This is a genomic window from Cyanobacterium sp. uoEpiScrs1 (assembly GCF_947331815.1).
Lineage (GTDB): Bacteria > Cyanobacteriota > Cyanobacteriia > Cyanobacteriales > Microcystaceae > Rippkaea.
The window spans coordinates 692,056-749,726 of sequence record NZ_OX373462.1; the positions used below are offsets into that span (position 1 = coordinate 692,056).

The 57,671-nt window shown below is 34.3% G+C and carries 39 protein-coding genes, 2 pseudogenes and 1 riboswitch (2 of these 42 only partly in view); of the genes and pseudogenes, 20 read left to right on the top strand and 21 right to left on the bottom strand.

The window, feature by feature from the left end; genetic code table 11:
- Together OXU93_RS02430 and OXU93_RS02435 are read right to left on the bottom strand one after the other, a co-directional pair.
- On the bottom strand, positions 1-425 hold the 5' end (the start) of the coding sequence (locus tag OXU93_RS02430) for an ATP adenylyltransferase family protein (RefSeq protein ID WP_267384274.1). Its footprint begins 514 nt before the window's first position; only the first 425 of its 939 coding nucleotides appear in the window; the start codon lies at positions 423-425; the stop codon falls past the left edge of the window.
- A gap of 281 nt (positions 426-706) precedes the next feature.
- A complete protein-coding gene (locus tag OXU93_RS02435; RefSeq protein ID WP_267384275.1) occupies positions 707-1,534 on the bottom strand; it encodes a Tab2/Atab2 family RNA-binding protein in 828 nt (275 codons plus the stop codon).
- A gap of 146 nt (positions 1,535-1,680) precedes the next feature.
- On the opposite strand from OXU93_RS02435, the gene rimM reads away from it, so the two are divergent.
- Entirely contained in the window at positions 1,681-2,313 is a 633-nt protein-coding gene (gene rimM, locus OXU93_RS02440) for a ribosome maturation factor RimM (RefSeq protein WP_267384749.1), read from the top strand.
- A 37-nt stretch (positions 2,314-2,350) separates the two neighbouring features.
- Here the strand turns inward: rimM and OXU93_RS02445 are convergent, their stop codons facing one another.
- Both OXU93_RS02445 and rsmA read right to left on the bottom strand, forming a co-directional pair.
- Positions 2,351-3,217, bottom strand: a complete 867-nt coding sequence (locus OXU93_RS02445) for a shikimate dehydrogenase (protein ID WP_267384276.1) — start codon at positions 3,215-3,217, stop codon at positions 2,351-2,353.
- A gap of 5 nt (positions 3,218-3,222) precedes the next feature.
- Positions 3,223-4,065 carry a 16S rRNA (adenine(1518)-N(6)/adenine(1519)-N(6))-dimethyltransferase RsmA gene (gene rsmA, locus OXU93_RS02450; protein ID WP_267384277.1) on the bottom strand — a complete coding sequence of 281 codons (843 nt, stop codon included), beginning with the start codon at positions 4,063-4,065 and terminating at the stop codon, positions 3,223-3,225.
- Between the two features lie 448 nt (positions 4,066-4,513).
- On the opposite strand from rsmA, the gene OXU93_RS02455 reads away from it, so the two are divergent.
- From OXU93_RS02455 to OXU93_RS02470, 4 genes are all read left to right on the top strand, one after another.
- On the top strand, positions 4,514-5,476 hold the full coding sequence (locus tag OXU93_RS02455) for a hydrogenase (protein ID WP_267384278.1): 963 nt from the start codon (positions 4,514-4,516) through the stop codon (positions 5,474-5,476).
- A 63-nt stretch (positions 5,477-5,539) separates the two neighbouring features.
- Positions 5,540-7,135, top strand: a complete 1,596-nt coding sequence (locus OXU93_RS02460; RefSeq protein ID WP_267384279.1) for a nickel-dependent hydrogenase large subunit — start codon at positions 5,540-5,542, stop codon at positions 7,133-7,135.
- A gap of 722 nt (positions 7,136-7,857) precedes the next feature.
- Positions 7,858-10,383, top strand: coding sequence for a mannose-1-phosphate guanyltransferase (locus tag OXU93_RS02465; protein WP_267384280.1), 2,526 nt, complete (start codon positions 7,858-7,860; stop codon positions 10,381-10,383).
- A 64-nt stretch (positions 10,384-10,447) separates the two neighbouring features.
- Positions 10,448-10,900: a single-stranded DNA-binding protein gene (locus OXU93_RS02470; protein WP_267384281.1), complete on the top strand. Its 453-nt coding sequence runs from the start codon at positions 10,448-10,450 to the stop codon at positions 10,898-10,900.
- Between the two features lie 429 nt (positions 10,901-11,329).
- Positions 11,330-11,394, bottom strand: a riboswitch (Glutamine riboswitch).
- A gap of 129 nt (positions 11,395-11,523) precedes the next feature.
- On the opposite strand, the pseudogene OXU93_RS02475 reads toward OXU93_RS02470, so the two are convergent.
- Positions 11,524-12,214, bottom strand: a pseudogene (locus OXU93_RS02475) (DedA family protein).
- Between the two features lie 896 nt (positions 12,215-13,110).
- Between OXU93_RS02475 and OXU93_RS02480 the strand changes: the two are divergent.
- The 3 genes and pseudogenes from OXU93_RS02480 to OXU93_RS02490 form a co-directional block, all read left to right on the top strand.
- Positions 13,111-14,167, top strand: a pseudogene (locus OXU93_RS02480) (transaldolase); the annotation flags it as partial.
- Positions 14,168-15,613: 1,446 nt separating this feature from the next.
- Positions 15,614-18,436, top strand: coding sequence for a replicative DNA helicase (dnaB, locus tag OXU93_RS02485; protein ID WP_267384284.1), 2,823 nt, complete (start codon positions 15,614-15,616; stop codon positions 18,434-18,436).
- Between the two features lie 858 nt (positions 18,437-19,294).
- Complete coding sequence (locus tag OXU93_RS02490) at positions 19,295-19,456, top strand: hypothetical protein (protein WP_267384285.1); 162 nt, start codon at positions 19,295-19,297, stop codon at positions 19,454-19,456.
- A 925-nt stretch (positions 19,457-20,381) separates the two neighbouring features.
- On the opposite strand, the gene OXU93_RS02495 is transcribed toward OXU93_RS02490, so the two are convergent.
- The 3 genes from OXU93_RS02495 to groL form a co-directional block, all read right to left on the bottom strand.
- Entirely contained in the window at positions 20,382-21,599 is a 1,218-nt protein-coding gene (locus tag OXU93_RS02495; protein WP_267384286.1) for an ABC transporter permease, read from the bottom strand.
- A 143-nt stretch (positions 21,600-21,742) separates the two neighbouring features.
- Positions 21,743-23,191 (bottom strand): efflux RND transporter periplasmic adaptor subunit, encoded by a 1,449-nt coding sequence (locus OXU93_RS02500; protein ID WP_267384750.1) that lies wholly within the window; start codon positions 23,189-23,191, stop codon positions 21,743-21,745.
- A gap of 263 nt (positions 23,192-23,454) precedes the next feature.
- Positions 23,455-25,158, bottom strand: coding sequence for a chaperonin GroEL (gene groL, locus OXU93_RS02505; protein WP_267384287.1), 1,704 nt, complete (start codon positions 25,156-25,158; stop codon positions 23,455-23,457).
- Between the two features lie 1,470 nt (positions 25,159-26,628).
- Here groL and OXU93_RS02510 point away from each other — a divergent pair.
- Positions 26,629-27,120 carry a crossover junction endodeoxyribonuclease RuvC gene (locus tag OXU93_RS02510; RefSeq protein WP_267384288.1) on the top strand — a complete coding sequence of 164 codons (492 nt, stop codon included), beginning with the start codon at positions 26,629-26,631 and terminating at the stop codon, positions 27,118-27,120.
- On the opposite strand, the gene OXU93_RS02515 is transcribed toward OXU93_RS02510, so the two are convergent.
- The 3 genes from OXU93_RS02515 to recA all read right to left on the bottom strand — a co-directional run bounded on the left by OXU93_RS02515 (position 27,113) and on the right by recA (position 29,834).
- Positions 27,113-27,931: a carbon-nitrogen hydrolase family protein gene (locus OXU93_RS02515; RefSeq protein ID WP_267384289.1), complete on the bottom strand. Its 819-nt coding sequence runs from the start codon at positions 27,929-27,931 to the stop codon at positions 27,113-27,115. The two genes, OXU93_RS02510 and OXU93_RS02515, sit on opposite strands and share 8 nt — an antisense overlap.
- Before the next feature lie 60 nt (positions 27,932-27,991).
- Entirely contained in the window at positions 27,992-28,696 is a 705-nt protein-coding gene (locus OXU93_RS02520; protein WP_267384290.1) for a LapA family protein, read from the bottom strand.
- A 94-nt stretch (positions 28,697-28,790) separates the two neighbouring features.
- A complete protein-coding gene (gene recA, locus OXU93_RS02525; RefSeq protein ID WP_267384291.1) occupies positions 28,791-29,834 on the bottom strand; it encodes a recombinase RecA in 1,044 nt (347 codons plus the stop codon).
- 1,270 nt (positions 29,835-31,104) lie between these two features.
- On the opposite strand from recA, the gene rpsU reads away from it, so the two are divergent.
- Both rpsU and OXU93_RS02535 read left to right on the top strand, forming a co-directional pair.
- Entirely contained in the window at positions 31,105-31,290 is a 186-nt protein-coding gene (gene rpsU, locus OXU93_RS02530; RefSeq protein WP_267384293.1) for a 30S ribosomal protein S21, read from the top strand.
- Positions 31,291-31,430: 140 nt separating this feature from the next.
- A complete protein-coding gene (locus tag OXU93_RS02535) occupies positions 31,431-31,985 on the top strand; it encodes a shikimate kinase (RefSeq protein ID WP_267384294.1) in 555 nt (184 codons plus the stop codon).
- A gap of 343 nt (positions 31,986-32,328) precedes the next feature.
- Here OXU93_RS02535 and OXU93_RS02540 read toward each other — a convergent pair whose 3' ends face one another.
- Both OXU93_RS02540 and OXU93_RS02545 read right to left on the bottom strand, forming a co-directional pair.
- The gene (locus tag OXU93_RS02540) at positions 32,329-33,522 is read right to left on the bottom strand and encodes an SGNH/GDSL hydrolase family protein (RefSeq protein WP_267384295.1); all 1,194 of its coding nucleotides are present in this window, start codon (positions 33,520-33,522) and stop codon (positions 32,329-32,331) included.
- A 28-nt stretch (positions 33,523-33,550) separates the two neighbouring features.
- The gene (locus tag OXU93_RS02545) at positions 33,551-34,822 is read right to left on the bottom strand and encodes an ABC transporter ATP-binding protein (RefSeq protein ID WP_324127335.1); all 1,272 of its coding nucleotides are present in this window, start codon (positions 34,820-34,822) and stop codon (positions 33,551-33,553) included.
- A gap of 1,084 nt (positions 34,823-35,906) precedes the next feature.
- On the opposite strand from OXU93_RS02545, the gene ndhL reads away from it, so the two are divergent.
- The 5 genes from ndhL (at position 35,907) to OXU93_RS02570 (ending at position 41,080) form a co-directional block, all read left to right on the top strand.
- Entirely contained in the window at positions 35,907-36,146 is a 240-nt protein-coding gene (gene ndhL / locus OXU93_RS02550) for an NAD(P)H-quinone oxidoreductase subunit L (RefSeq protein ID WP_267384754.1), read from the top strand.
- A gap of 38 nt (positions 36,147-36,184) precedes the next feature.
- The gene (locus OXU93_RS02555) at positions 36,185-36,499 is read left to right on the top strand and encodes a DUF3007 family protein (RefSeq protein WP_267384296.1); all 315 of its coding nucleotides are present in this window, start codon (positions 36,185-36,187) and stop codon (positions 36,497-36,499) included.
- A gap of 74 nt (positions 36,500-36,573) precedes the next feature.
- Positions 36,574-37,368 carry a tryptophan synthase subunit alpha gene (gene trpA, locus OXU93_RS02560; RefSeq protein WP_267384298.1) on the top strand — a complete coding sequence of 265 codons (795 nt, stop codon included), beginning with the start codon at positions 36,574-36,576 and terminating at the stop codon, positions 37,366-37,368.
- Between the two features lie 44 nt (positions 37,369-37,412).
- Positions 37,413-38,606, top strand: coding sequence for a lipid-A-disaccharide synthase-related protein (locus OXU93_RS02565; protein WP_267384300.1), 1,194 nt, complete (start codon positions 37,413-37,415; stop codon positions 38,604-38,606).
- Between the two features lie 725 nt (positions 38,607-39,331).
- Positions 39,332-41,080: an ABC transporter ATP-binding protein gene (locus OXU93_RS02570; RefSeq protein WP_267384301.1), complete on the top strand. Its 1,749-nt coding sequence runs from the start codon at positions 39,332-39,334 to the stop codon at positions 41,078-41,080.
- Positions 41,081-42,691: 1,611 nt separating this feature from the next.
- Here OXU93_RS02570 and OXU93_RS02575 read toward each other — a convergent pair.
- The 4 genes from OXU93_RS02575 to OXU93_RS02590 form a co-directional block, all read right to left on the bottom strand.
- Complete coding sequence (locus OXU93_RS02575) at positions 42,692-43,825, bottom strand: DegT/DnrJ/EryC1/StrS family aminotransferase (RefSeq protein ID WP_267384302.1); 1,134 nt, start codon at positions 43,823-43,825, stop codon at positions 42,692-42,694.
- Between the two features lie 485 nt (positions 43,826-44,310).
- Positions 44,311-45,462 carry a 5-(carboxyamino)imidazole ribonucleotide synthase gene (locus tag OXU93_RS02580; RefSeq protein ID WP_267384304.1) on the bottom strand — a complete coding sequence of 384 codons (1,152 nt, stop codon included), beginning with the start codon at positions 45,460-45,462 and terminating at the stop codon, positions 44,311-44,313.
- Positions 45,463-45,760: 298 nt separating this feature from the next.
- The gene (locus OXU93_RS02585; RefSeq protein ID WP_267384306.1) at positions 45,761-45,883 is read right to left on the bottom strand and encodes a hypothetical protein; all 123 of its coding nucleotides are present in this window, start codon (positions 45,881-45,883) and stop codon (positions 45,761-45,763) included.
- A complete protein-coding gene (locus tag OXU93_RS02590) occupies positions 45,867-47,252 on the bottom strand; it encodes a DUF3370 domain-containing protein (RefSeq protein ID WP_267384308.1) in 1,386 nt (461 codons plus the stop codon). Before OXU93_RS02590 ends, OXU93_RS02585 begins: the two co-directional genes overlap by 17 nt.
- 855 nt (positions 47,253-48,107) lie before the next feature.
- On the opposite strand from OXU93_RS02590, the gene OXU93_RS02595 reads away from it, so the two are divergent.
- Both OXU93_RS02595 and OXU93_RS02600 read left to right on the top strand, forming a co-directional pair.
- Positions 48,108-49,274, top strand: coding sequence for an FtsW/RodA/SpoVE family cell cycle protein (locus tag OXU93_RS02595; protein WP_267384309.1), 1,167 nt, complete (start codon positions 48,108-48,110; stop codon positions 49,272-49,274).
- Positions 49,275-50,497: 1,223 nt separating this feature from the next.
- Entirely contained in the window at positions 50,498-51,460 is a 963-nt protein-coding gene (locus OXU93_RS02600; RefSeq protein WP_267384310.1) for a ribonuclease Z, read from the top strand.
- Positions 51,461-51,586: 126 nt separating this feature from the next.
- On the opposite strand, the gene OXU93_RS02605 is transcribed toward OXU93_RS02600, so the two are convergent.
- On the bottom strand, positions 51,587-51,883 hold the full coding sequence (locus OXU93_RS02605) for a type II toxin-antitoxin system RelE/ParE family toxin (RefSeq protein ID WP_267384311.1): 297 nt from the start codon (positions 51,881-51,883) through the stop codon (positions 51,587-51,589).
- Positions 51,868-52,056, bottom strand: coding sequence for a hypothetical protein (locus OXU93_RS02610; protein WP_267384312.1), 189 nt, complete (start codon positions 52,054-52,056; stop codon positions 51,868-51,870). The genes OXU93_RS02605 and OXU93_RS02610 overlap by 16 nt, the downstream gene beginning before the upstream one ends.
- A 225-nt stretch (positions 52,057-52,281) precedes the next feature.
- On the opposite strand from OXU93_RS02610, the gene trpC reads away from it, so the two are divergent.
- Together trpC and OXU93_RS02620 are read left to right on the top strand one after the other, a co-directional pair.
- Complete coding sequence (gene trpC / locus OXU93_RS02615; RefSeq protein WP_267384313.1) at positions 52,282-53,163, top strand: indole-3-glycerol phosphate synthase TrpC; 882 nt, start codon at positions 52,282-52,284, stop codon at positions 53,161-53,163.
- Between the two features lie 488 nt (positions 53,164-53,651).
- Positions 53,652-54,803: a pyridoxal-phosphate-dependent aminotransferase family protein gene (locus OXU93_RS02620; protein ID WP_267384314.1), complete on the top strand. Its 1,152-nt coding sequence runs from the start codon at positions 53,652-53,654 to the stop codon at positions 54,801-54,803.
- 583 nt (positions 54,804-55,386) lie between these two features.
- On the opposite strand, the gene OXU93_RS02625 is transcribed toward OXU93_RS02620, so the two are convergent.
- Together OXU93_RS02625 and rplI are read right to left on the bottom strand one after the other, a co-directional pair.
- Positions 55,387-56,535 carry a quinone-dependent dihydroorotate dehydrogenase gene (locus OXU93_RS02625; protein WP_267384315.1) on the bottom strand — a complete coding sequence of 383 codons (1,149 nt, stop codon included), beginning with the start codon at positions 56,533-56,535 and terminating at the stop codon, positions 55,387-55,389.
- Between the two features lie 1,000 nt (positions 56,536-57,535).
- Positions 57,536-57,671, bottom strand: the final stretch of a protein-coding gene (gene rplI / locus OXU93_RS02630; RefSeq protein WP_267384317.1) for a 50S ribosomal protein L9. It continues 323 nt past the right edge of the window; the window shows 136 of its 459 coding nt (coding positions 324-459); the start codon falls outside the window, past its right edge; its stop codon occupies positions 57,536-57,538.

The following is a 57,671-nucleotide window of genomic DNA, read 5'->3' on the forward strand; positions in this document are numbered from 1 at the left end:
ATTTGTGATAAGCATTTACATAAGGCAGCAAAATTATTTAAGTCTAGCCAACTCTGTTGTTCTTCAAACAGACGGGTAATAATTAGTAGATGGTAATCAAATACATTATATTTATTTAGTAAGCACAAATGAGTGTTTGAAAGATTAGTGACAAATAAGTCTTTTTCATAGGGAAGAAAGGGATTTACCCCCTTCTTTATATTTTTACACTGCCATATTTCTTGTTTTTCAGTATTTTCTTTAGGTGGAAAATTATCCAAAATTCTGATTAAGAATTTAATATTAGCATCTTCTACAAGTTTACATTTTGTTACAATAGATTGTAACGCACCACAATTAGTAGCATGATTAGTTTGAGCGATGACTCTTTCCCATAAGTTTATAGATTCAAACTCTTCTTTTTCTGAGCTCATATTTGTAGCCATTATATGTAAAATAATTTTGAAATAAGCATAAGATTTAATCAGTTTTTTATTTTTTTAATCTTACGTTACTTATAATACAATTAACCTGTTTATTAATTAACATGAGTAAAACTGATTTTAGAAAATGTACTACAGAAGAGACAAAAAACTATGCTTATATTTGGGCGATAAGGTAGATGAATACGATATCTCGGACAATCATATATTATTCTTCATTGAACTTTTACCAACTCTACAAGATATTAAAACTGGTACATAATTTTCTTTTAACAAGTAGTATTTTAAATTTCTTCATGTCTTAATAACCAAAAACCAGTATAAGTCATCGCAGAATCATCTGGCTGAACGACTAAAAAATGTAATCCTTGGCTATTATTTTTTTGTAACTCATATTGTTCTGCCGCCTTAGCCATTTGTGAATCTTCAAAAGTAGCTAAGATCCAACGATTAACTAGACCTGCTTCTAAAACTAAGCCTCCAGATTTATCTATCTGAGTAGGAATATAGTTTAGGGCTACCGGTTTAACACTTACTAGCCAACGGGCTAAATACATTGAAGTTCGGCCGCCATAAATAATAACTCCTGGGATTTTTACGGTAGGGGCAAGTTCCAAATTTTTAGTAAGTAGAAGCTCAGGAATATCGACAATAGGAATTGGGCGATCTCTAAAAAATTCAATAATACCTTCCTTGGGGAAGGTAGCAAACCGCCATCTTTCTCCCAATAAGTTATCAGGAAGTGTTTGAGGGGGTGCTTGTTCTATTTTTACGGGATTAAAATTATTGTTAATCCCTTGTTTGTTTAAAATTTCTTTAAGCTTAGACGTTCGTCTTGTAGCTTCAACTTTAATACCAAATCTGTCTGCTGCTGCAATTAACAAGTTAATTGATTGAGGCCGAAAAACTTGAATTATATTAGGTCTTTCTTTTTGAATGGCAGACTTTAGCTTGGAGGATAACCAATTTAAATCGGCTTCCTCTTGTTTACAAACAGCCTGATACACTATTTTTCCTTGGACATCACAAATCAAAAGTTGCCATCGAATCTGATATTCTTTGTCTTGAAAAGAAGTTTTATAAAAATCTGCTTGCCATATCTTTAAAGTCATTTAACTGATTAAACCAAAACAAAACTATTTGACTTGTTTATAAAAAATTCTAAAATCCAGAAGGCATTATAGCATAACAGTTTATAATGGGTACGATATAAATATATACATCATAGCGATATCAAAAAATGAATAGAAGTAATTTAATATCAGAGAATGTTGATGATTGGATCAGCATTGGAACAATTGTTGCACCTCAAGGATTAGAAGGAGAATTAAGAGTGATTTCCAATTCAGATTTTCCAGAAAGATTTGAAGAACCGGGAATAAGATGGTTAAAGTCTCCTCAAGAGTTATATCCACAAGAAGTTGAACTAGTTAGAGGTAGATATGTACCAGGGAAAAACCTATATGTTATCAAGTTATCCCAAGTAAAAGATCGTGCCCAAGCTGAGACATTACGAAATTATAAATTAGTAGTTCCTAAGAGTGATCGCCCAAAAATAGAAGAAGGAGAATATCATATCTCAGATCTAATTAATTTGGAAGTTTATCATCAAGGAACGGAAGAATTAATTGGAAATGTAACTGATGTTTTATCGGCAGGTCATGATTTATTAGAAGTTCAACTTTATCAAAAAACTGTTCAAAAAGCACCAGAGATATATAGACTTCCTCCAAGAATGACCCGCCGTAAAAAACAAATAAATCAAACGAAGGGAATTAAAATGACTACTGTTTTAATTCCCTTCGTTTATGAAATTGTGCCCGTGGTTGACCTAGAAAATAAACGGATAGAAATTAATCCTCCAGTTGGGTTATTAGAATTAAACCAATAATTTTTCATGACAAAGTATTAATTACTATCAATTACTATTAAAGGTTTAAATGATCTTGTAAGGATTGAGTCATAATATCAATAGGAACAGGCTTTTGTGACCATAATTGTAGAGACACTGCTCCTTGTTGGACTAACATTTCCAAACCATCAATAATTATTAGCCCTTGTTGTTGTGCATTCTTAAGCAATTTGGTGGGGTTAGGCATATAAACCAAATCATATACCATCGCATTCTTTGGCAGTCTAGTAAGAAGTGCAGACTCTACAGGAGAGTCATCAATATTAGGAGACATTCCAATAGAAGTAGTATTAATTAATAGTTCAGTTTCTTCTATTATTTTTGACAATTCATCCCAAAGATAACCACTTAAAGTGGCTGTAAGTTTAGTATTTCTCCAACTTTGTATAAACCTCCATAACTTCTGTTGATCTCGCCCCACAACGTAGATTTGAAGACATCCTAGTTGAGCTAATCCTACTACTACAGCCCTAGCTGCACCTCCATTGCCTAGAATAATTGGAGTTATATTGGACCAATCTCGTTTTAATGATCGGATAGGGGATAAAAAGCCATTTATATCAGTGTTAGTCCCTTTCCATCCCATTTCAGTGTACCAGACCGTATTAACTGCTCCCACCAATTTAGCCGTGGGAGTAACTTCTGACAAGAGAGGAATAATGGTTTGTTTGTGAGGAATAGTGACATTAAATCCTGCAACTCCAATACTAGCAAATCCCCTGATCGCAGTGGTTAAATCTTTGGTTTTTATAGGAAAAGGCACATAAACATAATCTATTCCTAAATGATTAATTGCTGCGTTTTGCATTACTGGAGATAGAGAATGTTTTACTGGATCGCCGATAATACCTAGTAACTTTGTTTTTCCTGTAATTATTGACATGTTTATTAATAAATAATTGTTGAATTATTTTTGTTTTGGATAGGCCAGTTGTTACTTAAAATTATCCATTGCGATAAGCTCAGTTCTTCTGCACGAGCTTGAGGATTAATATTTAATTGTTCTAAGAAAAAAATTAACCTATCATAGTCAATGATACTTTTAAAATTATTCTTTAACATTTTGCGACGATTAGCAAATCCAACTTTAATTAGTGTCTCTAATTGTCGGGGATTAGTCACAGGAATTTTGAGGGATCTAGGAGTTAAACGAATTACCCCAGAGTCAACTTTTGGGGGCGGGTCAAAGGCTTTCCTCGGAACATCACAGATATACTCGCAATGAGCCAAATATTGCATTCCAATAGACAAGGCTCCGTAGGCTTTTGTTTGAGGTCGAGCTACAATACGCTGAGCCACTTCTTTTTGAACTAATAAGACGATTAGATTATATGGAGGATGATGAGGGCAGGCAATGGTTCCTAATAATCTTTTTAAGATGGGAGAGGTAATGTTATAAGGGATATTTGCTACTATTTTGTTAATGGGGTGAAATGTTGGAAATTGTTGTAACTGAGTGGTTAAATCTAGAGTTAAGATGTCTCCTTGTAACAATAAAAAATTATCAATATCACCTAATTTTTTGGCTAACTGTTGACATAAGTCACGATCCAATTCTACTGCCACAGTAGACCGGACATTCGGGATAAGACGACGGGTTAAAACTCCGGTTCCCGGACCAATTTCCAGAAGATGATCGCTATTTTTAAGTTGAGCAGTCTGTATTATTTTTGTTAAGATTTTTTCATCACGTAACCAATGTTGAGCAAAACGTTTACGAGGTTTAGGCATTATTTAAAGTCGTAGGTAGAAAGTTAGCACTCTTTTAATTAGAAAAATAACTACTGTCTATGTTACCTGCTACTTTGCAACTTTAAAATAAGTCATTGAGTTCTTTAAATCAAAAAAATCTGTTCTAAGATATAATTAAACTGTAGTACGAGATACCTTTAATCTGCTATTTAAGTTACAATTATTGTTGTAGTCTGCAATCTAGCTAGTAATAATATTTTGAATAAGTAACTATATAACATAAATAAAATATACGCAATCCATATCATATATAATTTAGGCTCATGCTCAGTCCTAGATCTAGGACTGAGCATGAGTTTTTATAAAACAAATATGATTAATTTTTGTAAATAATCTGAGTAAATTGTTGAGATGTAAATGCATTATCTCCGATAATCGTTTTTACATAGCCTATTGTATTTTACAGTTGAATAGACATGAGGGTTCCATGACTAATGTCCTATGGCTTCAGGGTGGTGCCTGCAGTGGAAATACTATATCATTTCTCAATGCAGAAGAACCTACTATTGTTGATTTGGTAACAGATTTTGGGATAAAAATTATTTGGCATCCTTCGCTAGGACTTGAGTTAGGTGATAGTCTTCAGCAACTACTCGACGACTGTGTGAAGGGAAAAGTTCCCGTTGATATTCTAGTATTTGAAGGGACCGTTGTTAACGCTCCTAATGGAACTGGAGAGTGGAACCGGTTCGCTGGCCGTCCGATGAAAGACTGGTTAGCAGATTTATCCAAGGTTGCAGGATTCGTAGTTGCTGTAGGAGACTGCGCTACCTATGGTGGTATTCCTGCCATGTCCCCTAACCCTAGTGAATCACTTGGACTCCAATTTCTAAAACGCAAAGAGGGAGGAGCCCTAGGGATTAAATACCGTTCTCAAGCGGGCTTACCTGTTATTAACATACCGGGCTGTCCGGCTCATCCCGACTGGATTTCTCAAATACTAGTCGCGGTGGCTACAGGACGACTAGGAGATATCACCCTCGATAAATTCCATCGCCCCGAAACTTTCTTCAAATCCTTTACACAAACCGGTTGTACTCGTAGTATGCATTTTAATTATAAATCGAGTACCCATGAGTTTGGACAGCGTAACGGATGTCTTTTTTATGATGTAGGCTGTCGTGGACCCATGACTCATTCTTCTTGTAACAGGATTCTATGGAATAGAGTTTCTTCAAAAACTCGTGTTGGAATGCCGTGTTTAGGATGCACTGAACCAGAGTTTCCTTTCTATGATTTGAAACCAGGAACAGTCTTTAAAACTAGAACAGTGATGGGTGTGCCCAAAGATTTACCACCACAAATCAACAAAAAAGACTATGCCATAATGACTGTCATGGCAAAGAATTCTAGTCCAGATTGGGCTGACGATGATATGTTTACTGTATAGAGTGCTTTTGACAGTTACATAACTTGATAGTTTGTGTTCAAATACTTTGGATGAGATGTTAGGATGACAGTTAAAACATTAGAACTTTCTCCTGTTGGAAGAGTTGAAGGAGATTTGGATGTTCGTGTGGATATTGAAGATGGAAAGGTCGTTAACGCTTGGACTAAGGCAGAGTTATTCCGTGGATTTGAAGTAATTTTAAGGGGAAAAGATCCACAAGCTGGGTTGATTGTCACTCCTCGCATATGCGGCATTTGCGGTGCATCGCACCTCACATCTGCTTCTTGGGCTTTGGATACGGCCTGGGAGACTGAAGTTCCTCGTAACGCTATTTTAGCTCGAAATTTAGGGCAATTGGTGGAAACTATTCAGAGTCACCCCCGGCATTTCTATGCTCTTTATGCCATTGACTTAACCAACAAAAAATACAAAAATAGTCCCTTCTATGAGGAAGCATGTAAACGTTTTAGTGCATTTACTGGGACATCATACGAGTTGGCTATCACTGTATCAGCTAAACCCGTAGAATTGTATGCTCTCTTTGGTGGACAATGGCCTCATTCTAGCTATATGGTTCCCGGAGGCGTAATGTGCGCGCCAACTCTGACAGATATTACACGGGGTTGGGGTATTATGGAGTATTTTCGCTCTAATTGGTTAGAACCAGTTTGGTTAGGCTGTTCTTTAGAACGTTATGAAAAAATTAAAACCTACGAAGATTTCCTTGAATGGTTAGACGAGAGTCCAAATCATGCCAATTCTGATCTTGGTCTCTATTGGAGAATGGGCATAGACATCGGTTTAGATAAATATGGTCAAGGACCTGGACGTTATCTTACCTGGGGTTATCTACCTCACGAAGATAGATACCAAAAGCCCACTATCGAAGGTCGTAATACCGCAGTCATTATGAAGGCGGGAGTCTATGATAGCTTTACTGATACCCATCATATGGTGGACCATACCTTTACCCGTGAGAATACCACTCATGCATGGTATGAAGAAGGAACTTCTGATGTTCATCCTTTCTATCGTCAGACTAGACCAAAAGAGAAGAACACAGGGGATTATGAGGACAAATATTCTTGGGCAACTGCAGTAAGTCATAAAGACTTAGGTCGGATGGAGGTAGGGTCCCTGGCACGTCAGTTAGTTGCAGGCGGTACACAAGGAGAAAGCTTCCAGCATTATGATGGATTAGTTCTTGATATGTTCAAAAAGATGGGTGGACCTAGCATTCATTTACGAGAGTTTGCACGGATGCATGAATCCGTTAAACTATATCGGGAAGTAGAACGGTGCTTACGAGAGTTTAAACTCAATGATCCCTGGTATATCAAACCAACTTCTAAAGATGGTCGTGGCTGGGGCGGTACTGAAGCCAGTCGTGGTGCATTATGTCATTGGGTTGAAGTAGAAGGTGGAAAAATTAAGAATTATCAGGTCATTGCCCCCACTACTTGGAATGTAGGACCAAGAGATGGTAAGGATGTTCGTGGACCAATTGAAGAAGCGTTGGTAGGTATTCCTATTGATGACCCCACGGATCCCGTTGAAGTGGGTCATGTAGCTCGTTCATTTGATTCTTGTTTAGTTTGTACAGTACATGCTCATGATGCAAAAACAGGTAAAGAATTAGCACGATTTATAACTACCTAACAAGCCCACCCTGTCCAATAGGGTTGCCGGCAAGAGTCCAGCAACCCTATTGGACAGAGTGGGGAAGCTAACTCTTCTACATCTAAATCTAAGTTAACAACCCAATGAGAAACATTATAAATTATTCTGTTCTGTAATGTTATTCAGAGCAAGAATAGTGCTAATAATATTTATTCTAACTACTCTATCTTCCAACTGGGACAATCAACTCCCTCAACAATTGAGAAACATGAACTTAGTAACAGTATCTATTAGCGCAAATATAGGATGTATTACTAGCACAATAGAAAAATTTTTGAATATAAATGTAAGGGCGTGTGAGATGTTGTTGTGTTAACGAATTAGAAATCTACATGAAAGATTCACCAAATTCTCTTTTGATACTAGACTATTTTATGGTCCAATTTGGATCATTTCTCCTAAGACTAAATGAAATAAGAAAAGTTAATTTGAAATAATTTGAGTGTTAAGAGTCTTTATTTTCCATCATGATGATCAGAAGAATTTATAAAAAACTATAAGTCTTTCTATTTGATGAGTTAAAGTTAATCTTTGCTTTAAATGTTGTTCATAATATATAGGCCTTCATAGGGTAACAAATCGAATTATCGAATAAAGTCTGAGACAACAAACAGTAAAATTGAAACAGACTCAACAGCTAGGACATTTGCAACCATTAAATTGAGTGATTGTAAGATAAACAATAAGGAGAAGAAGGACTTATGCGTGCAGTGCTAATGGCTGGGGGATCGGGAACTAGGTTACGACCCCTAACTTGTGATCTACCTAAGCCAATGGTTCCAGTCTTAAATCGACCCATTGCCGAGCATATTGTTAATCTACTAAAACGTAATAACATTCGAGAAATCATTGCTACTCTCTACTATCTCCCCGATGTAATGCGGGACTACTTTCAAGACGGTAGTGAGTTTGGAATAGAAATGACCTACGCGATAGAAGATGATCAACCGCTAGGGACAGCAGGTTGTGTCAAAAATATTGAAGAACTTCTTGATAATACCTTTTTGGTAATTAGTGGAGATAGCATCACGGACTTCGATCTTCAAAAGGCGATCACTTTTCATAAAAAAAAACAATCTAAGGCCACCCTTGTTCTGACCCGCGTTTCTAATCCTGTTGAATTTGGAGTAGTGATCATTGATAAACACCAACGGATTAACCGTTTTTTAGAAAAACCCTCTACTAGTGAAGTTTTCTCAGATACAGTCAATACTGGAACCTACATCCTAGAACCTGAGGTTTTACAATATCTGCCCGACAATGAAGAGTCAGACTTTTCCAAAGATCTCTTTCCACTTCTACTCGATAAAGGTGAACCCATATACGGGTTTATCGCTGAAGGATACTGGTGTGATGTTGGTAATTTAGAAGCTTATCGAAAAGCTCAATATGATGCTCTAGAGGGAAAAGTAACTTTAGATTTTGCTTATGAAGAAACATATCCTGGATTTTGGTTAGGACAAAATACTTATATAGACCCTACGGCCAAAATTACTACCCCTGTCCTTATAGGTCACAATTGTCGTATTGGACCGGAAGTCATTATAGAAAAAGGGAGTGTTATTGGCGATAATGTCACCATTGGCGCAGGAGCAGACCTAAAACGCCCTATTCTTTGGAATGGGGTTACAATTGGAGACGAATCCTATCTAGCTGCCTGTGTCATTGCCAGGGGGACACGGGTTGATCGGCGTGCCCAAATCCTAGAAGGAGCGGTAGTGGGTCCTTTGTCCACGATTGGAGAAGAGTCCCAAATTAGCTCAAGTGTTCGCGTCTGGCCTAGCAAACGCATTGAATCGGGAGCTATCTTGAATATAAATTTGATTTGGGGCAATATCGCCCATCGCAATTTATTTGGTCAAAGAGGTGTAATGGGATTGGCCAACATCGATATCACCCCTGAATTTGCTGTTAAATTGGGAGCAGCTTACGGTTCAACTCTAAAACTAGGTTCTCAGGTTGTCGTCTCCCGTGATCAACGTAGTGTCTCCCGTATGGTCAGTCGTTCTTTGATTGCTGGGTTAATGTCGGTGGGTATCGATATTCAAAACCTAGAAGCAACAGCTATTCCCATCACCCGCATCCTTACACCTAAATTAGGAGTTGCTGGCGGGGTTCACCTACGGGCTTACCCAGATCGCCCTGACCATATCCTTATTGAATTTTTTGATGAACAAGGAATTAATATTTCCAAATCTAAAGAAAAGAAAATTGAAGGAGCCTATTTTAAAGAAGACCTAAGACGGGTAGGAATTTCAGAGATTGGTGATATGTCTTATCCTACCCAAATTATTGAGAATTACCGTAATACTTTTGAAACTCAACTTAATGTGGAGGCACTTCGCCGTAGTGGCTCGAAAGTTGTTATCGACTATGTTTACGGAGTTTCAGGCGCTATTCTACCCCAACTATTGACGAAATTCGGTTGTGATGCAGTAGTTCTAAATGCGAGTTTAAGACAAACTTCAGTCTCTAACGAAGAACGAGAAGCCTTATTGCACCAACTAGGCCAAGTGGTAGGAGCAGTTACAGCTAATTTAGGAGTTCAGGTGTCTGCTAATGGGGAACAATTTATCCTGGTAGATGAGTCAGGATTACCTATTCGCGGAGAATTGCTTACAGCATTGATGGTGAATACTATTTTTACGGCTTATCCTCGTAGTACGGTAGTAGTACCAATAGAAGTATCTAGTGCCGTTGAACAGATTGCCCGTCGTCATGATGGTAGGGTGATTCGCACTAAAGCTAATCCCACCGCTTTAATGGAAGCTTCTCAAACTAATCCCAATGTATCTTTGGGGGGAAGTGGAGACATGGGTTTTATTTTTCCTCAACTACATCCAGGATTTGATGCAATGTTCGGCATTGCTAAATTGATAGAAATGTTGACTATTCAAAAGCGATCGCTGGTACAAATTCGAGCTGAATTACCACGAGTATGTCATAAGTCCTACGCAGTTCGCTGTCCCTGGAAAGTTAAGGGAGCTTTGATGCGCCATTTAGTGGAAACTCACTCTCCAGAACAGCTAAAATTGATTGACGGAGTGAAAGTAGTTAACCCTCAAAATGATAATTGGGTTCTTATTTTACCGGATGCAGGAGAACCTTTAGTCCACATTTTTGCTAATAGTGATGATCGTGAATGGGTGGATATTTCTCTCAAAGATTACCGTCAGAGAGTTCAAAGTTTTATTGAGCAAGAACAAGGGGAGATGGTCAGTATGTAACTAATGAAAATAAGTTCGATAGAAAATTATACTGATGATTAACGATAGTTTAGGAGTTAATTCAATGAATAGTTGTATCTTAATGGTTAAGGTTATCAATCCTCCAGAATTGCGTTATACTCAAGACGATAAAACTCCGATTACTCAAATGTTGGTAGAGTTTGTAGGACGACGTCAAGAAGATTTAACTTCTACAATAAAAGTAATCGGATGGGGTAGCTTAGCAACGAAAATGCAAAATACCTACAGAGAAGGTGACCGCCTAATTATTGAAGGCCGCCTCTCAATGAATACCTTTGACCGTCCTGAAGGATTTAAGGAAAAAAGAGTAGAGTTAGTGGCTTCCCATATTTATTCTCTGGACAATTATCCTACTTCCCAAACCTCTTTTAATTCTGAAAATCATGTTGTCCCTATAGATTCTTCCCAATCTTCTGCCTACTCCGAACCGGACCAACTCGCCCCCACTTCTACTTTAACCTCTTTTCATGGAGAAGAAGATCCAATTCCTTTTTAAATATTGGTAATCTACCTCAAGACAATAGACAAAACAATTCCAGTTCTTAATAGTCATCCCGTACACTTGGAACGTTATGACATGTCCGTACGAGGAATGTTGTATTCGTTATTAATAGTTATAATTTATTGTTCTTCTGTTACGAACCATTTGGATTAAATCTATGGGAAGACACTAGTGAGAGTCAGTAATTGTTGACTCTCACTTTATTCATAGGTTAACTGTTAAACATAGGTTCCTACTTCGGACGCTCAGACGCTAGCCTGTATAGCATAGAAAGTTGGCGATTTTGCTGCTTTCGGCGCTCCTGACTGATCAAAAAACGCAACTGTTCCGCAACAGATAATAAGCTATCTTCGGACTTAATGCTAAGACAATTATTATGAGATTTCATATCGCCTCCTTCAAATTCGTTGAGTTATCGAATGAGGCGCGTTCCTTCAGAAGCTCTCATGACTTCCTACTTCCGTCTACCAAGTAGGCAGATGAACGATTTATCCTATCACCTAATAGCTTACCAAGTTTTTCTTAAAAATGACCAACGTGACGTAGATTGAAAAGAAACTCAAAGAAAGACAGAAAGACAACTGTGTGCTAAAAACGGTATTTATCAAGGTCTAGTATCATAAATGTAAAATATTGTATCGATTTATTAATGTAGATTCCAGTGTGTTGTGTGTGGTCTTTGAGTCAGAAATCAGAAACTTTTGATTTCTATGATCTAGCCACCAAGAAATAACAATCCAAGTTATCAATAAAGCCAATGAAACAATACTGAATTGAGCTATAAACTTGACTAACTGATGTAGGGTAATAATGCATCCAACAAAAAAAGATAAACTTACCATAATAAACGCCCAAACTGCAGCCCCACCAAGGTTACATAGCAAAAACGTACTATAGGCATTTTAGTAATCCCTGCCATAGGTCCGGCAAAATTCGCAACAACGCCACAAAACGTTCCAAAAATACAGAGCTCACTGCGTTATTGCAAAATTGTGTTTTGGCCTTCTCCATTTTTTGAGAAGGAATTCTAAATAAACATCTAAATCTTGATAAAATTGCTCAGCTTCCTGACCGACCAATCCAATATCGAAAATTATCACCTATAACTGCTTCTGCAGTAGCTGTTACTACTACGCCCCAATAATTTAATTCTCCACTACCAGATAGAACTCCTCCGACTATCATGATGGTCTCCCTAGGAATAGGAACTCCTGTATTCTCTAAGGTTATGCCGATAAACACTGCCCAGTAACCATATTAACGCACAATTTCTTGTATGCTATCCAGCGACGGCAGCTCTACAGTCATTTATCTTCAACCTTACAAGGATTTACTCTATGTTAAATATCTTGACGTACTTTTGAAAAAAGTTTCAATCTAAAGTATTTAGTGAAAAACTTATACAGAATAATGTAGAACGAATTACAATTTCTAATTTTTCACAAAAGTTGTTAGGTTTTCAAAAAGAAGTTCTGTTAAAGAAAAATAAATAAAAGCTAGAATACAGCAACTCTGTTGCTGTATTCTAGCTTTGCTAATTAAGTTTTTAGAAATGTACTTAGCCGCCAATTTCTTCTATCGATTCATTATTGATGTTTCCAAAAAGTGAATCTCTAACAAAAGTAATTAGTGCAATATCCCAGAAAGTGTAGAATCCATTGGCATAGAAACTTCTACCTTATAAATCAGAGTATATAAAGCTATAATTTGGACAGATAATTGCTGAGGACTAGAAAACTGGTATACATTTTGTACTAGAGTTTTGATCGGAGGATGGCGAATTAATGGTGATAGTAAAACAGTTAGGTTATAAGTTCAACTATACAGTTTCTCCCAACTAGTTGCGCAAGCGTACAATATCAGCTCTTATGCTCAAAAACTAAAATTTCTTTACTTCGCCAGTTTTTTTATAGATAGACAATAATATACCTCATTTAGATACGTTCAAAATTCTGGTATCTGCCTTAGCTTGGAGAGATTTCAGTTGTTTTATAATATGATACTTCCAGCGCAGAAGCTCAATTATTTCAACAATCATTAGAACTTCCTGAAATTAATTATTGTAGAAGGGTTGCCCCTGATAAGGTTATAGAAAGTAGAAGGGTTGCCCCTGATAAGGTTATAGGAAGTAGAAGGGTTAACCTCTTCATTTAGCTTTCACTGGCTAACTTAAAAATCTATTAAGCGTTTCATAAGGAGCAATTATGACTAGTTTACTTGAACAATTACGTGAATTTACTATTGTTGTCGCTGATACGGGAGATATTCAAGCTATTGAAATCTTTACGCCCCGAGATGCGACCACTAACCCTTCATTAATTACGGCAGCTGCTCAAATGCCTCAATATCAGGGAATTGTGGATGATACACTTAAACATGCACGTATTGAATTAGGCAAATCTGCGTCAACTTCTGATGTTGTTACCTTAGCCTTTGATCGTCTAGCAGTTTCTTTTGGTTTAAAAATCCTTGAAATCATTCCTGGCCGAGTTTCTACTGAGGTAGACGCTCGTCTATCTTATGATACCAAAGCTACTATAGAAAAAGCTCGCTATTTAATTTCTGAGTACGAAGCTAATGGAGTGTCACGTGATCGGATTTTGATTAAAATTGCATCTACTTGGGAAGGAATTAAAGCCGCAGAGGTGCTAGAAAAAGAAAATATTCACTGTAACTTAACTCTGTTGTTTGGACTTCACCAGGCTATTGCTTGTGCGGAGGCAGGCATTACTCTAATTTCTCCTTTTGTGGGACGTATTCTTGACTGGTACAAAAAAGAAACAGGAAAGGAGTACGCCCCAGCAGAAGACCCCGGAGTAATTTCTGTGACTAAAATCTATAACTATTATAAGAAATTTGGCTACAAAACTGAAGTAATGGGAGCAAGTTTCCGTAATATTGGAGAAATTTCTGAGTTAGCAGGCTGTGATTTATTGACTATTTCTCCCAAACTGTTAGAACAATTACAGTCAACCAAAGCTGAATTGCCTCGTAAACTTGATCCAGACGTTGCAGATAAGATTAAAATAGACAAAATCTCTATCGATAGAGCTACTTTTGACAAAATGCACCAAGAAAATAAGATGGCTTTTGATAAGCTTGATGAAGGAATTAAAGGGTTTACAAAGGCATTAGAAGATCTAGAAGAGTTGTTGAAAACACGCTTAGCCTGTCTTGAAAGTGCCTAAATGATCTTTGTATGCTGCGTTCAGCATTTTCTATAATTATGGCTTGGATCAAGATAGTTTTATCACTCGAGAGAGAGGTGATAGTCCATTATTTGTCTAATTTGAATCTAAGTCTATTCTTCGAGTTTATTCAATTGAGGGTACGTTGCAATTAGTAGTAACGTACCTTTGTTGTTTCTCAACAAAGTTTTTTAGCTGATCTTAATATATTAAATTAATTTAATTATAAGTATTCTAGAATTTTATAATTAAAAGATTATGATTTATTTGTAATTAATTTAAATTATTATATTTTATAAGCTTTATTTTTTTATAAAAAATGTTTCAAGTATAATCCCACCTGTTGGCAAATAGTAAAAAATATATGGTTAATATTATTATATATAATCTAAATAAGCAAATTTTATTAACAATATTTCAGGATAGTTTTTACAAAAAACATTAATATAATGCTAAGCATAGCATACACAACTATAGTAATAGCTCAATAAAATAACTAAATCAATATATTATTATCTGCTGAATAACATAGAGTATTTTTTAAAATAATTCAATAAAAAATAATGGTGATATTGATATTAAAATATTTAATATAACAATATAACTCAGTTAGAATTTAGATAATTTTAATATAAGCAACTAATAACTATTATCAAAAGAAAGATCAATCGTAAATAGTTATGCAAAAGTTATATATATCTGTGTGTGATTAATATGGACTAATTAACACTAGAGAACTACTTAATTCTATTAATTTTTACTGATAATGTGACAAATATTAGAATTAAGTTAAGTTAATCTAATTGCATAGATAGCCATAAATATTTTTATAACTTTTTTAAAAATTTAATATTTTATTTTAAGTAATAAAAATTTAAAGAGAGAAAATCAAAAATATTATCGCACCATATTATTAATCGAAAACAGAGCAAAATACTGTAGTTATTGAAGTTATTGAAATTATTAATATTGTACAAAGAATTAGCAAGTTTTAATTTTTTTATACCTATAACATAATTACTTCTTTATAGTAAATCTTATTTTTATATATTTTTATATATTTTTATATTAAATATTTTTATTTAGAAGTATTTTTTCTAGATACATTATTTTCATAATATCAGTACATCAAATAATATCAATATTAAAAATAGATTATAGCAATCAATTTTTTACAAACTTAAAAAATATATTTCAAGTTTGTAAAAAATATAAAATACGTATATTATACACACAAATATTTGAGTATTGCCATTGTTAGTTTGTCTAAATTGCTTATACTTAATTTTATCTTACTCAGTTTTTTAACACTCTTTATTTTATGTAATTTATGTAATTTATGTAATTTATGTAATTTAACTATTAAAAATTAAGCTGCTACATGTAGTAGCTTAATTTTTAATTTTAACTATATATTTTTACTTTTATAGGTTAAGATTATTCATATGCTTTAGAAAGTAGCTATTATGATATAATAATTTAGTCTCTTAACGTCCCCTATTAATTAAACCGTAACTTTATGGTTGACAATAATGCCCTTCCTCCCCAAAATATTGAAGCAGAAGAGTCTATTTTGGGCGGTATTTTACTGGATCGAGATGCAATGGGACGAGTAGTAGATTTAATTACCCCAAATGCTTTTTATGTCCCAGTTCATAAGGAGATTTATGAAGCAGCGCTAAAACTTTATGCCCAAGGGAAACCCGTTGATTTATTAACAATAAAAACTGTCTTAGAAGATTATCAACTCCTTGAAAAAGTAGGTGGTATTGATAAATTAATGCAGTTATTAGACCGCACAGTTTCGGCGGTCAACATTGATCGTTATGGCGTATTAATAATGGAAAAGTACTTACGCCGTCAGTTAATTTCATCCGGTCATGAAATAGTAGAGCTAGGATTTGAAACCACTAAGGAATTAGACCAAATTTTAGATGAATCAGAAAAGAAGATTTTTAGGCTAACTCAAAAGCGCCCTCAGGAAGGATTGATTCCCATTGCTGATACTTTGGTTCAAACTTATAGTGAGTTAGAAAAACGTCATCAAAAAACATCTTTACCTGGAATTCAAACAGATTTTTATGATTTAGATGCTATGACAGGAGGGTTACAGCGTTCTGATTTAATTATCATTGCTGGGCGACCTTCTATGGGAAAATGTTTAGCAGCTAATTCAGAAATCGTTTTAGCTGACGGCAGTTTAGCGACAATAGAAGAAATTTATCATCGTCGTCAGGGTCAGTTATTGACATTACATCAAGATTGGAAATTTAGGATAACTAATCCTTCTGATTTTATAGATGATGGTATCAAACCAGTGTTTAAAGTAACTACTAAACTAGGACGTTATATTGAGACAACCCTAACTCACCCTTATTTAACTATTAAAGGATGGCAGCAACTCTCACAACTAAAACCAGGCGACAAAATTGCTATTCCTCGTAAAATTGATATTTTTGGAACTAGAATACTTCCCAAACATCAAGTTAAAACATTGGCCTACTTAATAGGTGGCGGTTGTTTGACCCAAAATTATCCTTTATTCACAAATAATAATCCTTGGCTACAAAAAGATTTCATTCAATCTGTAACTAACTTTAAAGGAGTAAAAGTCAAGCGTCAAATTTCACGACTAACGAAGAAACAAAGTTTTTTTATAGTAGATAATTTAGGATTAATTAGGAGTAATCGTACAATCTCTACCGGTTTTTTAAAAAAAATAATTAGATCTAATAAATTTTCTTATCAAAAACTAGTTCACTTATTAAATGTCAATTATTCCTTTATCCAGAATTGTAAGCAAGGAAAATGTGTCTCAAATCAACAAACTTTTGAGCAATTACATCGAGTTTTACCAGTTGATTCTAAGAAACTTGTTTGTTATGAAACAGCTATTATTGGCAATAATGATAACAATTCATTAAAAATATGGTTACAAGAATTAGGTTTATGGGGTAGAGATTCTTACAATAAAATTATCCCATCAATTATTTTTGAGTTACAGCCCCAATTGTTGAGTTTGTTTCTCAATCGCTTGTTTGCCACTAGTGGACTAATTTTTATCCATAAAAATGGGCAAATTCAATTAATGTATTGTTCAGTGAGTCTCAGTCTAATTCGTCAAATCCAACATTTATTACTAAGATTTGGTATAATTTCTAGCCTAAAAAAACAACCTTTAAAACATAATATTTATAATAAAATAATCTGGGAAATTGATATTAATGATGCTCAATCGATTAAGATATTTTTTGAAAAAATAAGAATTTTTGGAAATGAAAAATTAATTGACTTAGATAAAAAGACTTTATTAAAACAACAATTTAAAATTAATTGTGACCTAATCAAAAAAGAATTTTCGCAACAAATAGACTTTTCTGCAGAGAGTAGGTTCTGGACGGGTATAAAAAAAAGGACAGAGATAAAAAATTATGATGACTTATATTTGTGTAAACAAGTACTCTCACGAAATAAAACCTTAAGATCAGCCATTTCTTCAGGTGATTTATCCTTAAATCCACTGATGACCAGTGAGGTTTATTGGGATGAAATTTCCTTGATTGAATACGTTGGAGAACGACAAGTCTATGATTTAACTATTCCTGAAACTCATAATTTTATTGCTAATGACATCTGTGTACACAATACAGCTTTCGGCTTAGCAATGGCTGCCAATATTGCTAAAAATAGTAAGTTACCTATAGCTATTTTTAGCTTGGAAATGTCAAAAGAACAACTTTCCTTAAGATTATTGGCTGCAGAGTCTAAAATTGAAGGAAATCGTCTAAGGACGGGGAGATTTGTTCAAAATGAATATGAACAGTTGAGTTTAGCATTAGGAAACTTGTCGGAAATGCCCATTTATATTGATGACGCTGCTAACATAACTGTAATGCAAATTCGTTCTCAGATAAGGCGTTTAAAGGCAGAACAAAAGGGAGATTTAGGGTTAGTTTTAATTGATTATTTACAATTAATGGAAGGGGGGGGAAGTGAAAATAGAACTCAAGAATTGTCCAAAATAACCCGTTCTTTAAAAGGGTTAGCTCGTGAAGTAAATGTTCCTGTAGTTGCTTTATCCCAATTGAGTCGCGCTGTTGAAACAAGAAATAATAAACGTCCTATGATGTCAGATCTAAGAGAAAGTGGGGCAATTGAACAGGATGCTGATCTAATTATGATGTTATATCGTGATGAATATTATAATACTGACACTGTAGACCGGGGAATTGCAGAGATAATTATTACAAAACACCGAAATGGACCAACTGGTCCTATTAAACTTTTGTTTCAACCAGAATTTACGCAATTTCTTAATATGCAAAACGATTATAACCGTTAATATTGTACTGCTAAAAGAGGTTAGGGACGTTTGCAGATAAGATAAAAGGTAATAAAGTACTAAAGTAAGTATTATTAGCTATGCTGATATTCTATAGCTGTATATTTACTTCAAAAAGTTGTTAAAGTATGACTAAGAAGATACAGTAGGAAGGGTGTTTGTTATTTATTTAAACTTAGTCATAATACTTCTAATTTATGATTAGAAATAATTCAATTATGTATAGACAAGAGTAATATAGTAAATAGCAAATCAAATTATAAGTTTTTGTTTAGTAAAATAATGCTAAATTTAGAATAAATAGTATTTGGTTACTGTATCGCAACATTGCTAATTTAAATATAAGTTGTTCGTAATAAAACTATATTAATTACCTAAATACTAATTATAAAAATCTAAACAATATTTAGCTATTGATTTTTTGTAATAGTTACGATAGCCTTTGATAAAGTGTAGTTACCATTAACTAACATATAATATGCGCAATACGAATGATCATTGTAACTCATTTTGGCAGATATACTAGCAGAAGGGACTGTCTAGATTTTCCTTTAATGATGTAAAGTCTTCCGCCTTTTAGATGAGAGGAGAAATACCGATATCGTGAATTATTACTGTCTATTCTTGAGCAGCCGAATTAAGTAAAATATTTTTCAGAGGGTAATCTGTTAATAGACAATATTTTGTCCTATAGAGCGATAAATCTTCCCGTCCAATAGTTGACAGCACCATAAACAGGGACAAATTGTCCTTTTCCTATCTATTTTAATGTGCAATTATGGAAGAGTAATAGCTTATGATTTTGATCGAACATAAGCTATTACTACCTTTTAATTTTGACTTGTTTAATCCATAATCATGATATTTTTTCGCCAGTATATCGCTCCGCTTCTTATTCTACTGATATTTTTAGTTGCCCTAGTGTCTGTAAGCATTCGTGCATTTTTACCTTCGGATATGGCTACCCCTGCTCCCGTTGGTAATCTAGGATTTCTCATCGAAATACTTGATTTGAAATGAATTTTCTTGATTTAGTTATCTACTGACTATTAATCAACAATAGGTTCTCTTAAGAAGGGAGAATTATTCGTCTATGTATGTAACTTCCCAGAAGTGATCTAAAAATCACTTCTGGGAAGTATTTATACTCCAAAATTATCTTATAGTGGGTCCGAGTGAATAATCAAAAATAAACTTTGGAACTCTATTGTCTGAACACAGATAGAAAGTTTAGTCAATAAGATGGGTTACACCATAGACAAATATCCTGAGATTAGGTGTAATCTAACTTTTATTGTCATGGATTGATAGGAGTATTCATTTAATGAGTGTAATATTTAAGCATTGTTTCTATTTTTTTAGACTAGCTCCGTTGCTTTTGAGCATGTCCTTAAATATTTATATTGACAATATCTTTGACAATTTTTTGATTTTTAGCTATATGTTCTTTTTAAAAAAGAGTTCAGATTTTCTTTGAACTTCTTTTTTTGAGTACATTTTAGCTAAATAAGCTTAATTTCAAAATAGAATTTTTCTCTAGTAAAAGTAAGTATCTGATAGTTAATTTGTTATTTTTACTAAGTTATCTGATAACTAAATAAATTACAGTAGATTAATTTGCTGTTAAGTCTATTATTTGATAAATTTAACTATTGTTGTTTAACTTAAAATTCAATTATAGTCAATAATATATTATTCTAAATTTAGAATTTATTGGTAAAATTTAGTTTTGTATTTGATGCTATAGGCATTTAATAAGTTAAATGCAAACCTTGAGTGTCATATAACCTAATTTATAAACAAAATCTGCTATAATTTTGTCTAGATAATTAAGTAATAGTTCTTGATAAGGTTATTATGGACGATCTAAACATTTTTAATTTTTATATGACAGACTTAGTAAAGAATTCTATTTCTTTAGAAATTGTCTAAGTTTTGTGATCTATTAGGAGCTTCTTAAAGCAACAATAGGATCAAGTTTAGCTGCCCGTTGTGCTGGAATTACACCAAAGATTAAACCAATCCCTCCAGAAATGCCTAAAGACAGAAAAATAGTTTCAGAAACAATAACAGGAGATAAGGGAAATATCACGCCAACTAGCGTTAAAATACTAATGCCTAATATAATCCCAATAACTCCTCCAGAAATAGCAATAATAACCGCTTCAATCAAAAACTGAACTAAAATATCTTCTTGAGTTGCACCCAATGCTTTTCGGAGTCCGATTTCCGGAGTGCGTTCAGTTACAGAAACTAACATGATATTCATCACGCCAATACCACCAACGATTAAGGAAATACTTGCAATTCCTACTAACATAATCGTTAATCCTGAAGTGATGACTTTCACAATAGACATTATCTGTTTAGAAGTTAGAACCCTAAAATCATCTTCGGTCGTAATTTTATGCCTCAGACGTAGTAAATTTTCGATTTGAAATTTAGCGGCGCGAACAGTATCTGTATTCTTTGCCTCTATATGAATTACACTTAGAGTTATTCCATAAGGAGATGTTTGCCCGACAATTTGACTAGCCATAGTTGTCAGAGGAATTATAATACTTTCATCTTGATTAGTCCCCAAAAAAGAACCTTTGGGTTCCATTACTCCGACAATTTCAAAACTGATATTATTAATTCTAATTTTCTCCCCAATAGGAGAGCGAAAAAGCGATAAATTATGAGCAATTTCTGAACCAATTACAGCTACTCGTTGATTACGCTTAAGATCAATTTGGTTAATAAACCGTCCTGTGGCCACGGAAAAGTCTCGTACGGAGGAGTATTCGGAGTTCGTTCCAACTAGGGTTGCATTAGTGTTTTTCTTTCTATAAGAGATTAACTGACGTTGGTTAATTTCTGGAGCGATTGCCTTGATAGTAGAAACTTGAGAAGAAATTGCCTGTGCATCCTCTAAAACAAGTGTTTTAGGAACATTTAAAGTTGTTCTACGGCTTTTTTGATTACCTGGCATAACAAACAAAATATTAGGACCTAAAAACTCTAATTGTTCGTTAGCAAGTTTTTGTGATCCCTGTCCTAAACCGATAGTAGCAATTACGGAAGCATTGCCTATAATAATTCCTAGCATAGTTAGACTAGTTCGTAATTTATTAGCAGCTAACATAGCGACTGAAATCTTAAATTTTTCTAAGATGTTCATTTGAATGTAGTTAAATACTTAAGCTCGAGACAACACAATCCAATGTGTGGATAGATTAATTAATCTTAGAAAGATTGCTATTCTTTCGTTAACAACTGATAATTCCGTTGTGTACAATAGGCTGGTTATACTTAAAACTCAGGTTATGAAGATTGAGATTTCTTGTCATTCTTGTCAGAGGGAATATCAATAAAAACTCGATCTCCTGAATTTAACCCAGAAAGAATTTCGGTTTTTTCATCTAACACTATACCGATAGTAACAGGTTTGAATTCAGGGTCATTATCTTGATTAGGAACCATAACCCCGATTTTCCCTTCGTGTGTAACGATAGCTATGGTTGGCACTACTAGAGCATTACTAAGTTGTTTGCCTAAAAAAGTGACGTCTACATTCATTTTAGACTTGAGTTCATTTCGTCCTGTTACCAAACCGATAGTGACCTCAAAGGATGTGACGTTGCGATCAATAATTGCTTCTGGAGCAATACCAATAACTTTTCCTTGAAACATTTTATCGGGATAAGCATCGGCAACTATTTTTACTGGTTGTCCTACTTCTAACATTCCTAAATCCATTTCTGGAACCTTAGCCACGACTTCTAACCCTCTGGCTAAGCCCAAGATAGAATTAGAAGTAGAGGGAGTAACAAATGCGCCAATATTGGCATATTTTTGGGTAATAATTCCATCAAAAGGAGCGCGAATAGCTGTATCTTGGAATTGAATCATCCTTCTTTCTAATTCTGCCTTAGCGGCAGTGACAGAAGCTTCTAGGCGACTAGTTTCAGCTTGAGCTGTTCTCTTTCGTTCTTCAAAAGCGATTTTTGCTTCACTTACAGCGGCTTGAGAGCGGATGATATCTTGTTGTAACTGACTAATTTCCGGGTTAGCAGTGTTCTGGATTTGTTCGAGTCGTTGAGTAATTTCAAGTAAATTTGCTTCGGCATTATGATATTCACTAATCACTTCATCAAAACTATCGTGGGTAATTGCCCCTGCTTTCATTAATTCTTCATTGCGCTTGACACGCGAGGCCGCCAATTGAGTGCGAGAACGAGCAGCCAAGATTTGTGCCTTAATTTGTTCAATATCTTTTGGGATTCTCTGTTGAGCTTTTGCTAGACTTGCTTGAGTTTCTTCAAGTTGAGCTTCAGCCTGAATAAGTCTGGTTTGAGCTTGGTTGATTTCACTAGGGATGGTAATCTTAGCTGCTTCGAGTTCAGCGACCGCTTTTTGAAAATGTGCTTGAGCTTGTTTTCCTTGAGCTTGAACCTCTGTGTTTTCCATGACTGCGAGAACTTGCCCTTGTTTAACAGACATTCCGGGTTTTACCAATAATTTTATTAGTCTTCCGGGATTTTTCGGACTAAGATTGACACTCTCAATAGGTTCTAGTGTTCCACTAGCCTCAATTTCTACTGTCAAGGTTTCACGTTTGACCGAAACAGTTAAGTCCTTCAGTTCAACTTCGGCAGTCGGGGTTTCAACGATTTTATAGGTCACGCCACCGACCATGATAATACCTCCAGCCATCAAGGCTAAAATCAAAGGGAGGGGACTGTTTAACTTACCAATTACAGGAACTTCCATAGAAACTACTAGTAAAAAAAGAAACGAAAGGTCAAAAGTTGTCCCCACTATACTAACGTTTCTCCTCTTCTTACCCTCAACAACAGAATCAACTTTGCTCAAGAGACTTTTGAGCAATCAACCCTAAAAAACAGTTTTTAAATTACATTTTTAAAAAAGTTAAAAATTAATTGTGTTTTTGGAGACAAAGAAAGAGAGACATTCAAAAGAACATCTCTCTTTAGAAAATTATGCAAGATTGGTAGACTTGAGAGTTTAGAGTGTTACATCATACCCATGCCACCCATGCCGCCCATGCCGCCCATGCCGCCCATGCCGCCCATGCCGCCCATGCCGCCCATGCCGCCCATGCCGCCCATGTCAGGAGCGGCAGGGGCTTCAGGTTCTGGTTTCTCAACTACTAATGCTTCAGTAGTTAATACCATACCTGCAATAGAAGCTGCATTTTGTAGAGCAGAGCGAACAACTTTTGCTGGGTCAAGAATACCAGCTTTAATCATGTCCTCATACTCGCCCGTGATAGCGTTATAACCCACATTAAATTCTGTGTTGCGGACGCTTTCAACAATAACTGATCCTTCAAGTCCAGCATTATCTGCCAATTGATGCAGAGGTGCTTCTAAGGCTTTGGTGAAAATTTTTGCTGCTACTTGCTCTTCGGAGTTGGTTAAAGTTGCCTCGAATTGAGCAATTTTACTAGCTAAATGAATTAAAGTGGTTCCTCCCCCTGGAACAATGCCCTCTTCAACTGCAGCTTTAGTTGCGTTGAGAGCATCTTCAATACGAAGTTTGCGATCTTTTAATTCTGTTTCGGTTGCAGCTCCCACTTTGATAACAGCTACACCCCCAGCTAATTTTGCAACTCGTTCCTGAAGTTTTTCTCTATCGTAGTCAGAGTCAGTTTCTTCTAGTTGTTTACGGAGTTGGGCTACCCGTTTCTCAACTGCAGTCTTGGCTTTGTTCTCGCCACTAGCAACAATAGTAGTGTTATCTTTTTCAATAGTCACTCTAGCGGCTTTTCCTAGCATGTCGATAGAAACCGCATCCAGACTTAACCCCACATCTTCGGAAATGACGCTACCACCAGTGAGAATAGCAAGATCTTCAAGGATAGCTTTACGGCGTTCCCCAAACGCAGGGGCTTTAACAGCCGCAACATTGAGAACTCCGCGAGCTTTATTAACAACTAAAGTGGCTAGGGCTTCCCCTTCTATATCTTCTGCAATGATAAGTAGAGGACTACCAGCCCGAGCAACATTTTCAAGTATGGAAACTAGATCAGCAATTGCACTGATTTTTTTATCGGTAATCAAGACTAAGGGTTTTTCAAAGTCCACTAGTTGCCGTTCGGGATCGCTGATGAAGTAGGGAGAAAGATAACCGCGATCAATTTGCATGCCTTCTACCACTTCTAATTCAGTGGTTAGGGACTTGGACTCTTCTACAGTGATTACACCGTCAGTGGTGACTTTATCCATCGCTAAGGCGATCATTTTGCCAACTTCAATATCGTTGCCGGCTGAGACAGTGGCTACTTGAGCAATCGCCTCTCCTTTGACCGGCTGAGCCACTACTTCAATTTCTTTGACAAGATAAGCGATAGTTTTTTCAATACCACGCCGTAAGGCAACAGGGTTGGCTCCAGCAATGACATTTTTTAACCCTTCTCGAATTAAGGCTTGAGCAATAACGGTAGCGGTTGTGGTTCCGTCTCCAGCAACTTCTTTGGTTTTAGAGGCTACTTCTTGAATTAATCTAGCCCCTGTATTTTCTAAGGGATCTTCGAGTTCAATCTCTTTAGCGACGGTAATTCCATCGTTAACGATCTGAGGGACTCCAAATTTTTTTTCAAGGAGGACATTACGGCCTTTGGGACCCAAGGTAATGCGAACCGCATTAGCCAGGGAATTTACCCCTTCTTCCAATGCCCGTCTCGATTCATCGCTGAATGAAACAATTTTTGCCATGTTTTTTTCTTAGGTACTTTGGTGACTTTCGACACTAACAACTTCCCTGATTCAGAAAGTTTTAGGTGAGCTATGCTGCTGCGTTCAAGTGCAAAAGATAAAAGACACAGGTTGGGCAGCTTGTGTCAATTGTCTTGACCTTAATACGCAGTGCTTGACACTCAGAACTGATTTAGAGCTAAAAACCCAAATTCTCTAGTTTTAATTGAATAAGGTTATTCTGAGTGAATATTGTTCGGGACAGTTTGACCCTACTTATGTCAATTTAGCACTCAATAGGGGTGAGTGCTAACAATTCCATCATTGAAATAAGAATTGTCTAGATTTTATGATAACTGAGGGAGGGATTTCCTCACCTTTACAGTAGAGATAACGGAACACGATGAGGAGATAGCAATAAGAGAAAAAAGATCTATTCTCTAAATATTCTTTAATAAACCTGTAGAATGTCGCTTACTTTCGTTAAGAGAATGCTCAATCCTTATCACATATTTCCAATTATATAGTAATGATTTTTGTGTTTAAATAATGAGTTTTTAAAAGCTTTATTGTCAATAAATTTATGGTATTTTAATTATTAAATATAGTTAACAACTAAACACCCGCTATTACTTAGATATAATAATTTTTATACCTAAATAGCTTGGATAATTTTAACCTCAAAATCGAATAATTTAGTTAGGATTTAAACATAATTAGTCGCGGGAGATTTTATTGTATAGATTGTTTATTTTTTTTAGAAAAATATTTATTTCTAATAGTTAAATACAAGTAATTGTAAATGAATATTTAATCTATAGTTTTTATTATAAATTAAATAAGTAATTAATTTTTAACAGTAATTTATATAAGTTCTATTTTTAACAATAAACATATATGTAGTTATTGAAAATAGAACTTATTTTTTAAGGTAACTCAACTAGTTTTTAAATTTAAAATAGAGTATAAATTAGGGTTGGGGTACCTTTTAGTTTGACTAACTGATTAATACTATCTGCTTGGATCATTGATAATCAACTATGGTTATGAAACTAATTAACTCTGGATAATAATTAGTATTATGTATTTAATACAATAGTTATTTTTTAAACAAAAAAAATATTTACTAAACTTCTTAACTATATAAAGTTTAAAGTATTTAATATAATTTATATATTATCTTACTAAATTCTTATAATATTAAATATAATTCATAGAATATTTTTAACTATATATATTAAAAACTGCTAATTATTGATTTTTTGTTTTTAAATTACATAATATAATATTCACAGTAAAATTTTATTTTTATTAATCAAATAACATTTGCCAAAATATATATTAGACAAGCTAGTAAAGCTACTTTTAATTTATTGGTTGTAAATTTTTAAATAGAAGATAATCAAATATTCAATAAGACTATTGTAATAAATACTAATTCATGACTAGAATAAAGCATGATTTATAAAAAAAGTTTGAATTAAACTAATTATGTCTGAACTAATTTGGTTAGGAATTGATCCAGGTTTAGCCATTCTAGGATGGTCAGTTTTACAAGAAACAAAATCAAATTATCCTCTACTGATTGACTATGGAATTATTGAGACTCCAAAAACTCTATCAACTTCTCAACGATTAGTAGAAATTGAACAAGATTTGGTGGGGTTAGTTCAAGAATTTACCCCCCACCGAATTGCTATTGAAATGCCCTATTTTAACCGTAAAATTAAAGCTGCTGGTGGTGTAATGCAAGCTCTAGGAGTGGTTAACTTAGTTAGTTATCGTGAAATGAAAATCGAACCAATTTTTCTTCATCAATCAAGTTGGAAATGTCATTTAGGAAATGGGCGAGCTACTAAAAAAGATGTAGCTCACACGGTAAGTCGTTTATTTGAATTAGAATTTCTTCCTATTGATGATAGTGTGGATGCAATTGCCATTGCCTATGCTGCTTTATGTGGATTAACCAATAACATTAAATGAAAACACGGTGTCGTAGAGAAGGCATTTGTCTACGTACCTGTTGAATGCGGGAAGGGTTAATTTCCGCAATTACCATCCCTTCTTCTTGTCCTGCATCGGCCAAAATTGTCCCCCAGGGATCGACAATACAAGCATGCCCATGAGTATACCGTCGTTCATAATGATTCCCTGTTTGAGCAGGAGCGATCACGTAACAGGTATTTTCAATAGCTCTAGCTTGAAGTAATATCTTCCAGTGATCTTTTCCTGTAAAGGCAGTAAAGGCAGCGGGAATAAACAGAACATCAGCTCCCTGATGGGATAGGTGACGATAAATTTCAGGAAAGCGAACATCGTAGCAAATAGAAAGTCCTAAATTGCCAAACTGCTCAGAAGGATAGATATTAGGTAAGTTTTGTCCCGCCATTACCGTACTTGACTCGCAATATGTATTGCCATCAGGAACATCTACATCGAACAGATGAACTTTTTGATAACGAGCTACTTCTATACCAGTGGAATCGACTAAGATAGCGGTATTATAAGCCTTGGTGAAATCTCCTTCTACAGGCACTGGAAAACCTCCTCCCAAGATCATAATTTGAAAACGTTGTGCCATAGTCTTGAGAAATTTTTGAGATTTTTCATTGATGATTTTTGCTTCCTGTAATTTTTCTTCTTCTTTACCTAAAAATGCAAAATTTTCTGGTAGTCCAATTAACTCAGCTCCTCGACGCACAGCCAACTCGATTAGTTCTTCGGCCTCAGCTAAGTTTTTTTGAAGATCAGGCTGACTAGTCATTTGAATAGCTGCGGCAAGATAAGATTTCATCAGTTCTGTCAGTAATATTGTAGATGCAACGTAGACTTATATTCTAACTTTCAGAGTTATTTATATCCAATCTTGATCTTCTTCTTGATTACAATTGGAAGACTTTTGGTTTTCACAATAAGGAGGAGTCAAGACACGATAGTTAGCATCATAAACTTGATCAACTGTTTTGTTTTTCGATTTAAGAGTCTCTGGCTTTTTTGGGGGAGGTTTAACCGACTCTCGCAATAGTGAACTATTTTCAGAGTCGCGGAGTTCACGATAAGTATAAGAATAAATTGAACCTTGACAAGAAACTTTTTTAGGGGATTGTAGAATCTCAAAATCTGTTGCTCGCTCTTCCTCTGCTTGTGGTTCTTCTAATTGTTCACAAGTAAATGTGGAGTTTGTTGGCGGCTCCTCAATATCCCAAGCATCTTCTTCATCAAACTCCTGTTCTGGCTTTCCCCAATTCCTTAGAGATGTTTTTCCCCAGTCAAATTTTTTTGAGGAAGGGGAAGAATTTGAGAATTGAGATGCTTGAAGAGGAAAGGTAAAACCTCTAAGAGAGAATGATGAGGAAAACTGATTGATAAGTGTTATTATCAAACTGGTTAAAAATCCAAGAATAATAAACAAAAAAGCCCAAATTCCGACAGGTAATGTTAGAGTCAATAAAGCAGTTTTGGCATTTATCCCTAGAAAATAAAGAGTTATAGGCTGTGGGTTTTGGATGAGAAAAACAATAGTTGAAACGAGAATTAATAACAGTAATAATAACTTCATCTGATATTATTGGCTAACAACAAGATGATCGACTGAAAAGGTGAGTAAGAGCTTTACCCACCTTTTCTTTAATGTCGTTTGACTTTAGTGTTTTCTACTCTTCTTCATCGGTCTGGGAAATAGCAAAACCCAGAGAGCCTAGTTCAAGTCTTTCTCGAACTTGCTGCTCTATGGTTTCCGCGATTTTGAAATTTTCCTCAAGATACTTGACTGCATTGTCCCGCCCTTGGGAAATATTATCTCCATTGTAGCTGTACCATGCCCCTTTGCGATTGATGACATCGGTTTGTTCCGCTAAATCTAACACACAGCCCATACGAGAAATTCCTTTACCAAAGATAATATCAAATTCAGCGATGCGAAAAGGTGGAGCAACTTTATTTTTAGCAACTTTAACTTTAGCTCGTATTCCATACTCTCCTTCGCTACCTTTTTTGAGAGTTTGAATACGGCGAATATCTAAGCGGACTGAGGCATAAAATTTCAGGGCATTTCCTCCGGTAGTCACTTCAGGATTACCATAAGTAATCCCTATCTTTTGCCGTAGTTGGTTCAGGAAAACTACTACGCAACCTGACTTACCAATATTTCCGGCTATTTTTCGTAAAGCTTTGCTCATAAGGCGAGCTTGTAACCCAACCTGGGTGTCTCCCATTTCTCCTTCAATTTCAGCACGGGGTACTAAAGCAGCCACAGAATCTATCACGACTATATCAACAGCAGCGGATCTAACCAATTGATCTACAATTTCTAAAGCTGATTCTCCGGTATCAGGTTGAGCAACAAGCAAATTTTCAATATCCACTCCTAAAGCATGAGAATAGGTGGGATCAAGAGCGTGTTCTGCATCAACAAAAGCTGCTACCCCTCCGGCTTTTTGTACTTCAGCAATTGCATGAAGAGCGAGGGTAGTTTTTCCAGAACTTTCAGGACCATAAATCTCAACTATTCGTCCTTGAGGAAATCCTCCTCCTAGAGCCAAATCCAACGTTAATGCTCCACTGGGTACAGTTTCTACCCTCATCCGCGCTGCATCTCCTAGACGCATGATGGAGCCTTTCCCGAAATTCCGTTCAATTTGATTGAGAACTAAGCCTAGGGCTTTATCTTTGTCAGGATTATTAGTTATAGTAGCCATCAACGCCTCAAAAAGTTTTCAGAAAAGAATTTATAGTACAAGAATATCTGCTCATTGTAGCCGTTTTTTGTGGCAGCCAACATTGAGTTATGACAATTTTGTTATTTTTTAAAAAAAATAATTATAATCCCGAAGTTATACAGCTATATGGGTAACAGATAGATTACAGATACTCTTAAAATCTTTAATAAATTAGAACTAAAATAAATAATTAGTAATTTACTATTTTGTTATTTAAATAGATGATCTTTTATTATTTTATTTTTATAAACAAGTACTATAGATAATTATTTTTATTTACGAAACTATAAATAATTTTTACTTGGCTGCATTAATGCTACTAAGACGAATAAATTTACCAGGACTACTATAATAGTTATCATAATATTAATATAATATAACTTAGTTACTAGTCTAAAATTATTAATCTAACAAGTAATAAACACTTACTAAATTAATAAACTTAAGCAAAAATCAGTTAAAGTTTTTTATGAAACGTAATTAAAAGACAATACTAACTAGTCTCTTGTTGAATTATGATTGGTTTAAGACTAGATTTTATGAACCATGTGGATGTAAGTAGATTACTTAAATATATTTACCATAACCACATTCAATTTTTAATAATTTAATTTGCTATTTAAGCATATTTTTTACTACTTATTACCTAGCTTATTTTAGTTATTTAAAATAGTATTTTACTATATCTTTATCTTAAATATTTATATGTTTTTTGATGTTAATTAGATTAAGTTTTACTTTGAAGAAGATGAAATTTATTTTAAACGAAAAGTATAGTATAAGACTTAAGATGTTTAACTTGAATTTAAGCTATTGAGTAAAAAGGTTGATTGTATAAAGTTACCCAGTATACTCTTAGTTGTATTTGAGCTTTAACTTTTGTTAAAGCTTATTTGTCAAACATTATAGGAGATTTTAAAATCTAGGAAAATAGTATAAACTATGCTAGAATACCCTCATGAGAGTTGTGTTTGTGAATTATTAACAATAATTCATAGTTCTTAGCTTATCTATTCTTCTAAACTTTTTCTTTAGACTTACGTCTATGTTTCAACACAAAATCACCAAAACAAAAATTTACAGGATATTCTTGAGAAACCAAGGTTAAAATACTGTATTTATTGATATAATGAAGGCTTGACTATGAATGCATAAAACACTAGACAGATATGTTAATGGACACAAAGACTTGAAAAAAATAGATCTAAATTACTGTTAATTTGAAATATAAACTATTGAGGATGTAGTGATGACCCAAATAATTTTGGGGGAGCATGAGGGAATTGAATCGGCTCTGCGTCGTTTCAAAAGACAAGTTAGTAGGGCCGGGATATTTGCTGATATAAAAAAACATCGTCATTTCGAAACACCAATTGAAAAACGAAAACGGAAAGCAATAGCAAAACAGAAACAACGCAAAATAAAATATTATTAGAAATAATTAACGAATCTTGTATTTTTCAGGTAGATTATTGTAGATTTAACTACAAAACCAACGAAAAAATAGATCCAATACTGGTCCTTTTCACTTCGTTACTGGACAGGAGTTGAGTTTCAATTATCAAATTATTAAAAATGCAAGGGTTACTTCAAGGCATCAATGTTTTTCTTATCGGAATGATGGGCACAGGAAAAACTACTGTGGGAAAACTTTTAGCACAAGAGTTAGCTTATCGTTTTTTTGATACAGATATTCTAATTGAACGAGTGATACAACAACCTGTTGACAGGATTTTTATCTCCATGGGAGAGGCAAACTTTCGGAAAATTGAAAGCCAAGTACTCGCTGAAGTGACCGCCTGTACAAAAAGTGTAATTGCAACGGGAGGGGGCGTTATCTTAAAACCTCAAAACTGGGTTCATCTTCGTCATGGTTTAATTATCTGGTTAGATGCTTCTGTCGAGTTATTAACTACTCGTTTAGCTGACGATAAAACCCGTCCTCTTTTACAAAATACCGATCTAACAAGCAAGTTAAGCTCCTTATTAGAGCAGCGACGTTCTCTATATAACCAAGGAGATTTACGGATTACTATTAATAAAAACGATACTCCTGAAATGCTTCTTTCCAAAATTTTAGAAAATATTCCTGGTAAAATTAGGTCTAATCTTGAAGTGTCTAACAATTAAAACTAAAGATAGACTCCAGCGTCACAAACTAAGATATTAGCATCTAAGATGTTGGATTTTAAGAAATAGATATTTCTGCATGTTATGTAGATTACATGGTTTGTAAGCAATAAAAATTATAAAATTATTCTAATCATATTTATCCTCATGACAATCTTTTCGACTTACTTAAAAAAATAGAACAAATTGAAGTAAAAAGTTTACTAAAGTCAACTAACGGAGCCACTTTGTATACTAAAAAACAAATAAAAAGTATCGAGGCTTATCTTGTAGTTTATTGTAGCAACAGTATTTTGGCAAGACACATAAATAATACGAATATATTTTGTATAAAAAATGACGACTAAAGCATTTTACAAACCTTCTTAGTAATTAACTCCCCAGCAAGTTTATGTCCTAATTGATTCCAATGCCCACCTCCTAAAATAGTATTTTCAAATCCGTGTAAAAATTGGTTATTTTTATCAGCATAGGACTGAAATTCTGGGGCTAGATTAAGCACATCAAATTTTTCTTTTTCTCCTAATATCTTAATTCGTTTGTCAGGGTAGAACTGATCTACTATTCCTTCTTCTCTAAAATATTTATCTCGTATAGATTTATTGGGATAAACTTGTGCTGGATTACTTAATGTAACAGCTAAAAATCTAGCTTTTATTGTCGCACTTTCTTGTTTAATCATTCTAACTAATTCTTCCGTAATATTCCAGGCTTTTTCCCAGTTTTTATCATCATTATCTAAATAAAGTTGTGGTATAAAATCAAGATACTTAATGACATTAAAGTTATTCTTATTTGCAAATTCTTGATCTAAAAACTTATGGCGATTTTTAATCGTAATTCTAGCTTTATTAATTATCTGTAATAGGTAAAAATTATTAATAATAGAGAAAACAACTTTTCTCGTTAAACTACTACGCCACTGGTATATTTCAGTTTCCTTTAAAGAGAAATCCATAACAAACTTATCCCCCTGTTCAATTAAAAAAGGACTAAATCTATCATAGGGACTCAATGCTTTTGAATTATTCACAATATCGTTGCCGGTAAAAATAGCTAGGATTACCATGTCAGGAGAATAGTATTTAACCTGGTGTTTTAAAGTCATTAATTCTTGGGCAGTTCCATAGTCTCCTACTCCAAAATTAATAGTCTCGACCATCCGATTATTAATACTGGGACAATTATGTAATTCTCGTTCAATAAATGACCAAAAAGTATCCTCTAAATTTACTTGAATGGCTTCGGCAAAAGAATCACCTAAAACAGCAATTCTAAAAGTGTTTTTTGGTTTTTCTCTGGGATAGTACTTATCCCGTAATCCATCCTGGTTTATCTTAACCCATCCTTTTCCTTCTTGAATCCACCAACCGGAAATGCCTGGAATTAAAGAGTGTCCTCTAAATTCATCAACCTGATAAAAACTAGGATAAGAAATCTGAGCAATTCTTAACCCAATCTCACTTATACCCAAGGCGAAGATGACACCACATAATCCCAACAAAATATCTAGTCCAAATTGCTTAAATTTCAACATAAATCGTAGGTAAGTCGATGAATTTAATTTATTTTTCTTTAATTATTTTTCTAATAGATTCTTGAGTTTTATGGTCAAATAGATGGATTTTACTTGGGTTTAAAGATAGCCAAAAACTATGTTTATCTTTATCGATTTTAGCCCAATCCTCAGAAGATATACAAACTTTTATAACAGAATTTATATCAGTAACTAAATGAAAAAAAATCGAGGTTTGATTTCCTAGATTTTCAATTAAATTTACTTTAACTTCTAAATTATTAGGTGAAGGTAGTCCAAAACCCAAATGTTCTGGTCTAATACCTAGATATACTTTAGTTCTAGTGTATTTTTTAAGAAAATATTCCCAAGATTGTGACAATTTTAGAGAAAATTGAGGATGAGTAACCATTACAGGAGTGTCCACCATCACCTCAAGAAAGTTCATTGGGGATGACCCAATAAATTCTGCAACAAAGCGATTAGCAGGATTATTATAAAGTTCTAAAGGAGGAGCAAGTTGTTGGATTTCTCCACTATTGATAACTGCAATACGATCACCCATGGTCATTGCTTCAGTTTGATCGTGAGTGACATAAATGGTAGTAATATTCATTTTTCGTTGCAGTTGAACAATTTCTGAACGCATCATTGCCCGTAGCGTAGTGTCTAAATTTGATAAGGGTTCATCCATCAAAAATACCTGCGGTTTACGGGCGATTGCACGTCCTAAAGCTACTCGTTGTTTTTGTCCACCTGATAACTCTTTAGGAAAACAGTCTAAGAGATGATCTAGTTCTAAAAGTTCAGCAACTTGGGATACTTTTTCATTTACAATTTGTTCTATCTCAGAAAGATAACGCCAGGACTGAGGCAATGATCTTGTCAAGTTAACTAAAGCTGAATCTAGCCACTTAGGTAAATATGAGATAGATTTACCTAAGTTATCTTGGTCCATACGACGCAAACCAAAAGCAATATTATCATAGACATTTAAATGGGGATAGAGAGCATAGTTTTGGAAGACCATAGCAATATCCCTTTGTTTTGGGGGAAGGGTATTTATGACACGATCACCAATTTTAATATTGCCCCCTGTTACTGTTTCTAGCCCACAAATAAGACGCAACAATGTACTTTTTCCACAACCAGAAGGTCCAACAAGAACCATGAATTCACCGTCGTCAACTGTCAAGTTAATATCCCGTAAAATACTGACTTGCTTATTTTTCGAAGGATTAAACTCGGTTTCTGAAGATGTTGGTTTTGCATCTTTAGGAGAGAAACTTTTATAAATATGTTCTAAGCTAACTTTTGCCACGCTGACCCATCATAACAATTTTACTCAAGTTTTATCTTAATACTTGTCTAACGAAGAATGTTTATTTTCTTTTTTCTTTTCTTTTCTTTTTAACTTTATTACAACAACGTTAATTAAGCATGTGTACTCTAATTAACATATCATTTTACATTTAAGTAATTAGAGTTTAGGTGATATTGTTTTTGCTTGTTTTTTAGAAAAATAATTTCTATAGAGAAATTATTTGACTGCTTTTGCTAAATTGTATTTACTTTATTATCTTAATATATAAATTTTTAGACTATTAATTAATTAAGATGATTTTTGCCGCCCAAATATTTTTTTATAAATTGTTAAGTATTCTGGTGTCTAGCGATTATTTTTTATAAATCTTTCATCCTACTAGCTTACACTAATTTTTACTGGCAAACTTATTTTTAAAAATGTGCGATAAAAAAAATTAAAGCAATAACAATAGTTGATCACCCAACTATTGTTATTGTGCAAAAAAATCTATCTTATTTTTTTAGATTTAGCAGCATTATGCAAAATATTTTGGCTTGTTTTATACACGCATTTTTTATTAACAAACGATAAACTAATATCGCTTATTAAAATAGATGAACCGACAACCTATAATATTTTCCATTCTAAATAAAATGGACAAAATAGTAAAAAGTTGCTATTTTTTAGATAAGATTGTCACACACAATAGCAGAAAACACGCAGTAAGAAGTAAAGCGAACATAGGTTAGATCAACATGTTTTCTCTTTAATGTAATAGAAGACTTATCCTAAATCACTGTTAAAAATTTCTTACCCGCAGAGCCAGTTTTCTGTTTCTTCAAAAGGTTTTAACTCAGTTTCCATATATCATATGGCATTGTTGAGATAATTTGATAAGCTATGTAATTTTTTACATGAAAGTATGCTTATTATTGTATTTAATAACTCTTAACACGTTTATCTATTGTCCTATAACAGTACCATTAGACAGTACGAGATTAAGTATATTGATACATCCCCGTTGACTGTAGGGGGGCATTCTGCGAAGATTTTAGATAGACTAGGCTTAAGTGTAAACATTTACTGTTGAACAATGACCATAACCGACTTTCTAACAGGCGATACACCTGCAGTTTCCTTGCTTTACCTGACCTTGAGCATTCTTTATCTGTTAATTATTCCCGGAATGGTCTATTTTTATCTCAACATTCGTTGGTATGTGGCGAGTTCTTCTGAACGAGTGTTGATGTATTTTCTTATGTTTTTCTTTTTTCCGGGAATGTTAGTGTTGAGTCCTTTTTTAAACTTCCGACCTAAACGCCGCAATGTGACAACTTAGTCTCAGGTGTCAACTTGAATTTAAACATGTAACATACAATGCGACGAATAGATGTTATCGCTATTGGAATTGCCATTTTTGCTGTAGGTGGGATGGCATATCTGTTTTTTCAAACTATCGGATTTAACGAAATATCAGCTGGAATTTGGAGTCAGTTCTTACTAATAGTAGGTTTGATCTGCTGGACACTGACCTACCTGTTTAAGGTTATGAATAAAAACATGACCTATAATCGACAAGTTAAAAACTATGAAGATGCAGTTTTAGAAAAACGACTTCAAGCAATGACATTAGAAGAACTTGAAAAATTGCAACAGGAAATTGTACAAGAACAATCAACGTCCGAATGTTAATCAATAAAAGCTATATCCGACTTTTGTAAGGGGCGATACCCATTTATTCCAACTTTTCGACCTGGTAATTTACTATGACCTCGGTTTCTGATTGTTTTCAATCCCTACGCAATCGCAGTCGATGTGCCTTGATTCCCTTTATTACAGCTGGTGATCCTGATTTAAATACTACTGCCCGAGCTTTACACCTTCTTGATAGTTCAGGAGCAGATTTAATTGAATTAGGAGTTCCCTATGCCGATCCCCTAGCTGATGGACCTGTGATACAGTCGGCTGCCACCCGAGCCTTAAATCGTGGTATTAAACTACAAGATATTTTAGATACTGTTAAGCAGGTTTCCTCACAAATTAAGGCCCCGATTATTTTATTTACCTACTACAATCCTATTTTTTATCATGGAGTGGATGCTTTCCTGAAACAAGTTAGGGAAGCTGGTATTAAAGGTCTAGTTGTTCCTGATTTACCCCTAGAGGAAGCTGAGAGTTTGTTAACCCCCGCAGCCGCAGAAGGGATTGAGGTAACCTTATTAGTTGCCCCAACTAGTCCTATAGAACGAATTAAGGCAATCGCTCGTCAATCTCAGGGATTCATTTATTTAGTGACTGTGACTGGAGTAACAGGAGTGCGATCACAAGTAGCCAGTAGAGTAGAAGAGTTAATAACTAATTTACGTAGTGTTACCAACAAACCTATTGGGGTTGGATTCGGCATCTCCGAGCTTGAACAGGCAGTTCAGGTGAAAAATTGGGGGGCAGATGCAGTGATTGTAGGAAGTGCTATTGTTAAACGGTTATCTAAGGGAACTCCAGAAGAAGGACTAAGTGCGATTGAAGAATTTGTTAGAGCTTTAAAACAAGGTCTCAATTAACCCCGATAGGGCGTCACATTACAAAGTAACTTTTAAAAATTCCTATGTCGTCTTCTCAAAAAAGAATTTTATTTATTAGTAATGGACATGGAGAGGATAATCATTCCTCTTATGTGATTCAAACATTATTAGAACTTTGTCCGTCTCTAGAAATAGTGGCCATGCCCATTGTAGGGGAAGGAAATGCCTATCGCCGATTAAACATCCCTATTATTGGACCTACTCAGAATATGCCTTCGGGGGGATTTTCCTATATCAACCGTTGGCGCTTCCTAACGGACCTCCAAGCGGGATTGATTGGGTTAGCATGGAGACAGTTAAAGGCCGTTTGGGAATATGCTCCTACTTGTGACTTGATTATGGCAACAGGGGATACCGTATCCCAAGGCTTTGCGTATTCTACGGGATATCCCTACGTTTCGTTTATATCCTGTTTATCGAGTCTTTATGAAGGAAAGTTATATATTGGTCCGTTTATTGGACATTTTCTTCGATCACAAAAATGTTTAGCGGTAATAACTAGAGATCCCTATACGGCTCAAGATCTTAAACGGCAAGGAATTACTAAGTCCAAATTCGGGGGAATTCCTTCTTTGGATAAACTTGTTCCTACGGGAAAAGATCTACATCTTAAACCCAATATTCCTACTATTGCTTTACTTCCTGGGTCAAGACTTCCTGAAGCAGAGCGTAACTTTAAATTGCAACTTAACCTTATTCTAGAAATTATCAAAGTGATTCCCACCGATCATATCCAATTTCGAGCAGCGTTGGTTCCCAAACTCATGAACCAATTAGCCGAAATAGCTGACTATGAAGGATGGGAACATAATGAAGGTCAATTAACTTACCAGTCTGATTATGGAGTTGCTGAAGTTAGATGTTATTCCGATGCTTTTAGTGATATTTTGCAAAGTTGTACCCTAATGTTAGGAATGGCTGGGTTGGCAGTAGATCAGGGGATAGCCCTAGGAAAACCTGTTATTCAAATTCCAGGAGAAGGACCCCAATTTACTTATAAATTTGCTGAGGCACAAACTAGACTCATTGGTAATTGTGCTCAAACTATTGGAACCGGACCTGCTACTCTAGAAACCCTTCGTGAAGCAGCCCAACGAGTAGTAGAAACAATATCGAATAAAGAGTATTTAGCCGAGTGTCTTGAAAAAGGGCAAAAACGCTTTGGTCCTCCAGGAGCATCTACCAGAATCGCTAAACTTTTATTGAGTTATATATGAGATAAAACTCAAATAATTTACTTTCAAAAAAAACAGAAAAGTTAAAAAAATTATTTACTTCTTTATAGATAATCAATTTATCACGGTTTTGTATTAACGGCAGTTCTAGAAAAAGGGCTAAAAATGGCGAACTGTATCTAGAATTAGATATAGAAATCTATCGGAGTAAACGTTAAAATAATGACAATTGGTCGACCTGTTTAAAATAAATTTGACTTCATTTAATCAAACAAGTATTTATCAATTAGATAAATACTTGTTATAAATTTGTAAATCGCAATCAGGTCCTTAACAAGTTAATATTGGTAATGTCAATCAACAAGTGTAGTAAAACTACTAATTTGAAGTTGTTGTACTAAGTCCATAATGGACAAAATTACCGCTTTTTAAGTATTAAATAAGCTCTTAATTATAAAAATAGCCCTTAAATGTATCAGGGAAGCAGTTTTTGTAGTTTAAATTACCAGTTAAGACCAAATGACAGCATTCGATAATATAATATCGAAATAGATAAATTAACTAAATAAATATGTTACAATATCACACCGGTTTACACAGTCTCTCTCGTCGAGAGAGACTGTGTAAACTTCAAAGCAATAACCATTTTATTTACTATAGATTAATAACCGTTGATACTGATATTCAAAAGATTTGCTGACTGTATTGATCTGTTAAATACTTTAATTTTCTAGTTATATTTAAATTCAAAAAAATAATTGTTAATAATGATTAAAAAAAAACGATCAAATTGGTGGCAATTAATTCCCTATTTATATCCACAATGGCCATTAATTACTAAAGGATTATTCTGTGTTCTAGGATTTGTCCTCATCACCCTTTTTTTACCTTATCTTGCTGGTAGAGTTGCCCTATTTATTGGTAGAGGAGAAGTAGAAAAAGTTGCTTATTGGTTAGGATTAGGGACCTTGGCATTTTTAATCCGGGGAATCTTTCAATATGGGCAAAATATTTTTATGATCAATGCGGCCCTTATTATGGGTTTAAAATTAAGAAAAGGAGTCTATAGTCATCTCCATCAACTGGGATTAGATTTTTTTGAAACAGCAAAAACTGGAGACTTAACCTATCGTCTAACAGAAGATATTGATCGAGTTGGAGAAATTGTTGATAAATTATCCCATCAATTTATTTCTAATTTTCTCCAATTGATTGTTATCCCTGCTTATATGCTTTATCTAAACTGGCAGTTAACTATTGCCAGTTTTATTTTAGCTCCCTTAATGGCTATCTTAGTCAGTCGTTTTGGGGAAAAATTATTGCTATTATCCCGTCGTAGTCAAAATCAAATCTCCAATCTTTCAGCTTTATTAACAGAAGTTTTTAATGGTATTCGAATTGTTAAAGCGTTTGCTGCCCAAGATTACGAAATTAAGCGATTTGCCAGAGAAGCAGAATGTAACCGCCAGTCTAAATATCATGCAGAACAACTCAAGGCATTTCAATATCCAATTGTAGGTTTTCTCGAAGCAATTAGTATTATGCTGCTTTTTCTGATTGGAGGTTGGCAAATTTCCCAAGGAAACCTAAGATCTGAGGAATTTGTTAGTTATTTGGCGGCTGTCGCTTTGCTGCTGCATCCCATTGACTTAATGACCAGTAATTATAATGAATTCAAACAGGCCGAAGCATCAATAGATCGTATCTTCGAATTAGTTGACCATAAACCAACTATCATTGAGAGTCCTAATGGGCTAATTTTACCTCAGGTAACAGGAAGAGTAGAATATTCCAGGGTCAGTTTTGCCTATCAACCAGGTCAACCCATTTTACAAGAATTATCGTTATTGGCTGAACCTGGTCAAATTATTGCCTTAGTCGGGTCTTCTGGGGCAGGCAAGACGACTTTGATAAATTTACTACCCCGTTTTTATGACCCCCAAGAAGGTCAAATTCTCATCGATGGAGTTGATATTAGGAATGTCACTTTAACTAGTCTTCGTCGTCAAATTGGTATTGTTCCTCAAGAAAATACTTTATTTTCAGGAACAATTGCCCAAAACATCGCCTATGGACAAGAAAAATTATATCAACAGACCATCGAAGAAGCTGCTAAAATCGCCAATGCTCACTCATTTATTAGCAAACTCTCTCAAGGCTATCAAACTTGGGTGGGGGAACGAGGAGTTAACCTGTCCGGAGGACAACGGCAACGAATTGCAATCGCTCGTGCTGTTTTGCTCAATCCCCGTATCATGATACTAGACGAGGCCACCTCTGCCTTAGATTCTGAGTCGGAAGCGTTGGTACAAGAAGCCTTGGAACGAGTAATGGAAAACCGTACCGTTTTTGTGATTGCCCATCGTTTAAGTACTATCCGCCGTGCTAATTGTATTTTAGTTTTAGAAAAAGGACAAGTCATTGAGTGTGGAACCCATAGTGACTTATTAGTAAAAGGAGGCCGCTACGCTAAATTTTATAATAAACAATATAAAAAAGGAAATAAGGATTTTTAGTTTATTTGAGTAGAATGACAAATACTATATAGTTGGATGGGTTTTGACAAAAAATATCTATGTTACTGGTTTCAGGATTACTGATACTAATTTTTAAAAAAATAGTAACATGTTCTCTCCATAGGTACTAATCTTTGTTAAGTTTATGTTTGTAATTGGATTTAATAAAAACACTCATTATATGAGCATAATTGTATTAAAAAAGTAAAACTTCATATAATAGTAGTTACAATCTTATAGATTAAAAATTAAATATATTCTCTATATAGAGAATATATTTAATTTTTTTCGAGCATGATTAACTAATTAATTTTATATAAAATATTATGTATAACTATTAATTTCAATATCTTATATTTTAAATTATTTAATTTTCTAAAAATGTTAATTACTAAAAAATTATTTATCCTCACAATTATTGACAAATTTAATAATATTAAAATTTGATATATTCCTTAAATTTAAGTTTAGTAGAGTCATTTTATTAAGTAACAATTTTATATTTTGTATAAAAAAATATAAAATTGTTATACTTCTTTACTCTTAAGTCCAAAATCTATTAGGAGATTATTTCAAGTAAAACACAATTAAAAGAAATATATCCTAGACTTTATTAAGTTGCTATTAAATATATATCTAAACTGTACGACCTTTTGAAAGACACTCATGTTTTTCTATAACAATTATGTTAGATAGTAATTCAGTTACTACCCGAATAGTAACGAACTGATATTCTTATATGTATAAGGTCTCTATTGATTTTATTTTCTACTGATCATTCTTTTTTTTTAAGTTTTGGTTAATAATTTAATTAACTGTTGTTAATAGCGCTTAAATGGTAAACGAGAAATTATAGAAGTTATGTATTGAAAAACTAATTTATATATAATAATAGTTCAGATGAGGACGTAAAGTTATTGTCAAAAATAAAAAGCAAAGATGGGATTAAAGAATCGATATGTTTTTATTGTCTTTAAGTATTCAATAGTTTTCAAATACTTTATTTAAGTTATTATGAATTTATATTTATTAAAGATTCGTCTTTGGAGATAAAAATATATTAAGAGTTTTCTAAAATAGAATATTATATATTTCAATAAAAATTTGTTGCTTATTCTTAATTAAGATAATAGACTGCTGTTAGGTATTCTTAATTAAATAAAAGTCAACAAGAGGCTAAAGTATATATACTTTTTTGTCTTAAAACTTATAATTTACTTTTTATTATTAAGAGTGTTTTTCTTTTGCTAAAACTTTAGTTCTTCAACTTTCATACAGTCTAAACTAGCAACTTAGATCACAGATACCTCAGGTGTAATTAAATAAGAATATAATATTTATATGAGTAAGAATAAACTGTGTTTATTAAGTAAATGACTAAAAAATATATCCAAATTAATTATGAGTATAAAAGTAGAATACTAAAAATCAATTTTTTCTTACAATAAATAAAAATATTAAAACATAAACTGAAATACATAATTTTAGAAATATTATCAGAAACGCTCTAGAGAGACATTTTATTTACTATTTTAAAGTCTGGACAAGTTAAGATTGGTATTGCTAGTAAATTATTAACTTAATCTCTCTTTATATTTCACAATCAACTATTTAAGTAGTTAAACATTCTTTTAAAGCATAATAAACTTGCTGTTGTTCCTTAAAAGAAATGTCAGGAAACATCGGCAAGGATAACACTTCATAAATAGCATTTTCTGTTACTGGAAATGCACCTACTTTATACCCTAAGCTCTGATAAACATTTTGTAAATGCAAAGGAATTGGATAATAGATCATAGAAATAACTCCCTGTTTTTGTAATTCCTTCTGAAGATAATTACGGAAATTTTCGGTCTTTTCTTTTTTCTTTTTAACTAAAATAGTGTATTGATTCCAAACATGATATCCTCCAGACAACTCTTGAGGAAGTTGAATCTCTAAAATAGATTTTAGCAACTTATGATATCGTTGTGCCGCTATTCGTCGTTGTTGGTTCCAAAGATCTAAATAACGCAATTTGACTTGTAAAATTGCTGCTTGAATGGTATCAAGACGACTATTTATTCCGACTAAATCATGATAGTAACGTTGACGGCTACCATGTTCTTTTATGGTGCGAATGGTGTCGGCAAGTGCAGGATCATTTGTTGTGACAGCTCCCCCATCTCCACAAGCCCCTAAATTTTTCGTTGGAAAGAAACTAAAACAACCAATATGGCCAATACTCCCCACTTTTTTTTTCTCCCATTTAGCTCCTGTTGCTTGGGCGCAGTCTTCAATCACGTAAAGGTTGTGACGTTGAGCAATATCCATAAGTTGAGTCATATTAACCGGTTGTCCGAAAAGATGAACTGGAATAATAGCTTTTGTTCTAGGAGTAATTGCTTTTTCTAAGAGATCTATATTTAGATTAAAAGTCGTACGATCAATATCTACAAAGACTGGAGTAGCACCAGTCATAGAGATGCTTTCTGCTGTAGCAATAAAAGTAAACGGAGAAGTGACAACTTCATCCCCCAACCCAATATTGAAAGCGCGTAAGGCTAAATAAAGAGCATCACTTCCTGAATTACAACTTACACAGTAAGGAACCCCCACATATTGGCTAAATTGTTGTTCAAAATCACTAACAGTATCACCACCAATATAACGACCTGAGCGAACCGCATTGAGGATAGCCAGGTCTACTTCTTCACTAATTAGTTTGTATTGACGGACTAAATCGACTGGCGGAATTGTATTCACTCGTAACCTACCCGAAATTTATATCTTATGAAAACAAATTTTTTACTTAAAAGCAATCAGTCTCATCCATTTTGAAGCTTGATTTAACTGCCATCATAACTCTCGGAGGGCTATCTCAAAGCGTAGAGCGACTATATCCCTAAGGTTAATGTCTGGTAAATATTAATCTTTAGATTGAGAGTAGTATTTTATTGACTATCGTTAATCCCTCAATAGCGTTAAATTGAAAAGCGGTACTAAAAGCTGGGCATTCTCTAGCACATACAGCGTACTAACTTTTGATGTAAAAAAAAATAATGATCAGATTCGACTCATTTCTTTCTGATAATTCCATGTCCACTAAAGCAAAAATCTCATACTGTTGCTCAACATAGCTGAGAAGCATAGCAATAATGTTAAATATTAGCAAGATAACAGACGCTTCCTCTACGTTTAAGACATAAAAGACATTAAATTATAAAAAAAAGCAAATATTGGCTAATCAATTACTGACTATACCAAATTGACTCTACTTTTTGTGCAATTTCTAATAAATGTTGCCGTCGAATTTTTGAACTTGAAGTTATTTCATTTTTTTCCAGTAATACCGTCACATGACCAATTTTTCTTCCCGGGCGAATATTAGTTTTCCCATACCAATGAACGTGAGAACAGGAAATTTCTGAGAGTTTCTGCCGTTTTTCTAAATAATTTTGTCTTGAATGTTCATAACCTAACAAATTGATCATCACAGCTCCTAAACAATTTAACTCGGTTGAATCCAATGGTAGTCCTGACAAGGCCCGCAACTGCATTTCAAATTGAGATATTTTGCAAGCATCGAGGGTATAGTGTCCTGAATTGTGGGTACGAGGGGCAATTTCATTAACTAAAACCTGATTTTGAGGAGTTAAAAATAGTTCAATTCCTAAAATTCCTACCACTTCTAATCGAGTCAATAAATTAATGGCTATCTGTTTTACTTCTTTTTGAACTTCTGTTGAAATATCTCCAGACACGAGTACCCATCTACATACTTGGTTAGACTGGTAAGTCTCCACCAAAGGATAAACCGCTATCTCTCCAGTAACGCTACGAGCAGCCATGACAGCTAATTCGCGTTCAAAAGGAACAAACTCTTCCACCATAACTTCTTTTCCTTCCAAGTTTTTGGCAGTAATTTCCAGCTCTTCTGGAGTTTTGATAATAAAAGTACCTTGGCCATCGTAACCGTGACGACGAACTTTCAGCACAATTGGAAAAGAAAAGTTGAAAGAGGATAGATTCTCTAAAGTGGTAAATTTAGGGACGGGTAAACCAATGTGCTGTAAGTAAGATCTTTGCCTGTATTTATCCACTAACAAAGTCATAACCTTTAAACTAGGACAAAAGCGGACCCCTCTTTTTTCTAAAGGTTTCAGTCCCTCGAGATCAATAAACTCATTTTCGAATGTAATTACATCACAATGATCAGCCAGTTCAATAGTAGCTGCTTTATCATCAATAGGGGCAAAAATAACCTCTGTTGCAATAGACACGGCAGGATCGTTTTTCTGTGGCGTTTGAATTATCAAATCAAAACCCAACCGTTGAGCAGCTTTTGCCATCATCCAGGCTAACTGACCTCCTCCAATAACACCAATACGCTTTACTGTCATTTGAGTTATAAACTAATTATCGACAACCTAGAAATTCACAGGTACTTAGTTCCCATTTTAGAGTTAACTACGTTAGCTTAGTAAGTTGTTTTGTCTTTGAATACTATCCTGAAAAATTTTTGCTAATCAACTGTACTTCTTTAAAACTAACTACCGCGCCAGTCATTGTCACTGAAAAACTGACTACCAGAACGGAAAGGAGACTCAAGAAAAATATAAATTAAGAGAGAAAATAGCGCTGACTGCAGTAAATATTTCATCAACTCAATCGCTAATAACCTACTAAGATCATCTGATTCTAAAGGAAAATTGGATATCCATACTTTTGAAATTGATAGAAATCAACGGCTTGTTGATCTTTAAACCTAATAGAAACTCCACCCATTTTCTTTAATGTAATGTCTCTAACGAATTGTGCCATAGAATAAATTGAGAGTTCTAACCGTCAATACTTGAGGAGGAGTGGCGTCGGGAGGATAGAGAAAGTCAACTTCAACTTCTCGTCTTTCTCCTGGTTCGAGATTAATTCTGACTAAAGCATCTCCCTGTTGTCCTCGTCGTTGAACTAAATGAAAGTAACGTTCTTGGAGTTGACCATTTCGGGTCGCATAAGCAACCTTGACAGTACCTCGGAAAAATACTTGACCTTGAGGACGGTAGGCAAATACTAAGTGATCAGCATGTTCATTTTGTTTAAAAGGAGTTTGAAGGGAAATTTCAACGGTTTGTCTCTCAGAACTCTTATTAGTTACTGGGAGAATCAAATTGTAATGTACCCCATAATTCCCATGAGCGCGGTAAGCGGTGTCAGGATATCGGACTACCATTGGCGCACTTTGAATCTGCTTGGTGCCATGAGTTCCCGTGGTTACTGTACTCAAAGGATAAGAAAAAGCCTTTCCTCTCGCAGGAATACTCAAATGAATTTTATTTGGCTGATCGGTAAGTCGTGCTACCCATTCAGACCCGACAGAGATACCAGCTACCCGCCCGTAAATTGTGTCTTCTCCTAAATCCTGATCCATTGGTGTCGGGGGAAGATCTCTGGGAGTGACTAATTGTCCAGTAGTAACTAAATATCTCCATTCGTTTAGGGTGGGTTTTCTGTAGATTATTTTCCTTGATTTATTTTTATTCTCATGAGGAACTTCGTATAAAGCCAAATTAGCCATATAAACGGATCCATTGCTATAGAGACGCATGAAAGTTGAACGACCATTGCTTGGACTAATGGGCAATGTGAATAACATTCGACTTTCACTTGGTCTCAGTGTTATACGGGTAGGAAATTTATTATGATTGACTCCTCGTAAAATATCGCTCATTAATCGGGAACCTGGACCTGAAAAAACCTGTCCAGATGGATCTTCAACCAAAGAAGGTAGATTAATAAATGGGGCATCAGGAGAAGTACGATAACTGGCCCCCTGTAAGACCTTAATGATAATTGTTTGGGAGGTAGGGTTATGAACCAGCAATCCCTGATAAAGAGTTCTTTGTACGTAAGCCGGCCGAGAAATATGGTGGGTAAAAACGTCAAAACGTCCTTTTAACGGTTTATTTAAGTGGGCATTGGGAAATTTTTTTCCACCAAATGGGAACGTTGATAATAGAATGCCTTCTGTTTCGATTACTTCAGGACTGTTGCTATTGAAAACTAACACATCATTAAGTTTTCCTGGAAGAGTCCGAACTTCCTGAGGTTGAGCAATGAAATCTTGGCTAGCCTCCCGAAATGTCAACGGGTAAATAGTTTGAGCCACTATGAATGATGATAGAAAGGACAGCATAGGCTGAGAACAGCAGGTCTAAATTTGATTCTAGCTTTCCTTAAGATTGCCGTCTTTAACTCAAGATTGTCAATCCCTGGTCGAAGTTATAGTTATCTATAAATCTTAACCCATCACATTTATCCTTTATTATCTTTATATCGGCACTCAGAAATAATAATAAAAATTAATTAGGATATTGTCTTAAAAGTAAGTAAGCGTTTAAGCAATTACTAAATACTATTTTAAATAATGTTTTAGACTCTTCCATTCTTCTTTTTAGCTAAGAATAAGCCAAATTTATCATCTTTCAATAGATGGTTCAAATAAATCTATATCTAACCTTCTATCTTTATATGAATAAATAAATCAAATTTAAACCCATATTTTAACTAAGTAGTAACTCTCATAGAAAATGACCAAAAATACTTTATGGATAAATAACTATTGCCACTTAAGAGTAGACTTGATTCACTAAAAAATTATATGTCAAGTTTAATTAAGAGCAACTTTTAAAACTATTATTATGAATATTTTTTATGATTCTAAAAATCTACCTTTTATAAATATCAAAAATTTTATAAAAAGCAGAGAAGAAAATACTTCTAGCTTCTGTCAATAGTTAAGCTAGAAGTATTTTCTTCTATAAAAGTTATTTATTAATAACTGTTGTCTATTGCCATCTTAATGTAAATATAATACATGATATTCTTCAGAATTAACTCTCACCCTCTTTTAATAACCTATACAACTCTACTATTTTTAACCGGTATAATCTTGATCAAAAGTTTATAAAACTATTAAACAATGAAAACTAGTTTTAACCACCATTAGATGTTATGGTGTGAGTTAATTAAAATTCCAAACAAATAGCCTGTGTTACGTTATATCATTCCTATTTTAGATCCGAGTGTACGACATTGGTCAGGAGAAGCCCGCTTTTTGCGCTGGCTAACCTTCTTGTGGATATCTCTCGGCCTAATCATTATGTTTTCAGCTTCCTATGCTGTTGCTGAAGCCGAAACAGGAAATGGATGGTACTATATGACCCGTCAATTAATCTGGACTTGGGTCGGATTGCAATTATTCAACATAATTGTACGATCACCTCTACGATATTTGTTTAGGCTGGCCCCTTGGTGTCTATTTATAATATTAGGATTGATTCTATCAACTCATGTTCCTGGTTTGGGAGAAAATATTAACGGTGCCACTCGTTGGATAAAATTTGGTACAGTTTTAATTCAACCATCAGAATTAATGAAACCCTTTTTAGTATTACAAAGTTCCCTGATTTTTGGGCAATGGGAACAGTTGTCCTGGCGAATTCGTTGGCAATGGTTGATAATCTTTGCAGTTATTTTAGCTTCAATTTTATTACAACCTAATTTGAGTACTACTGCTTTGTGTGGTATGAGCCTTTGGCTAATTGCTGTCGCATCAGGAATTCCAGCAATTTACTTAACTTCGACTGCTTTAGGGGGAGCTTTAACTGCCTTTATGAGTATTAGTTTGCGAGAATATCAACGGGAACGGGTAACAGCATTTCTCAATCCTTGGGAAGATCCTATGGGAAATGGTTATCAATTAGTACAAAGTTTGATGGCAGTCGGTTCAGGAGGAACATTTGGTACAGGATATGGAATGTCTCAACAAAAACTTTTTTATTTACCTATCCAATATACCGATTTTATTTTTTCAGTCTTTGCTGAAGAATTTGGCTTTGTGGGAGGAATGGTTCTACTACTATTCCTATTTATTTATGCAACTTTTGCCCTAAGAATTGCTATGAAGTGCCGCCATAGAGTCAAACGACTAGTTGCTATTGGAGTCATGGTCATAATGGTTGGACAAGCTCTACTTAATATTGGTGTAGCAACAGGTGCTTTACCCACAACCGGTTTACCTTTTCCTTTATTTAGCTATGGAGGCAGTTCGAGTTTAGCTAGTTTAACCTTAGCAGCTTTACTAATTAGGGTAGCTCGGGAAAATAATGAAGCTACCGTTGTCCCTTTATCTATTTCTAGCAAATTTACTGTGTAAACATCTAAAACATAAACATAAAATTTTTTGTCAAAAATAAACCATAAAAACTATAATTATTAGATATAATATATCCTAAAAATTTTTGTTTTTAAGTTAAATCATCACAAATTAAATATCCTTAATTAATTTACAATCAAGACATTAGATTGTTAACTCACCTTAATAAATAAAATCTCAAATTTAGTAGTACTTACTATTTTCTATAATCATATTTTACACATTTTGACTTAAATTATAGTACTCTAATCTTGGGGGCAGCTAGTATGACTATAACTTTTATTTATAAAAAGAAAAAATTGTCTGTATTTACATTTATAATCTTGAATTATATTTGATTAATCCAAAAAATATTATACAAATTTTTAAGGCAAAAATAATCTGATAAGTTTTAGATACTGATATATAACTTAAATAAGTTAGCAAAAAATAAAAGTAATAATTAAAAACCAAAATAAAGAATTACAAAACAATAGATTTCAAAATAATTAACTTTTAATAAAAATACTACAAGTTAAGATGGTTGCTGATGTATTTTATAAGTTGCGACAATTTAATATTCATGACTTTTTCTAATAAACAAATCTAAATCACAATCTAAATATTAACAATATTTAGATTGTATAAAAATATATTCTTGGCTTAGATTAAAATAGAAAAATTTAGCAAACAACAGTTTATAAGATACATTAATAAATGGTATATATTCTTTGTTTATTTGTGAACAAACACACTAGCGAATTACTATAAATTATATAGAATCCAGAAAACTAATGACATCACTGAAATAAAGTATCAAACCAAAAGTATTGTCTACGTATATTTAAAAAAAATACAAATATTACAGCAAGAATTAGCAGTAAATATTATAAAATCTAGTAGATATTTTATAATATTTTATTTTGTCCTTTGTGTCTATTTTATAAGGATATATCTGTAGTAAACATTCAAGTTCATACAATTCAATAACTTTTGAAAACCCTCTATAATCAAAAATTTTTTTATAATCTCTTAGGTATTGAAAAAAATATTCTTATATAGGATGATAGAACTAAATAACCTAAATAATTTATTGTAGAATTTGACTAAGTAAACACCAAACTTTACAACTGTTCCCTCCTAGTCACCTTCTCTGGTTAATTTTTAAAGAAGTACAGGATTTTAGTTAAACGGAAAAGATTAAAATAGATAAACAGTCCTAAAGCAAGCAGAGTTAAGTTATTGTGGAGATCACCTTTTTAGGAACAAGTTCTGGTGTACCAACGCGATCAAGGAATGTATCAAGTGTTGCTCTACGTCTGCCCCAAAGGGCAGAAGTCTGGTTATTTGATTGTGGGGAAGGAACCCAACATCAACTTTTGCGGAGTGATATTAAAATTTCTCAGATTACCCGAATTTTCGTTACCCATATGCACGGTGATCACATCTACGGGTTAATGGGACTCTTAGCTAGTTGTGGTTTAGCAGGAAATGCCCAGAATATCGACATTTATGGAACACCAGATTTAGTAGACTATTTAAAAGCTTGTGCTAAGTATTCTCAGATAAAACTTTCTCATCGAGTACGGGTTTATAAAGTTCACCCTGGTATCCTCTATGAGGATGATCAATTTATCGTTCGTTGTGGGTTGCTCAAACACCGTATTCCTGCTTACGGTTATCGTATTGAAGAAAAAGATCGTCCCGGTCGCTTTGATATAGAAAGAGCAACTGTTTTAGGAATTCCTCCAGGACCCATCTACGGACAACTCAAACGAGGTGAAGTCGTAACTCTACCCGATGGTCGCCGTATTCGAGGGCAAGATCTATGTGGAGATAAAGAAACCGGACGTAAGGTTATTTATTGCACTGACACAGTTTTTTGTGATGAAGCTATAGCCTTAGCACAAGGGGGAGATGTATTAATCCATGAAGCAACATTTGCCCATCAAGATGCTCAACTAGCCTTTGACCGTCTTCACTCTACCTCAACCATGGCAGCACAAGTAGCTTTAATGGCCGGAGTTAAACAGTTAATTATGACCCATTTTAGCCCCCGTTATGCCCCTGGAAATGTTCTACAATTAGTCAACTTATTAACAGAAGCTAAGGCTATTTTTCCCAATACACTTCTTGCTCGTGATTTTATGACCTATGAGGTCCCCAGACGGAAGTTATCTCAAGAAAGCTTGAAAAATACTCAGTAGTTAACAATGGTGAATAAAACAATTTAATAATTACCATAACAGCAATATTGGCTATTTACAGATAAAAACGAGTCCCTTGACGATGAAGGGAACATTGATCTTTAATCTTATCTTAAGAATATTTCCTTAAGAATTAGCAAACACTAATAAACGCTTCGTATGGACAATTACCGCAACTGTTACGGTCTCGTCCCGAACTCGATATATTACGCGGTAAGTATAAGCTAACTTATCACGAATCGTTGAATTATCGCCTTCGGAAATAATTGTTCCAGCTAGAGGAGATTCCTGAAGATAGTGAGTAATGTCTAAGATTTTACGAACGACAGATGCCGCATAAGAAGGCGAGTCGCGGGCTATATAGGTGGCAATTGCCTCGACATCCTCAATTGCTTTAGCAGACCAAATTACTCGATAAGCCATTTGTTTAGAAGCCCTTCAACTTCCTCTTGTTGTAAGGTGGATCCCTGATCGGCAACGTATAATCCTTGACGTACTTTTTCAAGCACGTATAAATGATACTGGATATCTTCAATTGAACAATTATCTGGTAATTGATTCAAGATCGATTGTATTCTCTCTTTAACAGTATTCATAATCGAAGATAACTAAAATTGAGAAGATTAAGGAATTATAGAAAATCTATATATGCTTTCTATTCTAGCTATAGACGGATAATTTACAGTATTGTGATTCAAACAATAGAAGTACACAAAGTAAAATAAGAACATGTCATTTTAGTTATAGCGACAAATAGTTGTGATAGGATTGCAGAGCTAAGATTTTGCTTAGTCTAATTCGTATTCTTGTTGCTAACTCCCATGCAAATCCGAAGACGTTCCCCTAATCCTGCCATAGATGTTGATATTCTCCGTTATCAAGTTCGTGTTCCTGATGAGCATCCGCGACATATTCTTGAAAAAATTGTTTGGCATAAAGAAAAAGAAGTTGATCGTCTAAGACAACGTCTGCCCTTATTAGAGTTACGCAAACGAGTGAAAGAAATACCACCTCCTAAAGATTTTTTAGCCTCCATCACATTGGGCAAAACTAGACCAGCTTTAATTGCAGAACTCAAAAAAGCTTCCCCTAGTAAAGGAGTTATTCGTGAGGATTTTGACCCGGCGACAATTGCTCGATCTTATGCTAAGGGAGGAGCAAGTTGTTTATCAGTACTAACTGATACTAAATTTTTTCAAGGAAACTTTGATAACCTCACTATAGTTCGTCAGACAGTCAATTTGCCCATAATGTGTAAGGAATTTATCCTTTATCCGTATCAAATTTACCTAGCTCGTAGTAAGGGGGCTGATGGCGTGTTATTGATCGCTGCTATTTTAAATGATTGTGATCTTACCTACTTTGTAAAAATTATCCGCTCTTTAGGAATGACCTCCCTAATTGAAGTTCACTCCCTAGAGGAATTAGATCGAGTACTTGGCATTGAAGGCGTATCCTTAATTGGAATTAACAATCGTAACTTAGAAACTTTTGAGGTAGACCTCAACACTACTAGGAAATTATTGGCTGCTCGACGGGATGAAATTAAAAAGCAAGGAATCAAAATTATTAGCGAGTCAGGATTATATACTCGTGATGATATACAATTTGTTCAGCAAGCAGGGGCTGACGGAGTATTAATCGGAGAATCTTTAGTAAAACAACCCGATCCTACAGAAGCGATCACTAGGTTATTCTTTTAAAAGAGGTGATATATACGATCAGTTATAATAACAAATCCGGAATAATTCCTAGAGATTGACCGTCAATTTTGCAAGACTCATATTGTATCAATTGCCAAACAAAATTTTACAAAAGTATGTCTTTCGTCTAAACCACAATCATCGATGATAATTAATAGTTAATAAATGATAACTACAAACGAAGTCTCTTTCTCTTCATTCTATTGTCTATAAACAGCTCACCTTACAAAATCATGTTCAACCACTCATTTTGACTTCATATAAAATCTGCATACAAGAAAAACAACTCAAAACTATCTGTTATCAAGTTCGTATCTTTTTTTAACCTTATTAGTCCTTTATCAGTATTGGTCCTTTATCAGTAAAAAACAAACCTGAATTAAACCTTAAAAATTACTAAAGTCATTAATTTAACTTTTTAGGGTAAATAAGAATGGAGTAGACTGACTATTTGGAAGAGTTTCAACCCAAAACAGGAGCCGGAATTCATGGAAGATAAGCACATGTTAATGATCCCAGGGCCAACCCCTGTCCCCGAAAAGGTTTTGTTGGCTATGTCCAAACATCCTATAGGTCATCGCAGCAGCGATTTTAGCGAAATTATTGCAGAAATTACTGAAAATCTCAAATGGCTACATCAGACCCAGAATGATGTTTTGATGTTAACTGCTAGCGGAACTGGGGCAATGGAAGCAGGGATTATTAATTTTTTGAGTCCTGGTGAAAGTGTATTAGTAGGTAATAACGGAAAGTTTGGTGAACGTTGGGGGAAAATTTGTCGGGCATTTGGGTTGAAAGTAGAAGAAATTACTGCTGAATGGGGAAAACCCCTAGATTCTGAATTGTTCCGTAAAAAATTGGAAGCTGACAGTCAAAAGAAAATTAAAGCAGTTATTATCACTCATTCGGAAACTTCTACGGGGGTGATTAATCCGTTGGAAACTATTAACAAATATGTTAAAGATCACGAAAAAGCTTTAATCATCGTCGATGCTGTCACCAGTTTAGGAGCTATCAACGTTCCTATTGACGACTGGGGATTGGATGTAGTTGGTTCTGGTTCTCAAAAAGGTTATATGATACCTCCTGGGTTGGGCTTTGTGTGTGTTAGTAAAAAGGCCTGGGAAGCTTACGAAACTGCAACTCTTCCTAGGTTTTATTTAGACTTAGGGGCATACAGAAAAGCCACACATAAAAATAGCTCCCCTTTTACTCCTCCGGTGAATTTGATGTATGGGTTACAAGTAGCTTTACAAATGATGAAGGCCGAAGGATTAGAAAAAATGTTTATTCGTCATCGTCGTTTAACTGATGCTGCTCGCGCAGGAATTAAGGCTTTAGGGTTGTCTCTATTGGCCGATGATAAGACTACGAGCACTGCCGTAACAGCTGTTATGTCGACAGGAGTTACAGCTGAGTCCATTAGAGCAACGATGAAAAGACAATTTGATATCGTTATAGCTGGAGGACAAGATCACCTCAAAGGTAAAATTTTTCGTATTGGTCACTTAGGTTTTGTTAGTGAGCGAGATATTCTGACGGTGATTGCTGCTTTGGAATCTACTTTAATTACCCTAGGTGATAAAAGAGTAACTCCAGGAGTAGGAGTTGCTGCTGCTTCTAAGATTTTGGGGGATTAATTGGTCTCAAAATTTTAGTCCCCCTTTTTTAGGGGGATTTCGTATGTAAACTTGTAAATAGAAAAGGCTAATGGCTAGGAAATTTATCAAAACATCAGATTTTTAGGAACTGAGCTGAGTAAAATATTGTTAAACCCTAAAATACTATTTTTATTACGTTTTTAACATTATAAAAGTGTATGAATAAACCTTCACATAAGGGCTAAGCTAGTTTTCATAAGCTTATAAAAATTATCCTAATAATCAATGTCACATTAATCGAGAAGATTACTACATTAGGGGTTATAATTTTTTTTCTTTCTGAAAAATATATAAATAGCGTTTCTTCTTTCTATTACAGAAATACCGATGTTCTATAGCTAGGACCTTATATGGTAGTGAATAATTAACCAGTTTATAACAATAATTACTATCATTTTTAGTTAAAAATAAAAAATATTTGTAAATTTAAAAATTACTAAATTTAAATAAAAAATTTTGAGACACAAATTTTTAGCAAGTTCTCTCTTGATTCATAAATAATATGACCATCGACTAAAAGCTATTATCGGGTTTCCTAAAATCTTATAGTCTATAACTGTATTTATTTACAGGTCCCTGTATCTACTTTCATACCTACTGCTTGAGATATATGTGATAAACCTTCTTGTTCTAATTTATTGCCTAAGCCGGTTAAGATGTGTGGAATAATCCAGGGACCTTGATAAATCCATCCCGTGTATATTTGTAATAAACTGGCTCCAGCCGTAATTTTATCCCAGGCATCTTCTATTGTAAAAATTCCTCCAACCCCAATGATGGGCAATTTTCCTTGGGTTTTTTTGTAAATAAAACGGATAATCTCTGTTGATAGATCACGGATAGGAAGTCCACTTATTCCTCCTGCTTCTTCTTTAATTTTATTCCCTGTTTCTGGGAGAATGTCAGTGGTTAGTCCTTCTCGTTTGGTACTAGTATTCGTCGCGATAATTCCAGCCAATTTATAGGCTTGGACCAATTCAATAATTGTTATAATTGTTTCCCAATCTAAGTCTGGAGCAATTTTGACAAAAATGGGTTTTTGTAGTTCATTTGCTTGTTGTAACTCCTGCAAAATGAATTCAAGTTGTTCCCTTTCTTGAAGTGCTCGTAGTCCTGGAGTATTAGGAGAACTTACATTAACTACAAAATAATCAGCCTCATTTTCAAGGTAACGAAAACTTCCTACATAATCCTTAGCAGCTTTTTCTAGAGGGGTGATTTTAGATTTACATAAATTGATGCCAATGGGAATAGTACGAGATTTACGTTGCCAAATTTCCCCCAAGGTTTGAGCGATCTTTTCCGCTCCCCGATTATTCGCTCCCAAGCGATTTAAAACCGCTTTATCAAGCGGTAAACGAAATAAACGAGGGCGTTGGTTTCCTGGTTGAGGATGGAAAGTAACAGCGCCTAATTCCGCTAATCCAAAGCCTAAATGTCCCCATATCGCCGCGGCTATTCCGTTTTTATCACATCCTGCAGCTAATCCTACGGGGTTGTCAAAAGTCAATCCCCATAATGTTTGTTTGAGACGATGATCATGGATACAAAAGGACTTATCAAGCTGGGAAATTAACCAACGTCCTCCTACAGTGTGACGAGTGCGATCAACTATATTTAGTATTTTTAGAAGTTGTGAATGTACGCTCTCCGGGTCATTTTTGACTGCCGTTAATAGAAAAGGATAAAAAGGTTTAACTAAATTAAACATATGGACAATCAACAGATATAGGTTTAATTGAGTTAAAGTAAACTCAGTACTAGCATAACGTTTTTTTAGGAAAAACCCAGTCAAGTATCATTAATATTGGTATTTTAATCTAAATAAAAACTTGAATTTTTATTATAGAAATTAAAAAATCAGCATAGATACCTCCTTTAGTTTTTAACTTACAAGACTTAGATTAACATCAGAATTAATTTAGTATCATTAAAACCTATGTAATAAATAATCAATTAGCTTTATATACTAAGTAATAGTCTATATTATGGTCATTAACTATAAACTGTGTCTTTGCAAGAATTACTATTATTAATTAACGTATCTTATCGTAAGATTAACATTACGTCTAGCTGTACTTAAATAAGTGCTATAAATAATGTTTTTAATATGTAACTATCCTTATACTTTTTATATTAAATTATTGACAATGTCCAGGGTTTGAGATGCTTTTTGTTAGCTGCTATTTTTATATAGTTAATATTCACCAAGTTTTCCCAATTAACAAACAAAGTTTTGTTCAGTCAGGTGGGGGTAATTTATTTTTTATGTGTGATTTCTATCTTTACAGATTTTCGATATATCAAGTTAAAATTAGCCTAGCTAGAGATAACGTTCACTCTAAACTTAGGCTTTATGATTTCAAATTGTTTTGAATATTAAATTTGATTTTTAGACTGAATTAGCTCTTTATAAACACTCCATAGAGAAAACTAGTTTCCTCTATGGAGTGTTTATAAGGTTATATTAAGCAAATAGAAAAAAATTTTTGGGGTAAAACTTTTTCCAAAATTATTTACATTAACTATTTCTAAATTCAGTGGCAAAATTAACGGAAACCCACACCTCAGGGATGTCTTTCACCCGATAGATTAATATTCAATTAATATCAGTCTTTCTAACAATGTTAATTACGTTGCTTTCTGAATTCTGATCATGACGGGTTAGGTATTTGAATAGAATTCCCAACCCATACTCTTGTTACTAGACACTACAGTGGGGCTACCTGAATCTCAACTTCTGCGGTAACTTCGGGGTGTAGTTTAACTGTTGCCTTATAAAATCCAGTCTGGCTAATTTCAGGTAAAGTAATTCCACGACGATCTACTTCTTGATTTGTGGCTATT

Bases quoted from the DNA above. Each gene is read 5' to 3' on its own strand.
- OXU93_RS02555 (WP_267384296.1), top strand. From the start codon at position 36,185: ATGCGACGAATAGATGTTATCGCTATTGGAATTGCCATTTTTGCTGTA.
- OXU93_RS02445 (WP_267384276.1), bottom strand. From the start codon at position 3,217: ATGTCAATAATTACAGGAAAAACAAAGTTACTAGGTATTATCGGCGAT.
- OXU93_RS02535 (WP_267384294.1), top strand. From the start codon at position 31,431: ATGCAAGGGTTACTTCAAGGCATCAATGTTTTTCTTATCGGAATGATG.
- OXU93_RS02435 (WP_267384275.1), bottom strand. From the start codon at position 1,534: ATGACTTTAAAGATATGGCAAGCAGATTTTTATAAAACTTCTTTTCAA.
- dnaB (WP_267384284.1), top strand. From the start codon at position 15,614: ATGGTTGACAATAATGCCCTTCCTCCCCAAAATATTGAAGCAGAAGAG.
- rpsU (WP_267384293.1), top strand. From the start codon at position 31,105: ATGACCCAAATAATTTTGGGGGAGCATGAGGGAATTGAATCGGCTCTG.
- rsmA (WP_267384277.1), bottom strand. From the start codon at position 4,065: ATGCCTAAACCTCGTAAACGTTTTGCTCAACATTGGTTACGTGATGAA.
- OXU93_RS02585 (WP_267384306.1), bottom strand. From the start codon at position 45,883: ATGGCACAATTCGTTAGAGACATTACATTAAAGAAAATGGGTGGAGTT.
- OXU93_RS02605 (WP_267384311.1), bottom strand. From the start codon at position 51,883: ATGGCTTATCGAGTAATTTGGTCTGCTAAAGCAATTGAGGATGTCGAG.
- recA (WP_267384291.1), bottom strand. From the start codon at position 29,834: ATGGCTACTATAACTAATAATCCTGACAAAGATAAAGCCCTAGGCTTA.
- OXU93_RS02570 (WP_267384301.1), top strand. From the start codon at position 39,332: ATGATTAAAAAAAAACGATCAAATTGGTGGCAATTAATTCCCTATTTA.
- OXU93_RS02465 (WP_267384280.1), top strand. From the start codon at position 7,858: ATGCGTGCAGTGCTAATGGCTGGGGGATCGGGAACTAGGTTACGACCC.
- OXU93_RS02490 (WP_267384285.1), top strand. From the start codon at position 19,295: ATGATATTTTTTCGCCAGTATATCGCTCCGCTTCTTATTCTACTGATA.
- trpC (WP_267384313.1), top strand. From the start codon at position 52,282: ATGCAAATCCGAAGACGTTCCCCTAATCCTGCCATAGATGTTGATATT.
- OXU93_RS02610 (WP_267384312.1), bottom strand. From the start codon at position 52,056: ATGAATACTGTTAAAGAGAGAATACAATCGATCTTGAATCAATTACCA.
- OXU93_RS02515 (WP_267384289.1), bottom strand. From the start codon at position 27,931: ATGAAATCTTATCTTGCCGCAGCTATTCAAATGACTAGTCAGCCTGAT.
- OXU93_RS02460 (WP_267384279.1), top strand. From the start codon at position 5,540: ATGACAGTTAAAACATTAGAACTTTCTCCTGTTGGAAGAGTTGAAGGA.
- OXU93_RS02470 (WP_267384281.1), top strand. From the start codon at position 10,448: ATGAATAGTTGTATCTTAATGGTTAAGGTTATCAATCCTCCAGAATTG.
- OXU93_RS02590 (WP_267384308.1), bottom strand. From the start codon at position 47,252: ATGCTGTCCTTTCTATCATCATTCATAGTGGCTCAAACTATTTACCCG.
- groL (WP_267384287.1), bottom strand. From the start codon at position 25,158: ATGGCAAAAATTGTTTCATTCAGCGATGAATCGAGACGGGCATTGGAA.
- OXU93_RS02580 (WP_267384304.1), bottom strand. From the start codon at position 45,462: ATGACAGTAAAGCGTATTGGTGTTATTGGAGGAGGTCAGTTAGCCTGG.
- OXU93_RS02620 (WP_267384314.1), top strand. From the start codon at position 53,652: ATGGAAGATAAGCACATGTTAATGATCCCAGGGCCAACCCCTGTCCCC.
- OXU93_RS02520 (WP_267384290.1), bottom strand. From the start codon at position 28,696: ATGAAGTTATTATTACTGTTATTAATTCTCGTTTCAACTATTGTTTTT.
- OXU93_RS02500 (WP_267384750.1), bottom strand. From the start codon at position 23,191: ATGGAAGTTCCTGTAATTGGTAAGTTAAACAGTCCCCTCCCTTTGATT.
- OXU93_RS02495 (WP_267384286.1), bottom strand. From the start codon at position 21,599: ATGAACATCTTAGAAAAATTTAAGATTTCAGTCGCTATGTTAGCTGCT.
- OXU93_RS02510 (WP_267384288.1), top strand. From the start codon at position 26,629: ATGTCTGAACTAATTTGGTTAGGAATTGATCCAGGTTTAGCCATTCTA.
- OXU93_RS02625 (WP_267384315.1), bottom strand. From the start codon at position 56,535: ATGTTTAATTTAGTTAAACCTTTTTATCCTTTTCTATTAACGGCAGTC.
- OXU93_RS02455 (WP_267384278.1), top strand. From the start codon at position 4,514: ATGACTAATGTCCTATGGCTTCAGGGTGGTGCCTGCAGTGGAAATACT.
- OXU93_RS02540 (WP_267384295.1), bottom strand. From the start codon at position 33,522: ATGTTGAAATTTAAGCAATTTGGACTAGATATTTTGTTGGGATTATGT.
- OXU93_RS02565 (WP_267384300.1), top strand. From the start codon at position 37,413: ATGTCGTCTTCTCAAAAAAGAATTTTATTTATTAGTAATGGACATGGA.
- trpA (WP_267384298.1), top strand. From the start codon at position 36,574: ATGACCTCGGTTTCTGATTGTTTTCAATCCCTACGCAATCGCAGTCGA.